Raw genomic sequence first — 56775 nt, 5'->3', positions numbered from 1 at the left:
GGCGTCGGCGAGCGCCCGGAGCCGGCGGATGATCTGCCCACGCAACTGGCCCAGCTCGACGTTGGCCCGGACCCGGGCCACCAGTTCCTGGCTGGAGAAGGGCTTGGTCAGGTAGTCGTCGGCGCCCGCGGACAGGCCGGCGACCTCCTCGGCGGCGCCGGCCCGGGCGGAGAGCAGCACGATCGGCACGTACCGGGTGGCCGGTTTGGCGCGCAGCGCGGCGACCAGCCCGAAGCCGTCCAGCCGGGGCATCATCACGTCCGTCAGCACCAGGTCGAACGGGGTCTCGACGGCCAGCCGCAGCGCCTCCGCGCCGTCCGGCACGGCGACCACCTCGTACGCCGGGGAGAGCAGCCGGACGACGTGCTCGCGCAGGTCGGCGTTGTCGTCGGCGAACAGGATCCGGCCCGCGCCGCCCGGCGTGCCGTTCGGCTCGGGCAACCCGACGGGCCGGGCCACCTCGTCGGTCCAGAGCGCCGTCTCGGCGACGTAGAGGCGGGCCTGCTCCGGCTCGGTCAGCGGCACCGGGGAGAGGGCGGACACCCGGTCGGCGGGCAGGTGCGCGTACCCGAACGGCATGGTCAAGGTGAACGTGGTGCCCCGGTCGACGACGCTGTGCGCGGTGACGGTGCCGCCGTGCATCTCGACCAGCTCGCGGACCAGGGCCAGGCCGATGCCGGTGCCCTCGTGGGTACGCGAGCGGGCGCCGGCGACCCGGTGGAACCGCTCGAAGACCTGCGGCAGCTCCTCCGGCGCGATGCCCACGCCGGTGTCGGTCACCTCCAGGACGGCGGCCCGGTCGGTCGCGCGTACCCGGACCCGGATCTCGCCGTCGAAGGTGAACTTGACCGCGTTCGACACCAGGTTGAGGACGATCTTCTCCCACATGTCCCGGTCGACGTAGACCGGCGCGGGCAGCGGCGGGCAGTCCACCACCAGGCGCAGCCCGGCCCGCTCGGTGGCCGACCGGAACGTGCTGGCCAGCCGGGAGGTGAAGTCGGACAGGTCGGTGGGCTGGTAGCGGGYGGCCAGCCGGCCGGACTCCAGCCGGGAGAAGTCGAGCACCGTGTTGACCAGCTTGAGCAGGCGCAACCCGTTGCGGTGCATGACGGTGAGCCGGTCGATGTAGCGATCCGGCAGTTCCCGGTCGGCGAGCATCTCCTCCAGCGGCCCGAGGACCAGCGTGAGCGGGGTGCGGAACTCGTGGCTGACGTTGGCGAAGAAGTTGGTCTTGGCGCGGTCGAGCGCGGCCAGCTCGGCGGCGCGGGCGCGTTCCTGCTCGTACGCCCGCTGCTTGCCCACCGCCCGGCTGACCTGCGCGGCGACCAGGCCGACGAAGTCGCGGTAGTCGTCACTGAACGGCAGCCGGCGGGACACGCCGAGCAGCAGCACCCCGGCCGCCTCGTTCGTCGCGGTCAGCGGCAGCAGGAGCGCCTGGCCGGCGGCGTCCGGCGGCACCGCGCCGGGCAGCTCGGCGGTGGCGATCCAACGCGGCTCGGTGAGCGGCTCGCCGTCGGACACTCCGGGCGGCGGACCGGCGACAACGGCGGGGTCCACGCCCGAACAACCGCCCGCCACGAGATCGCCGCGCTCGTCGGGGAACCACAGCGCGCTGAACGGCACGTCGGCTCGGTGGGCGTCGAGCACCCGGGTGACCGCCCGGCCCAGTTCCCGCATGTCCGGCACTTCGCCCAGCTCGTTGCCCAGCTCGGCCAGGGCCCGCAGCCGGCGCTCGCCGAGCACCCGCCCGGTGGTCTCGTTGACGAAGCAGAAGATCCCGCTGACGGTGCCGTCGACGTCGCGGATCGGGTCGTACGAGACGTCGAAGTAGACGTCCTCCAGGAAGCCGTGCCGGTTCAGCACGAAGGGATGGTTCTCACCCCGGTAGGGCACGCCCGTGCGGCGCACCCCGTCCAGCAGCGGGCCGAGCACGTCCCAGGTCTCGGCCCAGTGCCGGTGCGCGGCCTGCCCGATCACGGCGGGGTGCTTGTCGCCGATGGTCGGCCGGTAGGCGTCGTTGTAGAAGGCCAGGTGCTGCTCGCCCCAGAACACCACCATCTGGGCGCGGGACGACAGCATGGTGCTCATCGCGTGGGAGAGCGCGGCGGGCCAGCGGTCCGGGCTGCCGAGCGGGGTGGCGGCCCAGTCGAAGGCGCGCAGCCGCTCGCCCATCTCGCCGCCGGCCGCGAACGCCGCGGCGAGCAGCGGCGACAGTGACGCCTCGCCGGCCGCCGGGGACGAACGACTGTCGTCCCCGCCCCCCTGGGCCGAGCCCATGCAGCCTCCCGCTCCGGCCATGATCACGACGGTCGGCGCTGTCACGCCGACCGTCCCCGCCTACTACCCCGACGGACGAGCAACGTAACGCACCCGCACCGTTCGACGCTGGTTACCTCCGCCTCATCCTGGCGTAACAGACGGGCCGGGGCGACTCGGGCGGTCCGGCCGGGATGACCAGGCCGGAGATTCGGCTGTCCCCACCTACGAAATGTGAGTGTGTGATCTGGCCGACACCACGGACCGGACCAGCGCGGCCACCGGTCGCGGGTCCGGCTCGTTCTCCGGATGCCACTGCACCCCGAGCACGAAGCGCCGCGCCGGATCCTCCACCGCCTCGATCACCCCGTCGTCGGCCCAGCCGGTCACCGCCAGGCCGCCGGGGTCGGCCACCGCCTGATGGTGGTACGAGTTGACCCGGTCCACCCCGGCCATCACCTCGGCGGTCCGGCTGCCGGCGGCGAAGCGCACCGGGTGCGACCCGTACACGCCCGGCGCGGGACGGTGCCCGTCGTGCCCGACCACGTCCGGCAGGTGCTGGTGCAGCAGCCCGCCGTACGCCACCGCGAGCAGTTGCATCCCCCGGCACACGCCCAGCACGGGCAGGTCCGCGGCGAGCGCGGCGGTCAGCAGCGTCGTCTCCCCGGCGTCACGCTCCGGGCGGCTCTCGGTACGCGGGTCCGGCGGCTCGCCGTACCGCTCCGGTCCGACGTCCGCGCCGCCGGCCAGCAGCAGCCCGTCCAGCATCCCCAGCACGTCCGCGTCGGCGTCGTCCGGGGGCAGCACCACGGCCCGGCCGCCCGCCGCGGTGACCGCCCGGACGTACGCGTGCGGCACGAGCGTCGCCGGCACGTCCCGCCACACCGCCCAGCCGGCCGGCTCGACGTACGCGGTGATGCCGATGACCGGCCTCATAGCGGTGTGACGTAGGCGCCGGTGATGCCGCCGTCGACGACGAACTGCACGGCGGTCATGAACGAGGCGTCGTCGCTGGCGAGGAACGCCACCGCGGCGGCGATCTCGGTGGGATCGCCGAACCGGCCCATCGGCACGTGCACCAGCCGCCGGGCCGCCCGCTCCGGGTCCTTGGCGAACAGCTCCAGCAGCAGCGGCGTCGCCACCGGACCGGGGCACAGCGCGTTGACCCGGATGCCCTCGCGGGCGAACTGCACGCCCAGCTCCCGGGTCATCGCCAGCACCCCGCCCTTGCTCGCCGTGTACGCGATCTGCGACGTCGCCGCGCCCATCAGCGCCACGAACGACGCGGTGTTGATGATCGAGCCCTTGCCCTGCCGCCGCATGTGCGGGATGACGTACTTGCAGCACAGGTAGACGCTTGTGGTGTTCACCCGCAGCACCCGTTCCCAGGCGTCCAGGCCGGTCTCCAGGATGGAGTCGTCGTCCGGCGGCGAGATGCCCGCGTTGTGGAACGACACGTCCACCCGGCCGTGCCGCTGCACCACCCCGTCGAACAGGTCGCGGACCGCCGTCTCGTCGGCCACGTCGGCGGCGACGAACTCGCCGTCCACCTCCTGCGCGGCCCGGGTACCGGCGTCGGCGTCGATGTCCACGCACACCACCCGGGCGCCCTCGGCGGCGAAGCGCCGCACGGTGGCCAGCCCGATGCCGCTGCCCGCGCCGGTCACGACCGCCACCCGGTCGGAAAGCCGTCCCTGCACTGTGATCACTCCTCGGTGCCGATGAACACGTTCTTGACGTCGGTGAAGGCGTGCAGCGCGTCCGGACCCAGCTCCCGGCCCAGGCCGGAACGCTTCATCCCGCCGAACGGGGTCCAGTAGCGCACCGAGGAGTGCGAGTTGACGCTGAGGTTGCCGGCCTCGACCGCGCGGGCCACCCGCACCGCCCGCCCGACGTCCCGGGTCCAGATCGAGCCGGAGAGGCCGTACTCGGTGTCGTTGGCGAGCCGGATCGCGTCCGCCTCGTCGTCGAACGGCAGCACCGAGACGACCGGGCCGAAGACCTCCTCCCGCCAGTGCCGGTCGGCCGGGGAGCCGGCGAGCAGCACCGTCGGGGCGTACCAGAAGCCGGGGCCGTCGGGGCAGGAGCCGGTGAACGCGACGTCCGCGCCGTCGACGTACCCGGCGACGCGGTCCCGGTGCGCGGCGGAGATCAGCGGGCCCATCTCGGCCGTGTCCCGGGCCGGGTCCTCCACCCGCACCGCCCGTACGGCCGGTTCGAGCAGTTCCAGGAACCTGTCGTACACCTGACGCTGGACCAGGATGCGGGAGCGGGCGCAGCAGTCCTGGCCGGCGTTGTCGAAGACCGCGTACGGCGCGGTGGCCGCCGCCTTCTCCAGGTCGGCGTCGGCGAAGACGATGTTGGCCGACTTGCCGCCCAGCTCCAGCGTCACCCGCTTCACCTGGGCGGCGCAGCCGGCCATGATCCGGGTGCCGACCTCGGTCGAGCCGGTGAAGCAGATCTTGCGGACCGCCGGGTGGGTCACGAACCGCTCGCCGACCACGCTGCCCCGACCGGGCAGCACTGTGAACACGCCGTCGGGCAGGCCGGCGTCGCGGGCCAGGTCGGCCAGGCGCAGCGCGGTCAGCGGGGTCAGCTCGGCCGGTTTCAGCACGACCGTGTTGCCGGCGGCGAGCGCCGGGGCGAACCCCCAGCCGGCGATCGGCATCGGGAAGTTCCACGGCACGATCACGCCGACCACGCCCAGCGGTTCGTGGAACGTGACGTCGAGCCCGCCGGGTACCGGGATCTGGTGCCCGGTCAGCCGTTCCGGCGCGCCCGCGTAGTAGTCGAGCACGTCGCGGACGTTGCCCGCCTCCCAGCGCGCGTTGCCGATGGTGTGCCCGGCGTTGCGCACCTCCAGCAGAGCCAGCTCCTCCAGGTGCGCGTCGACCTGGGCCGCGAACCGCCGCAGCAGCCGCCCCCGATCCCCCGGCGCCACGTGACGCCACGTCTCGAACGCCGCGGAAGCCCGCGCGACAGCCGCATCCACGTCCTCAACGGAGCACCCCGGAACGACCCCGATCCCCGCCCCGTCAACAGGCGAGATCACCTCACCCACGCGGTCCCCCTCCCCTCAGCTCGGCGATCTTGTAGTTGCTGCCCCGGCGAAAGCCGCACAACGCCCGCGTCGAGGGCTGTAAGTGCAAGATCGGCGTCGACAGCGGGGGCGCGAGGGCGGGCGCGGGGGCGAGGGAGGGCGGCGGGTCAGAGGCGTTCGAAGCCACGGGTCAGCTCCCAGTCCGTCACCGCGGCGTCGAAGGCGGTCAGCTCGACCTTCGCCTGGTTGGCGTAGTGGTCGGCCACCTCGTCGCCGAACGCCTCCCGGGCCACCTCGGAGCGCTGCCACAGGTCCAGCGCGTCACGCAGCGTGGTTGGCACCCGCTCGGCGTCCGGGTCGTCGTACGCGTTGCCGGTGCACTCGTCCGCCAGCTTCAGCTCGTTCTCGATGCCGTGCACCGCCCCGGCCACCAGTGCGGCGATCGCCAGGTACGGGTTGACGTCGGCCCCCGGCACCCGGTTCTCCACCCGCATCCCCTGCCCGTGCCCGACCAGCCGCAGCGCGCAGGTGCGGTTGTCGGTGCCCCAGCGCAGCGCGGTCGGCGCGAACGAGCCGGGCTGGTAACGCTTGTACGAGTTGATGTTGGGCGCGAAGAACAGGCTGAACTCGCGCATGGTGGCGAGCAGCCCGGCCAGCACCCGCTGACCGGTTACGCTCAGGTGCGCCGGCCCGTCCCCCAGCATCGCCGACGAGCCGGAGGCGTCACGCAGCGAGAAGTGGATGTGGCAGGAGTTGCCCTCCCGCTCGTTCGGCTTCGCCATGAACGTGATCGCCATGCCCTCCTGGGCGGCGATCTCCTTCGCGCCGTTCTTGTAGATGACGTGGTGGTCGGCGCAGCGCACCGCCTCGTCGTACCGGAAGGCGATCTCGTGCTGGCCGAGGTTGCACTCGCCCTTCGCGCTCTCCGGGGTGAGCCCGGCGCCGGCCATCTCGGTGCGGATACGGCGCAGCAGCGGCTCGACCCGGGCGGTGCCGAGCAGCGAGTAGTCCACGTTGTACTGGTTGGCCGGCGTCAGATCGCGGTAGCCGCGCCGCCACGCCTCCTCGTACGAGTCGCGGTAGAGCACGAACTCCAGTTCGGTGCCGGCGTACGCGGTCAGCCCGTGCGCGGCCAGCCGGTCGAGCTGCTTGCGCAGGATCTGCCGGGGCGAGGCGACCACCGGGCCGGAGCCGTCCAGCCACTCCAGGTCGGCCAGCAGCAGCGCGGAGCCGGGCTGCCAGGGCATCCGGCGCAACGTGTCCAGGTCGGGGCGCATGGCGAAGTCGCCGTAGCCGCGTTCCCAGCTCGACATCGCGTACCCGTCGACGGTGTTCATGTCGACGTCCACGGCGAGCAGGTAGTTGCAGCCCTCGCTGCCGTGCGTGACCACATGGTCGAGGAAGTAGGGCGCGTGGAACCGCTTGCCCTGCAAGCGCCCCTGCATGTCGGTGAGAGCGAGCACCACCGTGTCGATCTCACCCTCGGTGACGGCGACCCGCAACTGTTCCAGCGAGAGCGGCGTTGGTTTCATCAGGGGCCTCCATCACCAAGGTCTACTGGCAAACCGGATCACCGTCAATGCCCCGGCGAGGCCGGGTGCGAAACCGGGGAGAGCACATGCGCCGTCGTACCGTCGCGGTCGTCGCCGCCGTCCTCGCGATCGTGCTGGCCGCCACCGACGCGCACGCCGACCGCAGACCCGCCGAGGGGCGACCCGCCGCCGGGCCGGACCGGCCGGCGACCGCCGACGCGCGACCGGTCATCCTCGACCTGCGCGGCTTCGACGGACGCTCCGGCTGGTCCGGCTACGACCTGAGCCGCCCGCACGTCGTCGCCACCGGCCTGGAGGCGCCGTGGGGCCTGGGCTTCCTGCCCGACGGCAGCGCCCTGGTCGCGCAGCGGGACCGGGGCACGATCCTGCGCGTACGCCCCGGACGCCCGGCCCGCGAGGTGGCGCGGATCGCCGACGTGGTCGCCGGTGGGGAGACGGGCCTGCTCGGGCTGGCGGTCTCCCCCACGTACCGCCGGGACCGGTGGGTCTACGCCGCCTACACCACCGCCACGGATCTGCGGATCGTCCGGTTCCGCCTCGGCTCGTCCCGCGCGCCCCGGGTGCTGGTCAGCGGCATCGCCCGCAGCTCGGTGCACGCCGGCGGGCGGATCGCGTTCGGCCCCGACGGCATGCTCTACGCCGGGATCGGCGACGCCGGGGTGGCCGCCCGCGCGCAGGACCTGACCAGCCGCAACGGCAAGATCCTGCGGCTCCGCCCGGACGGCCGGACGCCCGCGGACAACCCGTTCCCCGGCTCGCTCGTCTACAGCTACGGCCACCGCAACGTGCAGGGCCTCGCCTGGGACCGGCACGGCCGGCTGTTCGCCACCGAGTTCGGGCAGAGCACCTGGGACGAGGTGAACCGGATCGTGCCCGGCGGCAACTACGGCTGGCCGGTCGTCGAGGGCGTCGCCGGTGACCCCCGGTTCCGCGACCCGGTCGTCGTCTGGCCGCCCGCCCAGGCGTCCCCGAGCGGCGCCGCTTTCGCCAGGGGCACGCTCTACGTCGCCGCGCTGCGCGGCGCCCGGCTGTGGGCGGTGCCCGTCGACGCCGCCGGCCGCGTCGGCGTACCGGTGGCGGAGCTGGCCGGCACGTACGGCCGCCTGCGTACCGTCGAGGTGGCCCCCGACGGCGCGCTCTGGGTCGCGACCAGCAACCGCGACGGCCGCGGCACCCCGGCGGCCGCCGACGACCGCATCCTGCGCTTCCCGCTCACCCACCGCCGCCCCACGATCTGACCCCTGGGGTACGCGGACAGCCCGCGCCGCGTCAGCCACGAACCCGCGCCCAGGCCAGGAATCGGCTGTGCAGGTCCGGCGCGTGGTCGGGATTCAGTTGGGCGAGTTGTTCCCGCGCCTCGGTCATCAGCCCGCCGAGATAGAGCAGCAACGCGGTACGGTCCTCCCGGTACTCGACGAGCAGCGACAGCCGGGCCGGCTGGCAGGGCCACTCCGCCCCGCAGTTGCGGCACCGCCAGAGCGGGCGCACAGGCAGGTGCGGAACCACGCGCCGGCCCATCACCGCAGCCTTCGGGCGATCGCACGCGCCTCGTCGTCGGTGAGCGGAAGGAACCAGAAGAACCGCCGGACGATCTCGGGCGGTTCCGGCCCCTCGACGCGGCCACGCAGATCCCGGATCGCGCCGCGCACGAGGAACGCCATCATCCGGATGAGCGCCGCCGGTTCGAGCTGGTCGCGGGGAATGCGACGCAGGGTGGGACACGGCCACGGCTCCCGGCAGCGCTCGCATGTCCAGTCCGGCTGATACCCGACGTGCCCGATGGCGCTGAGGACACCGACCAGAGCCGTCACCAGCGGCCCCCGTTCGCCCGCCACTCCTGCGCCGGTGTCAGACGCCCCGGGCTGCCCGGGCGAACCGTGGGAAACACCCGGGTCGGCTCGCGCATCCACGCCGGCAGGTTGCTGCCGGGGTCTCGCTTCGGCAGGGTGGGCAGCTCCCGGGTACGGCACCGGAACCATCGGACACGCACATCGGCCTCCTCGTTGATGGAGGGGGCCGCCCGGCATCGTCGGGACCGGGCGGCCCCGGGCTGGAATCCGCCCGTGCTCGCCTGCGACGAGCGAATCCGCATGCGTGACAGTCTGGTGAGGACATCGCTACGGTCGGAAGGCATCAAGCCTGGTCACGGCGCACGAGTGAAGTACGGGCTCAACCGGCAGACACCGAATGAAATTCACGCACGGACTGTGGAGGAACTGTGGAGGAACCGACAGCAGAGTTGATCCGTGCGCAGCTCCGCCGACTACGGAACGTTGCCGGTCTCAGTCAGGAGGAGTTCGGCCGGTTGGTCCACTACTCGCCGTCGATGGTGTCCGCCGTCGAAACCGGCAGCCGTCCGTACGACCGGCTCTTCTTGGCTCGTGCCGACGAGGTGCTGAACTCCGGCGGCCTGCTGGTGTCCCTGCTCAAGATGGCCGAACGCGAGGGCTTGCCGTCCTGGCTCCGACCATGGCTCGATGCCGAACGCAACGCTCGACAGCTCCGGTGCTTCCACCCGACTCTCATTCCAGCCCTGCTTCAGACGGAGAACTACGCCCGAGCGGTGATTCGCTGTGACGACCTACTCAGCGATGCCGACGTGGAGAGCCGCGTGGCAGCCCGCATGGATCGCCAGGAAGTCCTGCGGCAGCCATCTCCGCCCCAGCTCATCGCTGTACTCGACGAGGGAATGCTGCACCGCCGCGAAGAGAGCTTCCGCGGCCTGATGGCTCAGCAGATCGAGCACCTGGTCGTCTGTGCCGAGCGCCCGCACATCAGTATCCACGTGCTTCCACTACAGGTCGGGTTGCACATCGGCTTGTCCGGTCCGTTCACTCTGGCGAGAGGCGCGGAGGGCGGTTGGGTCGCCAGCATGGAATGCCAGCTCACCACGAGCGTGATCGACGGCGACGCCGACGTGGCTACGCTTCAGTCGAGATGGGAGATGATCCGGAGTGAAGCTTTGCCCCGCCGGCAGTCTCTCGAGCTTCTGAAAGAGGTGGAGACGTCATGGATCTGAGCGGCGCGACCTGGCGAAAGGCGACCCGGAGCGGCAACACCGACTGCGTCGAGGTGGCTGACAACCTGACGGAAGTGGTGCTGGTACGCGACTCCAAGGACCGGGACGGCGGCACGCTCCACGTCACCCCGACGTCGTGGCGGTCGTTCGTCGGCCTGGCCAAGCAGATCGGATCCGCAGCCTGACCCAACAGGCCGTCGCCGCGAGATCGTGGCAAGGTTTCCTCGCGGTGAGGGACAATCACCAGGATTTCCCGCCGACCGACGTCCAGTATTGAGAGAGGGGACGACGACATGGATTTGGCCAGTGCAAGATGGCGCACGGCGACGCGCAGCGGCACGAGCGGTGGCGACTGCGTGGAGGTGGCCGACAACCTGCCGGGAGTCGTACTCGTGCGCGACAGCAAGGACCGCGACGGCGGCACCCTCCACGTCACCCCGTCCTCATGGCGGTCATTCATCGCCCTGGCCAAGCAGACCGGACCCGCAGCCTGACCAACAGGCCACTTCACATCGGCTGGACCCAGGCGGCTCGCCACTGCGGGGACGGGTCCTGGCCGAGGGCGGTCCAGTACTCCCGGCCCTCGACGATCCGCCCGTCGCGCACGGTCCAGAACGACGCGACCCGGTGCACGCCCATCCCCTCGTGCGGCACCTCCACCTCGGACACCACAGTGTCGCCCACTGCCACCACCCGCAGTACCCGGATCGACCAGCCCTCCGGGTACTCGGCGTTGATCTTCACGTAGTTGTCCCGGCCCACGATCCGCTCGGCGCTGGCCGGCCACTCCACCACCACGTCGTCGGCCAGCAGGTCGCCGACGCCGGCCCAGTCGCGGGCCTGCATGCGATCCCACAGCGCGCGTACCACCGCTTCCGCATTCATGGGCCGGATCATGGCAGGCCCCACCGACAGCTACGACGGCTCGGCGGGCTCCGGCTCCGGATCGGCCTGTTCGACGGTACGGCGCGGGCCGGTGAACCACCTGCGGGCCGAGGCGTACCACCAGATGGCGACGCCGAGCAGCACGCCGCCGACAGCTATGGGGGCGTAGTTCACAGCCGTCCAGCTGAAGTCGGGGTTGCCGGGCACCCCCGCCGGGACGATCGGCAGCACGAAGTAGATCGAGATCACGGCGATCTCGACCACCGCGATCCAGCCGAGCAGCTTGTAGCGGCGGCCGAGCGTCCACGGGCCCGGGGTGAACCGGTCGCCCATCCGCAGCCGCAGGAAGATCGGGATGATGAAGGACAGGTACAGCCCGATCACCGCCACCGACACCACCGCGTAGAACGCGACAGGGATGCCGCCGCGCTGGTAGAGCGCGGGCAGCGTGAGCACCAGCCCGGCCAGCGTCGCGCCGATGATGGCGTTCACAGGCGTGCCGTTGCGGTCGACAGTCGACCACAGCCGCCAGCCGGGCACGGCCCGGTCGCGGCTGAACGCGTACGCCATCCGCGACATCGACGTCACGCAGCTCATTCCGCAGAAGAACTGCCCGATGGTGGAGATGATGATGACGGCCTTGAAGAAGAACGGCGTCAGCGCCGTCTCGAAGATCGCCCCGGAGAAGCCGCCCGCCTCGTTTATCGCGTCCACGTCAGTAGCCGCGAACAGGAACGCCAGCAGCAGGATCCAGCCGCCCACCGCCGAGTAGAAGATCGACCGCCACAGCCCCTGCGCGGCGGCCTTGGACGCGCCGCGGGTCTCCTCGGAGACGTGCGCGCAGGCGTCGAAGCCGGTGATCGTGTACTGCGTGAGCAGAAAGCCCAGCGGCAGCACGTAGAACCAGAACGCCAGCCCGCCGGTGTCGCCGTCACCGAAGCCGGAGTTGTTGAACCGCTCGGTGAACACGAACTGGAAGCTCTGGTGGTTGTCCGGGACCAGGACCAGGATCAGCACCACGGCGGCCGCGCCGGCCACGTGCCACCAGACCGAGACGTTCTGGAGTACGTCGATGATCCGGTGCCCGTAGATGTTGATCAGCCCGTGCAGCGCGAGGATCACCACGAACAGCCCGAACGTCTGGTGCCCGGTGCCGGCCCAGCCGTCGAACAGCGCCGACAGCGTCAGGTTGAGGAACGTGGCGCAGCCGTAGTCGACAGAGGCGGTCACCGCGACCAGCCCGATCAGGTTGAGCCAGCCGGTGAACCAGCCGTGCACCGGCCGGCCCATGGTCGCCGCCCACCAGTAGATCCCGCCCGCCGTCGGGTACGCGGAAACCAGCTCGGCCAGGCAGAAGCCGATGATCAGGATGAACAGCGAGATCAGCGGCCAGCCCCAGGAGATCGCCACCGGGCCACCGTTGTTCCACGCCTGGCCGAACGTGGTGAAGCAGCCGGCCAGGATCGAGATGATGGAGAACGAGATCGCGAAGTTGGAGAAGCCGCTCCACTTGCGGCGCAACTCCTGTTTGTAGCCGAGTTCGGCGAGTCGTCGGGCGTCGTCGTCCATCGGCTGCTCGGCGGTCGGCGCGGGCGTCGTGGCCACTGCACACCTCCTCGAGGCGATGCTCGTGCGAGTGCTCGCAGTGTGCTCCCGGCCGATCAAGGTGGTCAATACGTACCCCGGTAATTGCGTTGTCGCCGGATCCCACCGGGGGCATCATTGTGGGCGTGACCAGGCCCGACCTGACGGGCCGGCGCCGGGCGCTCGGCAACGCCCGGTCCGCGGCGGCGCGCGGCGTCCACCTCTCTCTCACTGAAGTACGGCGATCGGCCGTACCCTCCGGACGCCCCGCGCCGCCGCACCTCTAGACGAACAGCAACCCGGCGACCCAGAGCGCGGCGATCATCAGGCCGGCCATGAACTCCAGCAGCATGGACAGCCCGGCCGCCTTCAGCGCCTGCACGGTGGCCGGCCAGGCGAGCCGGGTGTCGCCCAGCCGCAGCCGCTCCGCGCCGAAGATCCCGCCGACGAAGCCGATCGGCAGCCCGACCACCGGGATCACGAAGAAGCCGACCACCCCGAGCAGCCCGCCGACCAGCAGCGACGACGTGGGCACGCCGGTCCGCTTCAGGTTCCGCCCGGGCCACAGGTACTTGAGCACGGTGCCGCCGGCGGCGATCACTGTGGCGGCGGCGAGCACCGCCCAGCGGCCCGGCCCGGCGCCGCCGAACAGCGCCCACACCAGTACGCCGCCCCAGCACAGCGGCAGCGCCGGCAGCCCGGGCACTACCACTCCGGCCAGCCCGGCGATGATCGCCAGCGCGGCGACCACCGACACCACGGCCTGCGAATCGGTGAGGCTCACCGTTCTCCCTTCCTCGCCTGCCGCCGCGTGAGCGGGAGGTGTTAAGCGGGGCCCCCTGCTCTACCGGAGGCGTTAACAGGGGGCCCTTCCTTACCCGCCCAGGCGGGCGCGGATGCCGTCGGCGGGCATCGGGGCGCCGAACAGGCGGCCCTGCCCGGTGTCGCACCGCAGCGCCCGCAGCCGCTCGGCCTGCACCTCGGTCTCCACCGCCTCGGCCGTCACCGACAGCTCCAGCGCGTGCGCCAGCCGGACCAGCGCGTCCACGATCCGCTCGTCCCGGTGGTCGGCGACCGCGTCCCCGTCACCCTTTATCCCCTCGACGAACGGGCCCGCCAGCTTCACGCAGTGGATCGGCAGCCGCCGCAGGTACGCCAGGTTCGAGTACCCGGTGCCGAAGTCGTCGATGGCCAGCCGCAGCCCCAGGTCGGCGAGCTGGTGCAGGGTCCGCAGCGGCTCACCCGCGCTGCCCATGACCGCGCTCTCGGTCAGCTCCAGCTGCAACAGCTCGGCCGGCAGGCCGGTGTGCTGCAACGCCTCCGCGACCGTCTCCACGATGGCCGGGTCGTCCGCCTGCCGGGCGGCCAGGTTGACGCTGACCACCAGCGACGTCTCCGGGTACGCGCGCCGCCACGACTCGGCGTCGCGGCACGCCTGACGCAGCACCCACGCGCCGAGCCGGACGATCAGGCCGGTCTCCTCGGCCAGCCCGATGAACCGGTCCGGCCCGATCAGGCCCAGCTCGGGGTGCTGCCAGCGCACCAGCGCCTCGACCGCCACCATCGTGCCGTCCAGCAGCGACACGATCGGCTGGTAGTGCAGCACGAACTCGTCCCGGTCCAGCGCGGCGGGCAGGTTCGCGGCCAGCGCCGAGCGGGCGATGTCGGCGGCGCTGCGCTCCGGGTCGTACACCGCCCAGCGTCCCCGGCCCTCCGCCTTGGCCCAGTACAGCGTGGTGTCGGCGGCCTTCATCAGGTCACCGACGCTGGTTTCCGCCGCCGGGCACTCCACGATGCCGATGCTCGCCGACACGGCGAGCTGCTGGTCGGCGACGTGCACCGGCGCGGAGACGGCGGCCAGCGCCAGTTCGGCGGCCTCCACCGCGTCGTCGATGCCGCCGTCGGAGTCGACCAGGATGACGAACTCGTCGCCGCCCATGCGGGCCACCAGGTGACCGCGCCCGGCCACGCAGTCGCTGAGCCGGCGGGCGATCACCTTGAGCAGCCGGTCGCCCAGGTCGTGGCCGAGGCTGTCGTTTATCGCCTTGAAGCCGTCCAGGTCGATGAAGCAGAGCCCGACGCGCTGGTCGTCGCCCGCCCCGTCGAAGACGGTGCCGAGCGTCTCGAAGAACAGCGTCCGGTTGGGCAGGCCGGTCAGCGGATCGTGCAGCGCCTGGAAGCGCAGCCGCTGCTGCAGCTCGTACCGCTCGGTGATGTCCTCGACCATGGCGACGGTGAACCGGGGCCGGCCGTCGTCGTGCCGGATCAGCGAGACCGCGAGGTCGGTCCAGACGACGCTGCCGTCCTTGCGGTAGTAGCGCTTCTCGACCCGCGCGCTGTCCCGCTTGCCCTCGATCAGCTCCTGGTACAGCTCCCACATGCCGGCCGCGTCGTCGGCGTAGGCCAGCGCCGACACGTTCATCCGCCGCATCTCCGCGACGGTGTAGCCGAGCATGTCCGCGAAGGACTGGTTGACCTCGATGATCTGCCCGTCCACACCGGCGATGCCGATGCCGATGACGGCGCCGGTGAAGACCGCCCGGAAGCGGGCCTCGCTGTCCCGCAGCGCCTGCTCGACGGTGTCCCGCGCCTGCCAGGCGGAACGGGAGATCCGCTCCTGCTGGCTGAACACCCGGTCGCGCAACGCGCGGGCGAACCCGGCGGCGAACGCGCCCTGCAGCAGCGCGACCCGCTCGCGCAGTTCGGGTGACTCCGCCCGGCCGGGCAGCACCCACTGCAGGAACCGGTCACCGAGCGCCTGCACCGACCAGTCGAGCACGCCGGGCTCGGTGAGATGCGCCTGCACCAGGGCCCGTCCCACCTCCTCCGCCGGGCGGGCGGAGAAGGTGGGGGCGAGCAGGGCCTCGCCGAGCCGTTCGGTGAGCGGCACCAGCAGGCGCTCGGTCTCGGCCGCGGTCAGCGGCACGAATCCGATGCGGCGCACCGCACGAGCCCACTCGGCGGCGTACGCGACGGCGCCGGGCCGGCTGACGTCTCCCCCGTCGATGTCCGGGGCGCGCATGGGATCAGCCGAGGGCGCGGTCGTGCCGGGCGACGCCGCCGAAGGCGCCGAACCGCTCCGGGTGCTCGTCCACGTCCGACGGTGACTCGGGCCGCCACAGTGGCATGTGCACCACGCCCGGTTCGAGGATCGTCCAGTCGCCGAAGAAGCCGGTGATCTCGGCCCGCGAGCGCAGCGTGATCTCGGTGGCGGTACGCGCGGACAGCCGCTGCGCGTCCAGCATCTCCTGCGGCTGGTCCTCGAACGTGGAGTGGGAGATGACCAGGTAGCTGCCCGGGGCGGCGGCCGCCCGCAGGGTGGCCAGGATGTCGGCCGGGCGGTCGGCGTCCGGGACGAAGTGCACGACGCCGGCGAGCAGGATGCCCAGCGGCCGGTCGAAGTCGATCAGCCCGCTGGACCGGGCGTGGTCCAGGATCAGCTTCGGCTCACGCAGGTCGGCCAGGACCGCGGTGGCGCGCTCGTTGCCGGCGAGCAGCTCGTGGCTGTGCGCCACGGCGACCGGGTCGATGTCGACGTACACGATGCGGGCGTCCGGGTTCGCGGCCTGGGCGACCTCGTGCACGTTGCCGACGGTGGGAATGCCGGAACCGATGTCGAGGAACTGGTCGATACCGGCGTCGAGCAGCACCCGGACGGCCCGGCGCAGGAACTCCCGCCCCGAGCGCATGGTGGCCGCCAGGTTCGGTGTCATGGACGCGATCTGCTCGGCGAGCTGCCGGTCGATCTCGAAGTTGTGCGCCCCGCCGAGGAAGTAGTCGTAGACCCGGGCGGCGCTCGGCCGGGTCAGGTCGATCTCGGCGGGAAGTCCGTCCGGCGTCTGCATCGCTCGGTCTCCCAGGTCGTCGTCCGCCGCGAGGGGCGGATCATGTGGTCCAGCCCACTCTATGCGCGGACGACCAGGTACGGGAGATCCACTTCTCGCGATGCCGCCGACCGGCCTCAGGCGGCCGACTCCAGCAGCAGCGAGATGCCCTGCCCGACGCCGACGCACATGGTGGCGAGCGCCCGCCGACCACCCCGGCGGCGCAGCTCCAGCGCGGCGGTCAGCGCCAGCCGGGCGCCGCTGGCGCCCAGCGGGTGGCCCAGCGCGATCGCCCCACCGTTCGGGTTGACGTGCTCGGCGTCCTCCGGCAGGCCCAGCTCGCGCAGCACCGCCACGGCCTGCGCGGCGAACGCCTCGTTCAGCTCGATCACGTCCACGTCGGCGAGCGACAGGCCCGTCCGGTCGAGCAGCTTGCGGGTGGCCGGCACCGGGCCGACGCCCATGATCCGCGGCGGTACGCCGGCCGCCGCCGCGCCGCGTACCCGGGCCAGCGGGGTGAGGCCGTAGCGTTCGACGGCGGCCGCGGAGGCGACGAGCAGCGCGACCGCGCCGTCGTTGACGCCGGAGGAGTTGCCGGCCGTCACCGTGCCGCCCTCACGGAACGGGGTGGGCAGCGAGGCGAGCTTCGCCAGCGTCGTCTCGCGCGGGTGCTCGTCGGCCTCGACCAGCGTCGTCTCGCGCTTGCCGGCGGGCACCGTCACCGGGACGATCTCCTCGGCCAGCCGGCCGTCGGCCTGCGCCTTGGCGGCCCGCTGCTGCGACCGGTACGCGAAGGCGTCCTGCGCGGCCCGGTCCACGCCGAACTCGGCTGCCACGTTCTCCGCCGTCTCCGGCATCGAGTCGACGCCCCAGCCCTTGYGCATCAGCGGGTTGACCAGCCGCCAGCCGATGGTGGTGTCGTACACCTCGGCGGTGCGGGCGAACGGCGTGGCCGCCTTCGGCATGACGAACGGCGCGCGGCTCATGCTCTCCACGCCGCCGGCCACCACCAGGTCGGCCTCACCGGCGACGATCGCGCGGGCGGCGGAGGCGAGCGCGTCCAGGCCGGATCCGCAGAGCCGGTTGACGGTGCTGCCCGGCACCTCCTCCGGCAACCCGGCGAGCAGCGCGGCCATCCGGGCCACGTTGCGGTTGTCCTCGCCGGCCTGGTTGGCGCAGCCCAGGATCACGTCGTCGGTACGCGCCCAGTCGACCGACGGGTGGCGGGCCACCAGCTCGCGGACGACGTGCGCGGCCAGGTCGTCGGGGCGGACCCCGGCCAGGGCGCCGGCGTACCGGCCGATCGGGGTGCGGACTCCGGCAACGAGATAGGCCACTGTCATCGCGCGTACGTCCTTCGGGGGTGGGAAGGGGTCGGTGGGGGTACCCGGCGCCAGGATATCCGTGACCGGAGCGGATAGGTTTGCCGCATGTCCGGGGCCCAGTTCAGCGCAGAGACAAGTGGCGGCGGCGCGTTCGTCCGCCAGCCCAACCGGTTCACCGGCCGGGTCACCCCGCACTCCACCTCCCCGGAGGGCGGCGGGCCGGACGATCAGGGGCGCTGGCCGCTGGAGGCGGGCCGCTACCGGCTGATCTGGTGCCGGGCCTGCCCGTGGGCGCACCGGGCCCGGATCGTGCGCGGCCTGCTCGGGCTGGACGAGGTGATCTCGCTGGGCACCGTCGACCCGATCCGGGACGAGCGGGGCTGGCGGTTCGCGCTCGACCCGGACGGCTTCGACCCGGTGCTCGGCATCGGCTTCCTGTCCGAGGCGTACCTGTCCACCGACGCGGACTACACCGGCCGGGTGACCGTGCCGGCGCTCGTGGACACGCTCACCGGACGGGTGGTCACGAACGACTATCCGCAGCTCACGCTCGACTTCTCGACCGAGTGGCGGCGGTTCCACGCGCCGGACGCGCCGGACCTGTACCCGGTCGAGCTGCGCCCGGAGATGGACGCGCTGATGGCGGAGATCCACCGGGACGTCAACAACGGCGTCTACCGATGCGGGTTCGCCACCTCCCAGGAGGCGTACGACGAGGCGTTCACCGCGCTGTTCGCCCGCCTCGACGCGCTGAGCGAGCGGCTGGCCGGCCGGCGCTACCTGATGGGCGACGCGATCACCGAGGCGGACGTGCGGCTGTTCACCACGCTGGTGCGCTTCGACGTGGCGTACCACGGGCACTTCAAGTGCAACCTGCGCAAGCTGACCGAGATGCCGGTGCTCTGGGCGTACGCGCGGGACCTGTTCCAGACGCCGGGCTTCGGCGAGACGGTGGACTTCGACCACATCAAGCGGCACTACTACGCCACCCACGACATGATCAACCCGACCCGGATCGTGCCGCTCGGCCCCGACCTGTCCGGCTGGACCACCCCGCACGGACGTGGCTGAGGACACCGGCCGCCGGATCTCCGCCGCGTTCGCCGCCGTCTGCCTGGCCGCCGGCGCGGCTGCGGTGACTGTTGCGGTGGTCGCCGGTCCCGGTCCCGGACCCGTCGCGTACGTGAGTGAGGCGGGCATCGCGGACAGCGGGTACGCCGGGGCGTACCGGATCGGGATCTTCTCGGTGGCCGCCTCGCTGCTGCTGCTCGCCGGGGCGCTGCCGCCGGGGTTGCGGGCGGCGGCCGGGCTGCTCGGCATCGGCGCGGTCGCGACTGTGCTGTCCGGCGCTGTCACGTGCAGCGAGGGCTGCCCGTTGCCGCCGTTCGAGGCCCCCACGGTGGCGGACCTGGTGCACGGCGGGGCCAGCATCGCGGCGACCGCCGCTGTGGTGCTCGCCATGCTCGTGGTGCTGTTCTCCCGGGCGGCGGACCAGGGGCTGCGGCGGATCGCCGCGGTCGGCGCGGCGGTGGCGCTGCCGGTGGCCGTCGTGGTCGCGCTGGCGCTGCTGCTGGTCGGCCGCAGCACGCTGCTCGGGCTGTCGGAGCGGGTGCTGCTGGTCGTGGTCGCCGCCTGGGGACTGGTCACCTCCGGATACCTGGCTGTAAGGAGCCTCACCGGCGACGGTCCTTCCGTTCCCACCCGCGACGGGAGTAACGTGTCGCGACGATGACCAATGTCTGGTGCCTCACCGAGCGCCTGTACGTCGATCTGCGACGGCAGGCCAGCGGCGTCTGTCCGGCGTAGCTCCACGCCCTGACGCCCGCCTTCCCTCTCCAGACCTTGGACCCGTCCTCATGGCTTCCGCCCTGCGCAGAATTCCCTTCTCCGTCCAGATCCTGCTGGGCCTCGTGCTCGGTGTGGCGCTCGGTTTCCTCGCCCGCGCCGCCGACCTCGCCTGGCTGACCAGCACGCTCGACACCGTCGGCGGCCTCTTCGTCCAGCTGCTCAAGCTGGCCGTGCCGCCGCTTGTCTTCACCGCCATCGTGGTCAGCGTGGTCAGCCTGCGCGGCGTCGCCAACGCCGCCCGGCTCGCCGTCAAGACGCTGCTCTGGTTCGCCGTCACCGCGCTCATCGCGGTGAGCATCGGCATCGGCCTCGGCCTGCTCACCGACCCCGGCCGCGGCGTCAACCTGGACCCGGCCGGCGCCACCGCGCCGAAGACCACCGGCTCCTGGATCGACTTCCTCACCGGCATCGTCCCGACCAACCCGGTCGGCGCGTTCGTCGAGGGCAACGTCCTGCAGATCGTCTTCCTCGCCCTGGTGGTGGGTGCCGCCGCGCTGCTCGTCGGCGACGCCGCCGAGCCGTTCGTGTCGCTCAACCGCTCGCTGCTGTCGATCGTGCAGAAGGCGCTCTGGTGGGTCATCCGGCTCGCCCCGATCGGCACGCTCGGCCTGATCGGCAACGCCGTCGCCTCGTACGGCTGGGACCTGCTGGCCCCGCTCGCGAAGTTCACCACGGCCGTCTACGTCGGCTGCGCGCTGGTGCTGTTCGTGGTCTACCCGGTGCTGCTCGCGGTGGCCGGCAAGCTCAACCCGCTGCGCTTCTTCGCCGGCGCCTGGCCCGCCATCGAGCTGGCGTTCGTGTCCCGCTCCTCGGTGGGCACCATGCCGGTGACCCAGCGCTCGGTGGAGCGCCTCGGCGTCCCCCGCGAGTACGCCTCCTTCGCCGTGCCGTTCGGCGCCACCACGAAGATGGACGGCTGCGCCGCCATCTACCCGGCGCTCGCCGCGATCTTCGTGGCGCAGGTGTTCGGCGTGGACCTGGGCGTCACCGACTACCTGCTGATCGCGTTCGTCTCGGTGGTCGGCTCGGCCGCCACCGCCGGCCTGACCGGCGCGATCGTCATGCTCACGCTGACCCTGAGCACGCTGGGCCTGCCGCTGGCCGGGGCCGGCCTGCTGCTGGCCATCGACCCGATCCTGGACATGATCCGCACCGCTACGAACGTGGCCGGTCAAGCGGTGGTGCCGACCATCGTGGCCGCCCGGGAGGGCACGCTCGACCGGGCCGCGTACGACTCGGCCGGCAAGCGCGACCTGATCGAGCCGGTCGAGACCGAGCGGCTCGACCCCGTACCCGCCTGATCCACACTTCTTCGGGTGCGTCTTCCGAAAGCGGGAGGCGCACCCGAAGCCATGACCGGAGGATCTTCGACAATGAGCGCCCTGTTCACCCCGCTCGCCCTGCGCGGCGTCACGCTGCCCAACCGGATCGCGCTGGCGCCCATGTGCCAGTACAGCGCCGGGCCCGACGGCCTGCCCACCGACTGGCACCGCGTCCACCTCGGCTCCCGCGCGGTCGGCGGGGCCGGGCTCGTCATCACCGAGGCGACAGCTGTGGTGCCCGAGGGCCGGATCAGCCCGCAGGACACCGGCCTCTGGTCCGGCGCGCACGTCGACGCCTGGCGGCCGATCACCGCATTCGTGGCAGGTCAGGGCGCCGTCCCGGCCGTGCAGCTCGCGCACGCCGGGTTCAAGGCGTCCACGTACCGGCCGTGGGCGCCCGCGCGCGGCGGCGTGCCGGACGCCGAGGGCGGCTGGACCCCGGTGGGCCCGGGCGACCAGCCGTTCGTGCCGGAGTACCGCACGCCCACCGCGCTGGACGAGGCGGGCATCGCCGCAGTGGTGGACGCCTTCGCCACCGCCGCCGGGCGGGCGCTCGACGCCGGGTTCGCCGCCGTGGAGATCCACGCCGCGCACGGCTACCTGCTGCACGAGTTCCTGTCCCCGCTGACCAACCGACGCACCGACGGCTGGGGCGGCGACCGGGCCGCCCGGATGCGGCTCACGCTGGAGGTGGCCCGCGCGGTACGCGCCGCCGTCGGCGAGTCGGTGCCGGTGCTGACCCGGATCTCCGCCACCGACTGGACCGACGACGGCTGGACCGTCGAGGACAGCGTGGTGCTCGCCGGTGAGCTGGCCGCCGCCGGGGTGGACCTGGTCGACACGTCCTCCGGTGGCGCGGCCGTCCGGGCGTCCATCCCGGTCGGACCCGGCTACCAGGTGCCGCTGGCCGCCCGGATCCGCCGCGACGCCGGGGTGCCGACCGGCGCGGTGGGCCTGATCGTCGAGCCCGAGCAGGCCGAGCAGATCGTGGCCAGCGGCGAGGCGGACCTGGTGCTGCTGGGCCGGGAACTGCTGCGCGACCCGTACTGGCCGCGCCGCGCCGCCGCCAAGCTGGGAGCTACCCCCGCTTGGCCCGACCAGTACGCCCGAGCCTTCTGACGGCCCTCCCGCCCGGGCGGTCAGCCGGCCAGGTGGTTCCAGCGGGGTTCCAGGTCGGCCCAGGTGCCCTGGTCGGCCACCGTGCCGTCGATCAGCACCACCACGTGGTCGGCCCGCACCAGCGCGGCCCGCTTCGCGGTCGAGCCGACCACAGTCACCCCGTGCTCGCGCAACGCCGCCCACAACGCCAGCTCCGTGCTCACGTCCAGCGCCGACGACACGTCGTCGGCCACCAGCAGCTCGGTACGCGGCGCGAGCGCCCGGGCCAGCGCCAGCCGCTGGAGCTGACCACCGGAGAGCCGGGTGCCCTTGTGCCCGATCAGCAACCCGAGCCCGCCTCCCGCGGCGGCCAGGTCGTGTTCGAGCTGGGCGGTCGAGACCGCACCGGCGGCGTCCACCTGGTGCCCGAGCGCGATGTTGTCGGCCACCGTGCCGGACAGCACCCGGGGCAGCTGACCGACGTACCCGACCTGGTTGGGGCGCAGGAACATCTCCGGCTCGGTCACCGGGTCGCCGTTCCAGCGCAGCTCGCCGACGTGGTGCACGATCCCGGCCAGCGCGCGCAGCAGCGACGACTTGCCGGACCCGACCGGGCCGACGACGAGCACCAGCTGCCCGCGCTCGACCACCAGGTCGACGTCGCGCACGGCCAGCGTGCCGTCGGAGTGCAGCGCGCCGAAGCCGGCCAGTTCCAGGCGGCGCAGCGGGTGCCGGGGCGGCGGCTCGGGCGCGGGCGCGGTGCCCGCGACCAGGTCCAGGCCGGGCACCGGCGCCGCGTACACGGCCTCGCCGGTCATCGCCACCGTCCGCTTCGTCCACACCCGCGCCGACGGGTACTGCGACACCAGTGACGCGGTGGTCCACGCGAACCAGCGAGCCGCGCCGAGCGTGGAGACGGCCACCAGCGTGGCGCCGGCGGACAGCCCGCCGGCCAGGTAGAGCGCCCACGCGCCGATCGGCAGCAGGCCGCTGGCCACCGACGGCGTGGACCGGGCCCACACCTGCATGGCGATCTCGCGCCGCTGCCGCTCGCTGCGTACCTCGTCGAGCCGGGCGAGGTGCCGCAGCACCGGGCGGGTGGCGCCGGCCAGCTTGACCGTACGGGCGGCGGACAGCGCGGAGACCAGCGCGGTGGCGAACGCGGCGCGCGCCTTCACCGTGCCGGCCGCGGTGCGTTCCAGCCTCGGCCCGAACAGCGTCGCCGCCAGCCCGGAGACCACCATCGTGCCGACGAAGAACAACGCCGGTACGAAGCTGCCGGTCACCAGCGTCATGGTGACCACGATGACCAGCGAGATGAACTGGTCCATCAGGTTGTCGGCCAGGTGCACCACCCGGTCGGTGTCACCGCCCTGGGCCACCACCTCGGCCGGGGTGTGCCCGCTGACCCGGCGCGCGCCGGTCTGCCCGTGCACCAGCCGGGCGCTGATCCGCAGCATCTGCCGGATCCACCACTGCGGGAACCACAGGTTCGTCAGGTACGGCAGCGGCAGCACCACGAGCAGCGCGGCCACGATGCCCAGCGCCGGCAGCCACGGGTCGCCGCCGCCGACCAGGTCGGCCCAGAGCCAGGGCAGCACCGCGCCGTCCATCCCGAGCACAGTCATCACGATGAACAGGCCGACCGAGATCAGGCCGTACCGCGGGTCGTTGAGGCCCAGCCGGAGGATCTCGCGCATGGTCCGCGCGGGGGGCGCGGGCGGCGCGGGTGGCGGGTCGGCGCGCGGCACGGCGGCCGGCCGCGTCGCGGGCGCGGTGGGCGTGGCGGGCGCGTCGTCCCAGGCGGGGGCGTCGAGCAGGTCGACGCCGCCGCGCCGGGCGCCCACCCCGGCGTACGCCCCGGCGTGGCTGGTGGCGAGCAGTTCGGCGAAGCGGGCCGACTCGCGCAGCGGACCGGCCTCCAGCACCGCTCCGTCGGCCATCACGACCACCTCGTCGCAGCGGCGCACCGAGGAGAGCCGGTGCGCGATGACGATGCCGATCCGGTCGGTGAGCAGCCGTTCGGTGGCCTCGCGTACCCGGTTCTCGGTGACCGGGTCGAGCCGCGCGGTGGCCTCGTCGAGGATCACCACGTGCGGGTCGCGGACCAGGATGCGGGCGAACGCGACGAGCTGCTCCTGCCCGGCGGAGAGCACGTAGCCGCCGTCGCCGAGCCGGGTGTGCACGCCGTCGGGCAGCTCGGCGATCCAGCCGGACAGGCCCAGCTCGGCCAGCGCCCGCTCGGCGGCGTCCAGCAGCTCCGGGTCGAACAGCGCCACGTTCTCGGCGAGCGTGCCGGCCAGGATCTCGGTGCGTTGCGGCACCACGGCGATCCACCGGCGCAGTTCCTCGACGTCCAGGTCGACCAGGTCGGTGTCGCCGAGGAACACCGTGCCGCGGGGCACGTCCACCGCCCGGGTGAGCACCTTTGCCAGCGTCGACTTGCCCGAGCCGGTACGCCCGACGAGCGCGTACGAGCGGCCCCGGACGAAGTCGAGGCGCACGTCGCGCAGCGCCGGCCCGCGCTCGTCCCCGCCGGCCGGGTAGCGGTAGGTGAGCCCGCGCACGGTCAGGTCGCCGTCGACCGGGGTGGCCCCGCCTTCCGGCTCCTGCGGCGACCCGGCGAGCAGTTGCACCCGGCCCCACGCGCCGAACGCCTGCTGCAGGTGCGGCACCCAGCGGGCGATGTGCTCGACAGTCGCGCCGAACGCGATGGCCAGCAGCCAGATCCCGGTCAGCCGGGCGGCGTCGACGCGGCCGGTGGCGAGCGCCCACGCGCCGCCCAGCACCACACCGGCGATGCCGACCCGGACCGCGCCGGCGGCGGCCGCGGTGACCCGGGCGGAGAGCCGGAACACCCGGACGCACCGGGCGATCACCTCGGCCGCGCGGCGGGCGTAGAGGCGCAGCACGTACGGCCGGGCGAGGCTGGTGCGCACGTCGTCCTGCCCGTGCACCGCCTCCTCCATCACCGCCGCGAGGTCGGACCACGCCTCCTCCTCGGCCATCCGGGCCGGGGCGATCCGGGCGGTCGGGCGGCGCAGCGTCACCGCGAGCAGGGAGGTGAGCACGATCATGCCGACACCGGCGGGCCACCAGACGATCAGCGCGCTCACCGTCGCGAGGACGCAGACCGCGAGGCCCTGCGCCAGCCGTACGCCGGTGTTCCGCATCTCGGCGGCGACCTGGTAGACGTCGTTGTCGATCCGGTCGAGCAACTCGCCGACCGGCGTGGTCTCCAGGGTGGGCAGGTCCTGGCCGAGCGCGACCCGGCAGAGCCGCCGCCGCACGTCGGCCGACCAGTCGGCGGTGAGCCGCGCCATGATCAGGCCGATCAGCAGGTCGGTGACGACAGCGGCGACGAGCGCCACCGCGAGCGCGACGAACCAGCCGGACGAACGGTGCACCAGCACCGGCCCGGCCAGCGCGGACGCGGCCGCCTGGCCAGCGGCCCCGAGCACGATCAGCAGCAGGACCGCCGCCATCCGCCGGGGCGCCGTGGCCCAGAGATCTCGGAGCAGGCGCATGGAAGGTCCTCCGGACTCGGATCGGTGGGGGCGGTGACCTCACCCTCACCCTTCCGGCGGCCCGGAATCAACCGAATTACCGACCGCTGGTCAGGTCCGCGCGACCCGCCGGACGATGCCGAGCAGCGACTCCTGCACCTCGTCGATCGAGCGGTCCGGCGAGAAGACGAGCCAGTCCACCGCCACCACCAGCCCGACGCCGAACAGCGCCGAACTCGCGGTACGCACGTCCAGGTCGGCCGGGAGGTCGCCGCTGTCCACGCCGGCCTGCACCGTGTCGGCGATCACCGCGATGGCCTCGCCGCGCAGCAGCCGCAGCGTCTGCTGCCACTCCCGGTTGGTCCGCCACATCTCCGAGAGCAGCAGCTGGGCGAAGGCGCGGTAGCGGCGGATGTACTCCAGTTGCGCGCGGACCAGCGCGCCCAGCGCCTCCAGCGGCGGCAGCCCGTCGACGGCGGCCCGGAACTCGGCGGTGAGCAGGCCGATGCCGTGCCGCAGCAGCTCCTCGAACAGGACGGTCTTGGACTCGAAGTTGTAGTAGACGGTCCCCTTCGCCACGCCGGCCCGGGCCGCGATGTCGTCCACCGTGGTGGCCGAGAATCCCTGCTCGGCGATGAGGTCCACCGCCGCCACGAAGAGGCGCTGGCGGGTGTCCTCGCGCCGGCGTGTCCGTCCGTCCGTCACCGGCTCATCCTCACATGGTCAGTTCGGGGTGCAGCTTGGCCGGGGTCAGCCGGCGGGAGCGGCGGGCCGCGCCGACGGTGAGCGCCATGGCGCCCAGCCCGAACGCGAGCAGCACCAGCGCGCCGGTGACCACCGGGGCGGTGGTGCCGCCGTTGATGGTGTGCCGCAGGCCGTCCACCACGTACGTCATCGGCAGCCAGGGGTGGATCGCCTGGAAGAAGCCGGGCGACGTCTGCACCGGGTAGGTGCCGCCGGACGAGGTGAGCTGGAGCATCAGCAGCGCCAGCGCGGCCAGCCGCCCGGCCGGGCCGAGCGCCACGCCGAGCAGTTGCATGATCGCGGTGAACGCCAGCGAGGTGAGCGCGAGCAGCCCGAACGTGGCCGCCCCGTGCCGCGGGTCGAGCCCGAGCGCCAGCGTCACCACCATGTAGAGCACGGTGACCTGGGCCAGGCCGATGCCCGCGGCCGGGAGCCACCCGGCGAGCACGACCCGCCAGCCGGGCGCGCCGGACATCACGTGCCGCCGGTTGACCGGCCGCAACAGCATGTACGTGATCATCGCGCCGACCCAGAGCGCCAGCGACAGGAAGTACGGGGCGAAGCCCACGCCGTACGAGCCGGCCGGGTTCTGCGAGTCGCGGATCAGGCCGACCGGGTCGCCGAGGACGCCGGCGCGGGTGGTCGCGTCGTCGTACCCGGGTAGTTTCCGCTCCCCGGCGGCGAGCCCGTCGGCGAGGTCGCCGGCGCCGCCCTCCAGCCGGGTCAGCCCGTCGACCAGCCGGTTGCTGCCGCTGCCGAGCTGGGCCAGGCCGCCGTCGAGCTGGCGGGCGCCGGTGGCGAGCCGGTAGAGGCCGCCGCGCAGCTCGTTCGCGCCGGTCGACGCGTCGCCGAGGCCGTCGCGGAGCTTGGCGCTGCCCTGGGCCAGCGTGGCGAGCCCGCCGGCCAGCTCGTTGACCTTGGCGCGGGCGGACGCGACGTCGTCGGCCAGGTGCGGCGCGGCGGCGGCGACCTCGCGTGCGGTCTTCGCCACGTCGGTCATCTGCTTGCGCAGCGTGGCCATGTCGGTCCGGTCCAGCGCGGCCACCACGGACCGGGCCTGCGTGACGGCCCGGTCGGCGGCCTTGCGGGCGGCGGCGAAGTCGGGGTTGTCCGCCAGCTCGGGGTGTTCCTTCGCGACCGCGTCGAGCCGGTCGCGGATCTCCTCGGCGGTCGCGACCACCTCGGCGGCCTTGCCGGGGAGCGCGTCCAGCCCGGCGGCGAGTTGCTGCGCGCCGTCGGCGACGAGCGTGGCCGCCTTCTCGATCTTGTCGGCGTTGCGGCGCAGCACCGGCTCGTACTTGTCGGCTGCGGCGTTCACCGTCGCCGCCGCGGCCTTGGTCTCGGTGGCGGCGCGTCCGGCGCCGTCGGCCAGCTGGGCGGCGCCGGTGCGCAGCTGGTCGAGGCCCTTGGCGAGCTTGTCCGCGCCCTGCACGGACTGGTTCAGTCCACCGGCGAGCTGACCGGCGCCGTCCGAGGCGTCACCGAGCCCGTCGGCGATCTTGCCCGCGCCCTGCTGGGAGCTGCCGAGCCCGTCGGCGATCTTCCCGGCGCCGTCGGCGGCACGGCCGGTCTCGGCCTTGGCGTCGGTGAAGCCGATCAGCATCTTGTCGAAGTACGTGGCGGCGGTGCTCTGCGCGGCGGCGGCCCGGATCTCGCTGAACGCCGACCGGGCGAGCAGGCCGGAGAGGTAGTTGGTGGCGTCGTCGTTGACGACCTTCAGCTCACCCTGCCGGGCCGGACGGTCCGGTTCYGGGCCGGCGGCGAGCGAGGCGGAGAAGTCCTCCGGAATGGAGAAGACCAGGTGGTAGCGCCCGTCGCGCAGCCCCTTCGCGGCGTCGGCCTGGTCGGTGACGGTCCAGCCGAACACCTTGCGGTCGAGCAGCTTCTCGGTGAGGTCGCGCCCGGCGTGCACCTCGCTGCCGTCGCCGGCGGTGGCCGGGCGGTCGGCGTTGACCAGGGCGACCGGGATCCGGTCCATCTTCCCGTAGGGATCCCAGAACGCGTACAGGTAGAGCGCGCCGTAGAGCAGCGGAACGATGGTGAGCACGGCCAGGGCGGCGCGCGGCAGCCGGCCCCGGGTCATCCGGCGCAGCTCGAACAGGGCAAGTCGCAGGACGCTCATGCGGGCACCTCGGCGGGACGGGCGGGAGCGGGCTCGGCGGGAAGGGCGGGGGCGGGCACTGCCGGGTCGCCGATGCGGTGCACGGTGGCGGCGACGCCGGGTTCGACCGCGCGGGCGCTGGCGACCACCGCGTACCCCTGGTCGGCGAGGCGTTCCAGCGCGCCCCACATCCACTCCCGCTCGGGGCGGTCGGCGCCGGCGTCCACGTCGTCGGCGACGATCAGGCTGGGGCCGCCGAGGCTGGCCAGCACCAGGCCGAGCACCTGCCGTTCGACGGGGGTGAGGTCTCTGCCGTACCGGTCGGGGTCGAGTGGCGCGTCGGTGAGGCCGGCGCCGGCGACGGCGGCGGCGTAGGCGTCGCGGCGGTAGGCCCGGCGGGCCCGCACCGCGGCCACCGGCACCAGGCGCCGACGGCGGCGCGGTACCGGGCCGAGCAGCAGCAGCCGTTCGGTGATGTGCTCGGCGACGGTGAGCGTCGGGTCGGGCTCGTGCACGCCGGCCACCTGGCCGAGCGCGGCCGGGCCCCGGCGGCGCAGCTCGCCGTGGCTGTGCGGGAAGCGCCCGGCCAGCGTGAGCAGCAGCGAGGTGCGTCCGCTGCCGGGCGGGCCGGTGACCGCGACCAGCTCACCGCTCGCGGCGGTGAGGTCGACGTCCCGGTAGACCCAGCCGCGGCGCGTCCGCAGCCCCAGGCCGCTGGTCTCGACGATGTTCATCAGACCCCGAATTCCGAACTGACTAGTCAGTATAAAAACATGCCCAGCCTAGCGCCGGGTGTCCGGTTCGGGACCTCCGGCGGGACGTGATCCTCAGAACAGCACTGTGGCGAGCGTGCCGACCGGGCGGAAGCCGCAGCGCTCGTAGACCCGGCGGGCGGGCAGGTTGAAGTCGTTCACGTAGAGGCTCACGGTGGGCGCGACCCGGTCCAGCGCGTCGCGCACCACAGCGGCCATCGCGGCGGTGGCGATGCCCCGGCCCCGCCACTCCGGCGCCACCCAGACGCCCTGCACCTGCGCGGTCCGGCGGGTCACCACCGCCAGCTCCGCCTTGAAGACCACCCGCCCGTCGACGAAACGGGCGTAGGCGCGGCCGGCGCGCACCAGCTCGGTCACCCGGCGCCGGTAGCCGCGCCCGCCGTCCTCGGCCAGCGGCGACACCCCGACCTCCTCGGTGTACATCGCCACCGCGGCCGGGAACAGCCGGTCGACCTCACTGCCGCGCACCCGCCGCACGTCCGGGTCGGGCGCCACGGCGGGCAGCGCGTCAGTCGCCAGCAAGGGCTGGTTCGGGCGTACGTCCCGGGCCGGCCCCCAGTACGCGGAGAGGCGGTCCCAGAGCCCGAGTACGGCGTCGGCGCGGCCCACGATCGAGGAACAGAGCCGCTCCTGCCCGCTCAACTGCTCGGCGAACGCGGTCACCGCCGGCTCGGACGCGAGCACCGGCGTCAGGTTGCCACCCAGCCAGCAGATCGACTCCAGGTTGCGGCGGGAGCCGTAGCCGAGGATCCGCGCCTCGGCCCGCCACCAGGCCAGCCCGCGCGCCGCCACCCGCTCGGCGACCTGCGCGCCGGCGTACGGGTCGAGGTCGAGCAGCCGCTCGACCGCGCGGCGCTCCGACTCCCCGAGTTGGCGTACCGGCATCGTGAGCACGGTTACCAGCCTGCCAGATCCGCGCCGGGGCGCGCGGGCCGACCGGGCACCCCGGACCGCTCCGGTGAGCGGCGGCTCAGCCGACCGTCACGGGCGCCGGTTCGGGCACGGGCGGCCGGGTCCGGGCGGCCCACCGCACCACCGGCGGCACGAGTGCGCCGAGCAGCAGGAACACCCCGCCGAGCACCAGCCAGCCGGGCACGCCCCAGCCGATCGCGAGCGTGGTCACCACCACCGGGGCGACCATCGAGCCGAGCTGCATGCCCATCCCGTAGGCCCCCTGATACTGGCCGTGCGCGTGCGCCGGGGCCAGCCCGAACGAGATGCCCCAGCCGGCCGCCGCGTGCCACAACTCCCCCACGACGTGCACCAGCGCGCCGGCCAGCAGCAGCGGCACCGCCACCGCGACCGGTACGCCGCCACCGGCCGCGAACAGCGCGCAGGCGCCGGCGAGCAGGACGCCGGCCCGGCGGGCGGCCCGGCCCGCGCCGGTCAGGTCCTCGGTGCCCCGCGAGGCGCGGACCTGGAACAGGATCACCACCACCGTGTTGACGAGCAGGCAGACGGAGATCAGCCAGTTGGGCGCGGTGGTGTGCCCGGCGATCCAGAGCGGCAGGGCGATGTTGATCAGCGAGAAGTGCATGGACATCAGCCCGTCCAGCACGGTGAAGGCGAGGAACGGGCGGTCCCGCAGCGCGATCAGCCGCGGTCCGTGCGCCGGGGCGGGCACCGGCGGGACCGGCGGGAGCCGCAGCAGCACCGCCGCCGCCAGCACGTAGGTAGCGGCGTCGAGCAGGATCAGCGTGACGTACGCGCCGCGGGTGTCGGCGGCGAGCGCGAACCCGGCCAGCACGGTGCCCACCGAGATGCCGACGTTGGTGACCGCGCGCAGGTAGGCGCGGGTGCGGACCCGCTGGTCGGGTGGGACGGCGCCGGCGATCAGCGCGCCCCGGGCGCCCCGGGTGCCCGCGTCGGCGAGCGCCATCAGCACGCCGACGGCCAGGAATCCGGGGAACGAGCGCACCGCTACCAGCGCGGCGGTGCACCCGGCCGAGGCGAGCAGCGCGGCCATCTGGAGCCCGCGCGGGCCGAGGCGGTCGGCCAGGTAGCCCATCGGCGTGCTCGCCACCAGGCTGACCAGCGCGGTGAGGGTGAGCGCCACGCCGACCTCGGCCACCGTGAGCCCGACCGAGCGGGTGAGGAAGAGCGCGCTGGCGGTGAGCCAGGTGCCCCGCCCGACGGTGTTGACGAGCGTGGAGAGGGCGAGGGTCCGGGACGGGCCCGGTTCGGGAAGCAGGCGCACGCCGGCAGCCTAACAGTACGAACGTACGGTTTGCAGCCGAGTTCCATCCGCGTCTTGTCGGCGATGCATTGCCGATATATCGTTGATGCATCAGTGATACGACGACAGAAGGAGAGCCCTGATGGGTTTCCACCGACGCATGCACGCCATGCACGACGAGATGCGCCGCCGGGGCGGCTTCGGCTTCCCGCCCGTACCCCCCGGTCCGCCGCCCTTCCCGCCCGGACCGCACGGCCACGGGCGGGGCCGCGGCGGGCGCGGACGCGGCCGGCGGCCCAACGTGCGCGGCGCCGTGCTGGCCCTGCTCACCGAACGGCCGATGCACGGCTACGAGATGATCCAGGAGATCGACTCCCGCACCGGCGGGGCCTGGCGGCCCAGCCCCGGGTCGATCTACCCGACGCTGCAACTGCTGGAGGACGAGGGCGTCATCGCGACCGCCGCCGACTCCGAGGGCGGGCGCAAACGGTTCGCGCTCACCGAACAGGGCCAGGCCGAGGCGACCGCCGCGGCGCAGACCCCGCCCTGGGCGGAGTTCGCCGAGCAGACCGTCAACAGCTGGCACGACATCCGCGACGCCGGCGCGCAGGCCATGCAGGCGCTGCGGCAGGTGATGACCACCGGCACCGACGACCAGCGCGCCCGCGCCGCGCAGGTGCTCGACGAGACGCGGCGCAAGCTCTACGCCATCCTCGCCGAGTCCGAGTGAGCACCGCCGCCGCGACGGCACGCCGGCCGGACCACGACCGGCGTGCCGTCAGGCCCGGCGCGCGGTGACGAGCAGGTACTCCCAGCGCATCACGCCGCCGTCCAGGTGCCGGGCGGCCAGGTCGGTCAGCGCGCGGTCGAGCCCGGCCGTACGCTCCGGATCGCCCGCGTTCGCGCGGTAGGCCGCCACAGTCGGTCCGTAGTGGGTCGCGAAGAAGTCCCGGAACTGTTCCGGCGTGGCGAACCGGTCCACCACCACGGCGTCGCGCCCCAGCGTCAGCGCGTCGACCCGGTCGCCGAACAACTCCCGGACGTGGTCCTCGTCGCCCCAGAGCGGGGGCGGCTGCGCGCCCGGCGGCGGTGGCGGCGCGTACGGCCGCATGGCCGCGAACAACTGACCCACGAAGCCCTCCGGGGTCCAGTTGACCAGGCCGATCGTCCCGCCCGGCCGGCACACCCGCAGCAACTCGTCGGCGGCGACCCGGTGCCGGGGCGCGAACATCACGCCCACACAGGACAGCACCGCGTCGAACGCGCCGTCGGCGTACGGCAGCGCCTCCGCGTCCGCCTCCTCCCAGGTCAGCGTCACGCCCTCCCGCTCGGCTGCCGCCCGCCCGATCGCCAGCAACTCCGGGGTCAGGTCCCCGGCCACCACCTGCGCGCCGTTCCGGGCCGCCGGAAGAGCCGCGTTGCCGGTCCCGGCCGCCACGTCCAGCACCCGCATGCCCGGTCCCACCCCCGCCGCCCGGACCAGCGTCGCCCCCAACTGCGGGATCACCTGCGCGGCCACTGCGGAGTAGTCGCCCAGCGCCCACATCGCGCGGTGCCGGGCCTTCACCGCCGCGTCCTGTTCCCGTTCCTCGATCATCTGTCGCTCCTCAGCTGTCGTCCCTGCACAGGACGCTAGGCAGCGGACGACACGGCCCCCAGTACGAGATCTGTACCGCTCCCGACAGGCGCCTGGCCGGGCCGCCGGGCCGGGCGTAGCGTGCCCGCCATGGGGGCCTCCTACCACCAGTTCTGCCCCGTGGCGAAGGCCATGGAACTGCTCGACGAGCGGTGGACGCTGCTCGTGGTCCGGGAGCTGGTCAGCGGCTCGGAACGCTTCAACGAGCTGCGCCGGGGCCTGCCCCGGATGTCGCCCACGCTGCTGTCGCGCCGGCTGCACCAGCTCGTCCGCGCCGGGGTGGTGGAACGACGGGTCGACGGCGCCGACGTGCGCTACGTCCCGACCGCCGCCGGGCGGGAGCTGCGGCCCGTGCTGGAGGCGCTCGGCGCCTGGGGCGTGCGCTGGATCGGCGAGCTGGGCGACGCCGACCTGGACCCGAAGCTGCTGCTGTGGGACATGCACCGGCACGTCGACCACGACGCGGTCCCGCCGGGGCGTACCGTCGTGCGGTTCCGCTTCCGGGACGTGCCGGCGGCGAAGCGCGACTGGTGGCTGGTGATCGCCGCGGGCGAAGCCGACGTCTGCGACATCGACCCCGGGCACGACGTGACGGTGACCGTCACCGCGGACCTGCGTGCCCTGGTCCAGGTCTGGATGGGCGACCTGGGGTGGGCGGCGGCGCTGCGCGGCGGCGCGGTGGAGGTGAGCGGGCCGGAGGCGCTGCGGCGTGCCGCGCCCGGCTGGTTCACGCTCTCCCCGTTCGCCGCCGTGCCCCGCCCCTGAGACGGCGCGTGCGGCCGCCCCCGACAGGGACGGCCGCACGACGACGCGAAAAGCAGATCAGTGCACGGTGACGGTGGCGCCGCCCGGCACCAGGTCGCGCAGCTCCTCGGGGATCTCGGCGCCCATCTCGTCGGCGATCCGCAGCGCCTCCTCGATCAGCGTCTCCACGATCTGCGCCTCGGGCACGGTCTTGACGACCTTGCCCTTGACGAAGATCTGGCCCTTGCCGTTGCCCGAGGCAACGCCCAGGTCTGCCTCGCGGGCCTCACCCGGACCGTTCACCACGCAGCCCATGACCGCGACGCGCAGCGGCACCGGCAGCCCCTCCAGACCGGCGGTGACCTCCTCGGCCAGCTTGTAGACGTCGACCTGCGCCCGCCCGCAGGACGGGCAGGAGACGATCTCCAGGCCGCGCTCGCGCAGGCCCAGCGACTCCAGGATCGCGGCGCCGACCTTGATCTCCTCGACCGGCGGGGCGGACAGCGAGACCCGGATGGTGTCGCCGATCCCCTCGGCCAGCAGCGCGCCGAACGCCACCGCCGACTTGATCGTGCCCTGGAACGCCGGGCCGGCCTCGGTGACGCCGAGGTGCAGCGGGTAGTCGCACTTCTCGGCCAGCAGCCGGTACGCGCGGATCATCACCACCGGGTCGTTGTGCTTGACCGAGATCTTGATGTCCCGGAAGCCGTGCTCCTCGAACAGCGAGCACTCCCACAGCGCCGACTCGACCAGCGCCTCGGCGGTGGCCTTGCCGTACTTGGCCAGCAGGCGCTTGTCGAGCGAGCCCGCGTTGACGCCGATCCGGATCGGCACACCCGCGTCGCCGGCGGCCCGCGCGATCTCCTTGACCTTGTCGTCGAACTGCCGGATGTTGCCGGGGTTCACCCGCACCGCGGCGCAGCCGGCGTCGATCGCCGCGAAGACGTACTTCGGCTGGAAGTGGATGTCGGCGATCACCGGGATCTGCGACTTCTTGGCGATCGCGGGCAGCGCCTCCACGTCGTCCTGCGACGGCACGGCGACCCGGACGATCTGGCAGCCGGACGCGGTCAGCTCGGCGATCTGCTGGAGCGTGGCGTTGACGTCGGCGGTGAGGGTGGTGGTCATGGACTGCACCGAGACCGGCGCGCCGCCGCCGACCGGCACCGAACCGACCATGATCTGGCGGCTGGCCCGGCGCGGGGCCAGCGGCGGCGGCGGTACGGGGGGCATACCGAGACTGACAGCGGTCACTTCAGGCACTCACCTTGAGAAGAGCGTGATGGGGTTGATGACATCGGCGGTGACTGTCAGCAGCGTGAACGCGCCACCGATCAGGATCACCGCGTACGTGAACGGCATGAGTTTGAGGTAGTCGACCCGGCCGGGATCCCGGCGGCCGATGCGCGCGTACAGCCAGGAGCGCGCCCGTTCGAACCAGGCGATGGCGATGTGCCCGCCGTCCAGCGGGAGCAACGGCAGCAGGTTGAACACGCCGATGAAGAAGTTCAGCGACACGAAGAGCATGAAGAACACCAGCCAGGCGTTGTTCTCCACGGCCTCGCCGCCGAGCCGGGTGGCGCCGACCACGCTGATCGGGGTGTCCATGTCGCGCTCGCTGCCGGTGATCGCGCTCCACAGCGCGGGCACCTTCTGCGGGATGCGCTGCATGGCGTGCGCGGTCTGCACCGCCATGGTGCCGGTGAAGTCGGCGGTGGCGCCGAACGCGGCGATCGGGCCGTACTCGACCCGCGGCGGGGTGCTCGGCCGCAGGGCGACGCCGAGCGCGGAGACCGACGAGGTGGCGCCCTTCGGGTCGTCCAGCGGCGGGCGCTGCACCGCGGCCAGGTCGACCCGGGCCTCCTGCGGCCGGCCGTCGCGCTCGAAGGTGACGGTGGCCGCGCCGGGCGGGGTGGCCCGGACCACGTCGAGCATGTCGCCCCAGGTGGAGACCGGCCGGCCGTTCACCGCGGTGATCCGGTCGCCGTCCTTGAGCTGGGCCTTCTCGGCCGGGCTGGCCGGGTCGTCGGCCTGGCAGGCGCGGGCCGCGTTCTCCACCACGACGCAGGGGGCCAGCGCGATCACGGCCGGCTCCGCCTTGAAGCCGTCCTCGGTGGAGGGGAACTTCGGGTTCGGCAGGCCGGCGGTGATCGCGATGATCCAGAGCGCGATCAGGGCCAGTGCGAAATGGGTGATCGAGCCGGCGGACATCACGATCGTCCGCTTCCAGACCGGGTAGCGCCACATCGCGCGCTTCTCGTCCCCGGGCTCGACGTCGTCGTCCTGCGGCGTCATGCCGACGATCTTGCAGAACCCGCCGAGCGGAATGCCCTTGATGCCGTACTCGGTCTCGCCCCGCTTGAACGACCACAGCGTCGGGCCGAAGCCGACGAAGTAGCGGGTGACCTTCATCCCGAACGCCTTGGCGGTCAGCATGTGCCCCGCCTCGTGCAGGCTCACCGAGATGAGAATCGCCAGGGCGAACAGCACCACCCCGAGCAGATAGCTCATCGAGCTCCTTCCACCGACCCGACGATGATCTCCTGGGCGTGCGCCCGTGCCCACGACTCGGCGGCGAGCACGTCCTCGACGGTACCTGGTTCGTCGAAATCGGGTGCGTCCTCCAGCACCCGCTGGAGGGTGTCGACGATGCCGAGGAACGGCAGCCGGCCCGCGACGAACGCGGCCACGCACTCCTCGTTCGCCGCGTTGTAGATCGCCGGGCGGCAGTGTCCCGCCTCACCCGCCGCCTTGGCCAGCGCGACCGCCGGGAACGCCGCGTCGTCCAGCGGGAAGAACTCCCAGGTGTGGGCAGTGGTCCAGTCGACCGCAGCGGCCGCCTCGGGCACCCGGTCCGGCCAGCCGATGCCCAGCGCGATGGGCAGCCGCATGTCCGGCGGGCTGGCCTGGGCGAGCGTGGACCCGTCGGTGAACTCGACCATCGAGTGGATCACCGACTGCGGGTGGACCATCACCTCGATGTCGGCGTACGGCACGTCGAACAGCTCGTGCGCCTCGATCACCTCCAGCGCCTTGTTGACCATCGTGGCGGAGTTGATCGTGACGACCGGGCCCATGTTCCAGGTCGGGTGCGCCAGCGCCTGCTCCGGCGTGACGGCGGTCAGCTCGTCGCGCCCCCGCCCCCGGAACGGGCCGCCGCTGGCGGTGACCACCAGCCGCCGCACCTCACCCCGGGCGCCGCCGCGCAGGCACTGCGCCAGCGCGGAGTGCTCGGAATCGACCGGGACGATCTGCCCCGGTCGCGAGACGGCGGCCTTGACCAGCGGGCCGCCGGCGACGAGGGACTCCTTGTTGGCCAGGGCGAGGGTACGCCCGGCGTGCAGCGCGGCCAGCGTCGGCGGCAGGCCCAGCGAGCCGACCACCCCGTTGAGCACCACGTCGCACGGCCACTGCGCCAGCTCGGTCATCGCGTCCGGCCCGGCCACGATCTTGGGCAGTTTGAAGTCGCCGGTGGCCCAGCCGCGCTTGCTCGCCTCGGCGTAGAACGCGAGCTGAAGGTCCTGCGCGGCGGATGCGCGGGCCACGCCGACCGCCTCCACGCCCAGCTCCAGCGCCTGCGAGGCGAGCAACTCCACGTTGCCGCCACCCGCGCCGAGGGCCACCACCCGGAAGCGGTCCGGGTTTCGCTTGACGATGTCGATGGCCTGGGTGCCGATCGAGCCGGTCGAACCGAGCAGCACGAGATCTCGGGGAGTGGTCACCGGACCATTGTTCCCCAGCGCCTCACCCCGGTTCGTCCCGGAGTGCCCGGCGGCATGATCGACTCCACTTCGCCGAGGTGGTGGCATCCCAGGCGCCGCGATGCCACCACTTCGGCGAACCGGTGTCGATCACGCCTCGATCGCCTCCTCGACGCTACGGGGACGCGATCGTCCCGTCTGGCGCGGTGAGGTGCTCCAGGTGCGCCAACGGCAGGTGCGAGGGCTGCCACTCCAGGAACAGCGCGGTGGCGTCGTCGTCGAGCTGGTCCTGCTGGTAGGCGAGGACGGCGCGCACCAGCCGGCGCATCGTCTCGGGGCTGGGCAGCCGCTCGTTGAGGGCACGCTCGACGAAGTCGACGAGCCGGTCCAGCCCGAACCGTTCCCCGTCGTCGCCCCGGGCGTCGGTGATGCCGTCGGTGTACGCGAGGATGCGGTCGCCCGGGTGCAGCGCCTCCTCGTGCGCCCGCGGGCGCCGCATCGACAGGTTGCCCAGCCCGAGCGGCAGCGCGGTCGGTCCGGGCAGTGCCCGGACGGCCTTGCCGTCCCGCAGCAGCATGGCGCCGGGGTGGCCGGCGTTTATGGTCCGCAGCACGCCGGTCCGCCGGTCGAGTTCGGCGAGCAGCGCGGTCGCGAACAGGCCGGGGTGTTCGGAGCGGACCCACCTGTCGATGCTGATCGCCGTGTCGACCAGGTCGAGACCGGTACGCCGGGCGTTGCGGTACGCGCTGACCACGAGCGAGGCCATCGCGCTCGCCTTGATCCCGTGCCCGCAGGTGTCGAAGAGCCCGACGCTGAGCACGTCACCGTTGAGCGCGTAGTCGAAGATGTCCCCGCCGACGTCGTAACACGGTTCGAGGATGGCGGTGATCACCAGCTCGTCCGTTGCGAAGGTCAGCGGCGGCAGCAGCCCCCACACGGTCTCGGCGGCGACCTGCATCGGCAGGCGGCGGCGAATCCGTTCCACGACGTCGCCGTAGAGCCGGCGGTTCACCAGGACCTGAGCGACGGCGACCGCCACCTCCCAGGCCGGCCGGTCCAGCGCGGGGTCGCCGGCGCGCGACGACACGATCTCCAGTGCCCCCAGCCGTTCGCAGCCGAGCAGCAGGGGCACCCAGAGCCGGTCCGGGCGGTCGGGAGCGCGCTGCACCTGGAGGCAGGTGAACGCCCGGCCGGCCAGCGTCGTCTCGATCGTGAGTTCGTCCCGAGGCGCGCCCGCGCCGACCAGGGGTACGAGCGAGGACTGCGTGTAGTCGGCCAGGTAGATCACGATGTCGGTGGCCCCGATGGCGGGCGCGACCCGGTTCACCAGGAGCGACAGGTCGTCCGGGCCGCCCCGGGCGGCGTGGAGGTGCAGCCAACGCGCTGCGTCGCCACCGTCGACCATCAGTGCCTCCCCCGTATCCCCACCACCGTAGGAGGCCGAGGGCGAACTGCCAACGGCACGGCTCAGGCCGGACGTTCCAGGACGAACGTTTCAACCTCGGCACCGCCGTACCAGTCGGTGCGCACGCCCACGTGCGTCATGCCGAGGCGCCGGGCCACCGCCATCGAAGGGTCGTTCCCGGCCATCACCACCGCGTACACCCTCGGGGTGCCGGTGGCGAACTCGCGCTCCAGCACCGCGCGGGCCGCCTCGGTGGCGTAGCCGTTGCCCTGGGCGTCGGGGTGCAGGTGCCAGCCGACCTCGATGTCGTCGGTCAGCGTGACGCCGTCGCGTCCCGGGAGCGGCTTGAGCAGGATGCTCCCGGCCACCGGCCCGCCGGCGCGCGGCTCGATCGCCCACAGGCCCCAGCGGCCGCCGTACGGCGCCCAGCGTTCGTGCCAGGACCGGACCCGCTCGCGCGCCTCGGACGGGTCGGTCATCCGGCCCTTGCCGCCGCCCAGCCAGCGCATCACCTCGTCCCGGGAGTAGATGTCGTAGATCCGGGCCAGGTCGTCCGGGGACTCGGTCCAGTCCCGGAGCACCAGCCGGTCGGTCGTGGCGATCGTCATGCCGCCGGATCGTAATGCGTGGCGCGGGGCCGTACGGGGAACGAGAGGGCGATGGGCGACGGGTGGGATCGGGCGAAGCGGATCACGGCTGCGGCGTTCCGGCCGGTCCGCGGCCGGGATCTCTCCCTGCACGCCGCCGCGATCACGTTCTACGGCGCGATCGCCGTGGTGCCGGTGGCGCTGCTGGCGATCTGGCTGACCGGGCTGCTCGCCGGGGCGGACCGGGTGCGGCGGCTGACCGGGTACGCGATCGAGACGCTGCCCACCGAGATCGGCGCGCACCGGGCGGCGGCCGCGCTGGTCGAGGCCGGGCTGGGGCTGACTCCGCTGCTGGCGCTGGCCTCGCTGCTGCCGGCCTCGCTCTACGGGGAGGGGCTGCGCCGCGCGTTCGTCTCGGTGGCCGAGCCGCGCGCCGAGTCCGGTGCGCTGGTCGGCTGGCGGGGCCGGCTGCTGCTGCTCCCGCTGCTGGCGCCCGCCCCGGCGCTGCTGCTGTCGATCCTGCTGGGGCTGCCGCTGACCACCCGGCTGGTACGCCAGGGCGGCTGGATCGGCGCGCTCGGCGTGGTGCTGTCGTTCCTGGCGGTGTGGCTGGTGCTCACGCCGGTGCTGATCTGGGTGTTCCGGGTGGTCGGCCCGGCCTCCCCGGACTGGCTCGCCACCGTCGTCCTGGGCTCGTTCACGGCGGCGAACCTGTCCGGTTTCCTGCACGGTTTCGTGCTGTTCTGCTCGCTGCCGCTGGACCTGGGCGTGCCGTTCGGCGGCTTCGACGAGATCGGCGGCGGCGTGGCGGTGCTGCTGTGGCTGTACCTGTTCCACGTGATCGTGCTGTCCGGCTATTCCGCGACGCTGGCGGCGAGCCGGTGGCGGGCCACCCGGGAGGCGGCCCGCGCCTGACGGCCGCCGTCAGCGCCGGAACGGGCCGCGCACCTCGTACGTGATGCCGCCGGTGCCGGCCCGGGCGCCGCTGGTGCCGCGCTGGGAGGAGAAGTAGAGGCGGCTGCCGTCCGGCGAGAACGCCGGCCCGGTGATCTCCGACTCGGACTGCCCGAGCAGCCGCAGGAACGGGGTCACCACACCGGCGGGCGTGATCACGTTGATCTCCATGTTGCCGCCGTCCTCGGCCACGTAGAGGTCGCCGCCGGCGGTGCCGGTGATGTTGTCGACGCCGGTCAGCGGCGCGGCGCCGGCCGGCACCAGCGAGTCGTCGTACGCGAGGTCGAGCCGCTGGTTCACCGCGTCGTACGCCCACACCCGGTTGTCGCCCTTGGTGGTGAACCAGCAGGTGTCGTCGGCGTACCAGCAGCCCTCGCCGCCGTTGAACGTCTGCGCGGCACCCACCTGGTGGCGGGTGGGCACCGGGAACCCGTCCCGGTCCGGCAGGTCCCGCCAGGTCACCGGGCCGGTGACCTGGCCGTCCGGGGCGCAGAGCACCTGCACCCGGCCGGTGCGCAGGTCACCCCAGGTGTCCGGCACGAACCGGTAGAAACAGCCGTCCGACTCGTCCTCGGTCAGGTAGACCACCCGCCGCCGGGGGTCGCAGGCCGCCGCCTCGTGCTTGAAGCGGCCCATCCGGGTCCGCTCCTCGCCGGCCCGGCCACCCTCGGGCCAGGTCTCGAAGACCCGGCCCAGCGGCACCTCCTCGCAGGACAGCCACGTCCCCCACGGGGTCGGCCCACCGGCGCAGTTGACGTTCGTGCCGCCGAGGATCCGGTACGCGGCGGCGATCGCGCCGTCGGCGGCGAACCGCACCGCCGACGCGCCGCCGACGAGCGGCACCTCCGAGTTGGAGACGTAGATCCAGCCGTCGCCGGACGGGAAGCAGGCGCCGCCGTCCGGCGCCGGGTGCCAGGTGTACGAGGTGCCGGCGACCCGCTGCCCGGAACGCGCGATCACCCTGCTGGTGAAGCCGGCCGGCAACTGGAGACCGTTGACGTCGGCGGACAGCAGGTCGCCGTACGGGCCGGGGCCGGGCTGGGCGGGCTGGGCCGGTGCGGCCGCGGCGGCCCAGAGACCACCGGCGAAAGCGGCGGCGCCGCCGACGGCTGTGGCACGCAGGACGGTACGACGATCCATCGGGGGTTACCTCCCGGAGGCGGTGGGTGTCCCGTCGACGGTAGGACGGAAATGCATCGACAACTGCCACTATAAGGTGAACGCCCGGTGGCGGCCGTCCGGCGTCAGAGGCCCTCGACGTACCGCTTCGCGTCGGCGAGCGACATGTGCGTGTGCTCGCGTACCACCTTGATCGCCTGGATCTTCTCGCCCCGGTGCAGCAGCCGCGCGGCCTCGGCCCGCACCGCGTCGTCGACGCCCTTTCCGGGCACCGGAGGGCCGGGCGACCAGGACCCGCCGGCCGCCAGCGCGTCCACCGCCTGCTTCGCCTCCAGCAGCGACAGGCCGGTCTGCTCACGCAGCACCTTGACCGCCTCGACCCGGCGCCCCGCGTGGATCAGGCGGAGCACCTCGGCCTGCCCGCCGCCGGCCGGGCGATCCGGGGCGACCAGGTCCCGGGGGCGGTCGCGCCGCAGCACGAGCAGGAGCAGGAACACCACCACGACGAGCGCCACCGCGAGCGCGATCTGGACAGCCGGAGACATGCCGGGAACGGTAGCGCCCCGCTGCGAACCCTCCCGCCCGTGCCCGGCCGCCGCTAGGGTCGCGGCATGAGCGAACGCACCGGGAGCGACGCGAGTGAGCTGCCGTCCCGCGCCGACGTCGTGGTGGTCGGCGCCGGGCACAACGGCCTGGTCTCGGCGATCCTGCTGGCCCGCGCCGGCCTGGACGTGCTGGTGCTGGAGGCGTCCGGGGTGATCGGCGGCGCGACCCGCACCGAGAACCCGTTCCCGAAGGTGCCGGGGCTGCGTCACTCCACCGGGTCGTACCTGCTCGGGCTGATGCCCCCGGAGCTGCTGGCCACGCTCGACGTGACCATCCCGGTACTGCGCCGCGACCCGCACTACTTCCTGCCCACGCCGGGCGGGCTCGGCTCGCCGTACCTGCTGGCGGGCAGCGACGTGGCGGCGAGCCGGCGGCAGCTCGCGGAGATGTTCTCCCCCGCCGACGTGGCAGCCGACGACGCGCTGCACGCCGAGCTGGCCCAGCTGCGGGAGGATCTCGCCCCGGCGTGGCTGGCCGAGCCGCTGCCGGTCGAGGAGACCGCCGAGCGCTACGTGCGGCCCGCGCTGCGGCAGGTCTTCGTCGACCTGGTACGCGGCTCGGTCGCCGACCACCTGGCCCGCTTCGACTTCCGCTCCGAGCTGCTGGTCAGCATGTACGCGGTCACCGACGGCCTGTCCGGGCTCAACGCCGGCCCGGACGACCCCGGCACCGGGCACAACTTCCTGGTGCACAACATGTGCCGGCTGCCCGGCGCGGACGGCACCTGGATGATCACCCGGGGCGGCATGGGCACGGTGTCGCGCACGTTCGCCGAGGCCGCCGTGCGCGCGGGCGCGCGGATCGTGGCCGACGCGCCGGTCACCGCCATCCGGCTGGCCGGGGGCGCCGCCGCCGGAGTGACACTCGCCGACGGGCGGGAGGTGGACGCCCCGGTGGTGCTCGGCGGCTGTGACCCGTACCGGCTGATGGAGCTGCTGCCCGACGGCGCGCTCCCGGCGGAGCTGAGCACGCGGATGGCGGCGGTCCGCCGCCCCGGCACCACGCTCAAGCTCAACCTGGCGCTGACCGGGCTGCCCCGCTTCTCCTGCCTGCCGGCGGACGCGCCGAGCCCGTTCGGGTCGACCATCCACCTGCTGCCCGGCTCGGCCTCGCTCGTCGGCGACGGCGGCGAGTCGCCGATGGCGGCGCTGCGCGGCATGTGGGCGGACGTGCGGGCCGGGCGGCTGCCGGACGAGCCGACCATCGAGTGGTACCTGCACACCACAGTCGACCCGTCGCTGTCCGACGAGGCGGGGCACCACTCGTCGGCGCTGTTCGTCCAGTCGGTCCCCTACGAGCTGGCCGGCACCACCTGGGACGCGGCGCTGCCCGGCTACGTGGAGCGGCTGCTCGCGATCTGCGAACGGTACGCCCCGGGCGCCGGTGACCTGGTCGCGGACGCGGTGCCGCTGCCGCCGCCCGGCATCGAGGCGCACTTCGGCATCACCGGCGGGCACATCCACCACGTCGACAACACGGTGTCGTTCACCGACCGGATGCCGTACGCGACGGGTGTGGACGGCGTGTACGCGGGCAGCGCCGGCTGCCACCCGGCGGGCAGCGTGATCGGCGCGGCCGGCCACAACGCCGCCCGCCGCATCCTCGCCGACATGTAAGGAAGGGCCCCTTATTAACGCCTCCGATAGAGGAAGGGCCCCTTCTTAACAACCGCTCACGGCGTGTCGGGCGCCTCCTGGCCGGCGGGCGGGAGATCGCCCGGACCCCGCACCAGGTAGACGCCGACCAGCAGCAGGTACGCCAGCAGGCTCAGCAGCGGGTCGATGAACACGATGGCGAACGCGACCAGGTAGAGCAGCGGGCCGAGCCGGAACCGGCGGGCCACCGCGCTCGCCAGCCTCGGGTCGAGATCCGCGTGCAGCAGCCCGCTGCGGCGCGCCCACCACCAGCTCAGGTTGAAGAAGAGCGCCTCGCCGAGCACCACGCCCACGTACAGCGCGGCGGTCAGCCGCTGGTCGCGCACGGTGCCGCGCAGGTTGTCCGCGAGCAGGTCGGCGGTGAACGGGATCGCCGCCACGAACATCAGCAGCAGCAGGTTCAGCACCAGCAGCATCTGGTCGACCCGGCGGACGTAGCGCCACATGTTGTGGTGGGTCAGCCAGACCTGGCCGACGATGGCGAAGGTGATCACGTACGCCAGGTAGGCCCGCCACTCCTGCACGAGCACCGCGGCCAGCCCGTCGTCCTGCGGCAGGTCCGGGTCGAACGCCAGCAGCTCGACGGCCATCAGCGTGAGCACGATGGCGATCACCGCGTCGCTGAACGCCTCCACCCGGGAGGCGTCCCGCGCCATCTCGCTGCCGCGCCCGAACCGGTACACCGGTTCCCTGTCCGCACCCGTCACGCCGCCCCCTCACGACCGATGGTCGCGTGCCGGGGGCGGCGTGCGGGGCGAAACCGTCAGACGGCCGGCGTCGAGGTCTCCGCGTCCGCGCGGTGCGCCCGGATCTTGTGCCCGACGCTGGTCAGGCAGCGGCCGCTGGCCAGGTCGAACTTCCAGCCGTGCAGCTGGCAGGTCAGCTGGTCGCCGTCGACGATGCCGAACCGGCTCAGGTCCGCCTTCAGGTGCGGGCAGCGCCGCTGCACCACCCAGCCGTCGAGCGTGATGTCCTCGGCGTCGACGGCCCGCTCGTGCTCGTCGTACCAGCCCTCGGCGTACTGGAGGCGCTCCTCGGAGAGGCACTTGAAGAAGGCGTAGACGAACTCGTTGTACTGACCGATGCGGGCCGCCGAGAAGCGGCACGACAGGAACAGCGAGTTGACCCAGTCGACCTCGCCGATGTGCAGCAGGTGCTCGATCAGCGCCCGCTCGGTACGGAAGCGGTAGCGGACCTTCTCGTCCGCGTACGGCCGGACCTCCTTGCCCGGGAAGTCCACCACGATGGATTCGACCTCGGAGCCGTCGTAGCCGACCAGGTCGAAGCGGACCGGCCCGCCGACGCCCTTGGCCAGGTAGATCGACTCGTCCAGCAGCGGCTCGATCCGGCGCTTCATCTCACCCAGCACGTCGACCTCGGGGTGCCGCCAGGACGCCTTCTCGGCCTCGATGACGCCGCGCTTGCGCTCCCGCATCTCCTCCAGGTGGGCGACCTTGTTCGCGAAGAACTCCTCCACCGGCACCGGGTGCGTGGTGGTCGCGCCCTCGGTGGTGATCTCCGAGACGCTGCCCGGCAGCAGCACGATGCCGTTGGTGCCGCCGACCTTGGCGTACTCGGACAGGAACACCGACTGGTCGGGGAAGATGTTGCCCTCGTCGCCGAAGATGTCGTTGAACTGCCACAGCTCGTCGTCGAGGAAGCACGGCGGGCCGGCGATCGGGAAGACGTGGTCGGCCTTCAGGTCGTCGATGTAGCGCCACGTGCGGTCGAACTGCCGGTCCCGCTTCTGCTTGCCGAACGCGGTCTTCGCCGACTGCGGCAGCTCGTAGACCATCGGATACCAGATCGCGCCGGAGAACTGCAGCATGTGCGCGTGCACGTGGCCCAGCTCGGCGAAGACGCTCAGGTCGGTCGGGCGGGCGTCGTTCTGGTTGAGCAGCCGGACGCCGTCGTACTCGACCCAGAGCGAGGAGTCGCCGATCGGGCCGTCGGTCGGGCTGGTCAGCGCCTGGATCATGATCTTCAGGCCGCCGGGCAACTCCACGACCTGCTCGTTCGGGGCCTTGAGGAACTTGGTGAAGCCCAGCTCCCGGAACTCGTCCTCCATCTCCGAGGTGGGGAACTCGGGGAGCAGGACGGTGGCGTCCTTGGACACGAAGCCGCGCAGGTGCTTGGCGTCGAAGTGGTCCCGGTGCAGGTGCGACACGTACAGGTAGTCGACCTGGCCGAGGGTCTCCCAGTCGAGCAGGGAATTGTCCGGGAAGGGGAACCACGAGGCGAAGTAGGCGGGATTGACCCACGGGTCGCACAGGATGCTGCCCGCGGCCGTGTCGATCCGCATGCTGGCATGGCCCGTACCGGTCACTCGCACCGCAGTCCCCCTCAAAAAGGCATCAGGTGTACGTCAAGACGCTACCGGAGGCAGTGTGCTCGCCGTCCCGCGACGCCGGTAGTGCCCAACCGCCCCGACCCGGACGGGACCTACGGCCCGGGTCATGCGACAACCACGCTGTCGCCCGCCCGGGTCATCAAGCGCACCGGAGGCCGGACCCTGCGCCGGGGCCGGTTGAGGGCGTGCCAGACTGATCGGAGATCCGATCGCGAGGGAAGGACCGACAGTGGCAGGAGACGAGCCGGTAACCGCGCCAGATCAGCACAAGCCCGGGCACCGCAAGTCCGGACGGATCGGCGCGTTGCTGTCGGCGCTGGTCTTGGTTCTGATGGCGCTCTGCGGGATCGAGGAGGGCCGGGTGGAGCACATCTGGCTGTTCGGGATCGCCGGGCTGCTGGTCGCCATCGTCATCGGCGACGCCGTGCTGCGCCGCAACGGCCTGCGGTCCTGACGAGCGGCGCAAACGGTACGCGGAAGGGCCCACCCCTCGCGGGGTGGGCCCTTCGTCGTCGGGTGCGGGTCAGCGGCCGAGCAGGATGTCCTGCACGTCCTTGAGCGCGGCGTCGACCTCGGCCTCGAAGTAGCCGCCGGGCACCAGCCCGAAACGCAGCGTGTCGAGGTCCTTCGGGTTCACCGGCATCGGGTTGCGGCCCTGCATGCCACCGAGCAGCGTGTCGAAGAACCGGTCGACCTGGTCCGGGTCGTACCCGCTGCCGAACCGGCGGACCTGGAAGCTGCGCCGGATCTGGTCGACCCGGTAGAGGTCGCTGCCGGGCGGGCCGGCCATCGGCGGGCCCACCATCGGCGGACCGGCGACCGGCGGGGTCACCAGCGGCGGGCCGGTCATCGAAGGGCCGGGGCCGTAACCCTGGTCCGGCGGCCCGTAACCGGGCTCCGGCGCGCCGTAGCCCTGCTGCGGCAGCGCGGGCGGGCCACCCGGGCCACGACCACGCAGCTCACGCTCGGGCATGCGGATCTCGGCGGTCATGTCGGCACGCCCGCGCCGGCCGGCCTCGAAGCCGTCGAAGCGCTCCTCCTGGCCGTACCCGCCGGGGCCGCTGTCCTGGCCGTACCCGCCGCTGTCCTGGCCGTAGCCGCCCGGACCGGTGTCCTGGCCGTACCCGCCGGGGCCGCTGTCCTGGCCGTAGCCGCCGGGGCCGGGCGGCAGGCCACGCGGCGGTGGGCCGCCGTGCCCGATCGGCGCGCCCGGGCCCATCGGGCCGGGGCCGCCCGGGCCACGCGGGCCGTCGTAGCCACCGCGCGGGCCGTCGTACCCGCCGGCGAACGCGCCGGTCGGCTCGTCGTAGCGGCTGCCGTAGCGGTCGGCGGGCGGGCCGGGCTGGGCCGGCATCTGCCGGGGCGGCATCGGCGGCTGCGGCACCGGCGACATGCCCCTGTCGTCGCGCATCGGCGGGCCGAGCCGGTCGGGAATCCGGGGGTCGCCACCGCGCCCGGCGGGGGCGCCACCGCGCTCCTCCAGCTCGGCGAGCTGCCGCTCGACCCGGTCGAGGTGCAGGTCCACCTGCCACTCGTCGTAGCCGTTGAAGCGGACCCGGAAGACGACGTCGTGGACCTCCTGGGAGGCCACGGGCGCGCCGACCGGCTGACCGGCGAGTGTCGCCTCGACCCGGTCCAGGAAGGCGTCGACCTCGTCGACCTTGTATCCCCGGCGGAGCGCCTTACGCCGGAAACGCTGACCCTGACTCGCCACTATGTCTCCTGGTCTCGTACCGCTACGCCGTTGCCGCGCGTGAGTCGCCGTCCGTGTCCCCGGCGGCGGCGAGCTGGCCACACGCCCCGTCGATCTCGCGTCCCCGGGTGTCCCGCACGGTGGTCGACACCCCGGCGTCGCGCAACCGCCGGACGAACTCCCGCTCGACCGGCTTCGGGCTGGCGTCCCAGCGGCTGCCCGGAGTCGGGTTGAGCGGGATCAGGTTCACGTGGGCCAGCTTGCCGGCCAACAGCCGCCCGAGCAGATCTGCTCTCCACGGCTGGTCGTTCACGTCCTTGATCATCGCGTATTCGATGGACACGCGACGCCCCGTCGTGGCCGCGTAGTCCCACGCCGCGTCCAGCACCTCGGACACCTTCCAGCGCTGGTTGACCGGGACGAGTTCGTCGCGCAGCTCATCATCGGGGGCATGCAGCGACAACGCAAGGGTCACGGAGAGGTCTTCGCTGGCCAGTCGCCGGATCGCCGGGACCAGCCCGACCGTGGAGACGGTGATGTGCCGCTGCGACAGGCCCAGGCCCTCCGGCGCCGGAGCGACCAGCCGGCGGATCGCCGCCACCACCCGCGAGTAGTTGGCCAGCGGCTCGCCCATGCCCATGAACACCACGTGCGACAGCCGCGGCGGCGAGCCGGACACCGCGCCGGAGGCGGCCACCCCGGCCAGGTAGACCGCCTGGTCGACGATCTCGGCGGTGGACAGGTTGCGGGTCAGCCCGGCCTGGCCGGTCGCGCAGAACGGGCAGGCCATGCCGCAGCCGGCCTGGCTGGAGATGCAGACGGTCACCCGGTCCGGGTAGCCCATCAGCACGCTCTCCACGAGCGAGCCGTCGTGCAGCCGCCAGAGCGCCTTACGGGTCGCGCCGTCGTCGCAGGCCAGCTCGCGTACCGGGGTGAGCAGGGTGGGCAGCAGCTCACCCGCCAGCCGCTCCCGGGTCGCCGCCGGCAGGTCGGTCATCCGCTCCGGGTCGCGCACCAGGCGGCCGAAGTAGTGGTTGGAGACCTGCTTGGCGCGGAACGCCGGCTCGCCCAGCTCGGTGACGAGCGCCTGCCGGCCGGGCAGGTCCAGGTCGGCGAGGTGGCGCGGAGGCATCGAGGGTCGGCGGCCGCGGGCGTCGGGGTCTACGGAGATCAGCGGGAGACTCGTCATGGCGCGTCCAGTCTGACACGCTCCCGCCCGGACGCACCCGTCCGTACGTGTCGAATCGCCCCCGGCCGCCCGGCCCGCCGCGGGTCCCCGCCGTGACGCATACCTCAGCTCACCACCGGGACGAACACGGCGAGCAGAAGGTAGGCCACCGGCACCGCGAACAGGATCGAGTCGAGCCGGTCCATCAGACCGCCGTGCCCGGGCAGCAGGTTGCTCATGTCCTTGACGCCGAGATCCCGCTTGATCATCGACTCGGCGAGGTCGCCGAGCACCGCGGAGACCGAGATCGCCATCCCGAACAGCGCGCCCCACCAGGGCGCCACGTCGAACAACACCCACAGCAGCACCGCGCTGCCCGCCGCCGCGGCGGTCACCGAGCCGGCGAAGCCCTCCCAGGACTTCTTCGGGCTGATCGTGGGCGCCATCGGGTGCTTGCCGAACGACACGCCGGCCGCGTACCCGCCGGTGTCGGAGAGCACCACCGCGACGAGCGTCACCAGCACCCGCAGGTGCCCGTCGCCCGGCGCCGCCGCGAGCATGGCCGCGAACCCGGCGAGGAACGGCACGTACACCGCGATCAGGGTGGCCGCGGTGAGGTCGCGCTGGTAGTTGCCCGGCCCGTCGCCCAGCCGCCAGATCATCGTGCCCAGCACCGTGACCAGCAGGCCGAGGCAGAGCGCGTCCGGGCCGGCGAACCAGGCCAGGCCCACCGTGATCACGCCACCGGCGACCAGCGGCGCCAGCGGCGGGTGGGCGCCGCTGCGGCGTACCGCCCGGGCCATCTCCCAGATGCCGATCCCGACCGCGGTCGCCAGCACGGCCAGGAACGCCGGCATGAAGAAGAACAGCGGCACCACCACCGCGGCGCCGAGGACCACCCCGACGCCGATCGCGGCCGGCAGGTTGCGCCCCGCCCGGGACGTCGTCGGCGTGGTGGTCGGCGGACGCTCGGCGCTCGCCCGCCGTCGCCCCCGACCCCGGCGACCGGGCGGCGGCTCGGGCTCGGGCTCGTCGCGTACCGCCGGGATCTGGTCGGTGGGCTCGTCGCGCACCGGCGCGATCTGCGCGGTCGGGTACTCGTCGTCGCGGGCCGGCTCACCCCACGGGCCGCGGTGCTCCGGCCCGTCGGGCCGGCCGCGGTCGCCGGCCGGCGGTCCGTCGTACCGGCCCGGTCCGTCGTGGCGCCGACCGCTGTTCGGGTACGGCCCGGCGTACGTGTCCGGGCCGGCATAGGTGTCCGGGGCGGCGTACGTGTCCGGGGCGGCGTACGTGTCCGGGGCGGCGCCGGGGCGGGCGTAGCCGCCCGGCTCGGTCGGGTGGGTGGGCGCCGCCGGAGCGGGCCGCCAGGGGCCCGGCTCCAGATCGGTGTCCGGCCAGGGCAGAGCGGGGGCCGGACGGTCCCAGCCACGCGGCTCGGTGCTGCCGTAGGGGTCGGGGTGGGACATCACGCACCGGCAGCCGGTACGAGAGCCACCACATGACGCAAGACCAAAACCATCCCCTACCGGCGTGAGACTTCTGTTGACCGACCGACGGCCGGGCGACCCCCGCCGTTCACCCCGTGGTGGCCGGGAATCGTGCCGAGCCTACTGCACCCGCCGGAGCCCCGAGGGTCTGCGCCGCCGGGCACGACGACGGCACCGGGCCGCCGCCCGTGCGGGCGACGGCGGCGGTGCCGTGCGGGGTACGCGCGCGCTCAGACCTCGAGCAGCTCGTTCTCCTTGTGCTTGACCAGCTCGTCGACGGTAGCGACGAAACGCTGGGTCAGATCGTCCAGCTCCTTCTCCGCGCGCCGACCCTCGTCCTCGCCAACCTCGCCGTCCTTGACCAGGCGGTCCAGCTCCTCCTTGGCCTTGCGGCGGATGTTGCGGACGGCGACCTTGGCCTCCTCGCCCTTCTGCCGGGCGACCTTGATCATCTCCCGGCGCCGCTCCTCGGTCATCTGCGGCAGGACGATGCGGAGCTGGTTGCCCTCGTTGTTCGGGTTGGCCCCGAGGTCCGAGTCGCGGATCGCCTTCTCCATGGCGCCCAGCTGCGAGTTGTCGTACGGCTTGATGATCACCATGCGGGGCTCGGGCACCGCGATGGAGGCCATCTGCGGCAGCGGGGTCGGGCTGCCGTAGTAGTCGATGACGATCCGGGAGAACATGGCGGCGTTGGCGCGACCGGTACGGATCCCGCCGAACTCCTCCTTGGCGTGCTCGATGGCACGCTCCATCTTCTCCTCCGCCTCGAGGAGGGTGTCGTCGATCACCGGTCTCCTCGCCTCCTTCTGTCGCTCGTCGTGGGTAGTGCGGGTGCCGCCGTGGCAGAGGGACCGCTTGTCGATCCGGCGGGCCGGTCAGGCGGTGATCAGGGTGCCGATCTTCTCACCGGCGACGGCCCGGACGATGGTGTCGTCGCCCTGGGCGCCGAAGACCAGCATCGGCAGGCCGTTCTCCATGCAGAGGCTGAACGCGGCGGCGTCGGCCACCCGCAGGTTACGGCGCAGCACCTCGGAGAAAGTGATCGAGTCGAGCTTGCTCGCGGTCGGGTCGATCCGGGGGTCGGCGGTGTACACCGCGTCCACGCCGTTCTTGCTCATCAGCACCACGTCCGCGCGGATCTCCAGCGCCCGCTGGGCGGCCACCGTGTCGGTGGAGAAGTACGGCATGCCGGCGCCCGCGCCGAAGATGACCACGCGGCCCTTCTCCAGGTGCCGGATCGCCCGCAGCGGGATGTACGGCTCGGCGACCTGGGCCATGGTGATCGCGGTCTGCACCCGGGTCTCGATGCCCTCCTTCTCCAGGAAGTCCTGGAGGGCCAGGCAGTTCATGACCGTGCCGAGCATGCCCATGTAGTCCGCGCGGGCCCGGTCCATGCCCCGCTTCTGCAGCTCGGCGCCGCGGAAGAAGTTGCCGCCGCCGACCACCACGGAGACCTGCACACCACGGCGTACGACGGTGGCGATCTGCCGGGCGATGCCCTGCACGACGTCGGGGTCGACACCGATCGCGCCGCCGCCGAAGACCTCACCGGAGAGCTTCAGCACCACCCGGCGGGACCGACCGGGAGGAGGCGCGGTCGGATCCTCCATCGCCAGGCTCCGGTCACTCACAACCTGCGTCATCCGCCCCGCCCCTTCTCCCCGCGCATAGCGCGGGCGTCGCGTACGTGCCCTTGCCGACCCTATGTGACGAGGAGGCCGCGGTGCCTGTCGCGTACACCGGCGGCCTCCTCGTCGACGTTCTCCCCTGTGCCCGGGCCCGGAAGGCCCGGCGCGGCGGCTCAGGCCTGGCCGACCTCGAACCGCAGGAAGCGGGTCACCTCGATGCCGGCGTCGGCCAGCACCTGCTTGACGGTCTTCTTGTTGTCGGCGACCGACGCCTGCTCCAGCAGGACGAAGTCCTTGAAGAAGGCGTTCACCCGGCCCTCGACGATCTTCGGCAGCGCCGCCTCGGGCTTGTTCTCCTCGCGGGCGGTCTGCTCGGCGATGCGCCGCTCCGACTCGACGGTCTCGGCCGGCACCTCGTCGCGGGTGAGGTACTTCGGCCGCATCGCGGCGATCTGCATGGCCACGGCGCGCGCGTCGGCGTCCGCCGCCTCGTCGTTCTTGCCGGTGAACTCCACGAGCACGCCGACCGCCGGGGGCAGGTCCTGGCTCTTGCGGTGCAGGTAGACCGCGGTGGTGCCGTCCAGCTTGGCGAAGCGGTTGAGCACCAGCTTCTCGCCGATCTTGGCGGACTGCTCCTGGATCAGGTCGGCCACGCTCTTGCCGTCGATGCTGCTGGCGAGCAGCTCCTCGGCGTTGGTGGCGCCGCTGGCCACGCCGTGCTCGACGAGCTGCTGGGCCAGCGCGATGAAGGCGTCGTTCTTGGCGACGAAGTCCGTCTCGCAGTTGAGCTCGAGCAGCGCCTGGCCGGAGTGGGCGACGAGCCCGTTGGCGGCGGTGCGGCCGGCCCGCTTGCCGACGTCCTTGGCGCCCTTGACGCGCAGGATCTCGACGGCCTTGTCGAAGTCGCCCTCGGCCTCCGTCAGCGCCTTCTTGGAGTCCATCATGCCGGCGCCGGTGAGGTCGCGGAGCTTCTTGACGTCCGCGGCGGTGAAGTTGGACATGACTCTCTCTTCGGTGTCAGTGAGGTGGTCTGGGGTGCTGGTTACCCGGTTCCGGGCCGGTGCTGCCGCCCGGCGTACCCGTCGCGCCCCACCGCCGGGAATCGCCGACGGTGGGGACGCGACGGCGAGATCACTCGGCGGCGGCGGTCGCCGGCTGCTCGGCAGCGGCGGCGGCGGGCTGCTCGTCGGCCTTCTTCGGCTCCTCGAGCAGCTCACGCTCCCACTCGGCCAGCGGCTCGTCGGCGGCGACCTGGCCGGCCTCGGGCTTCTCGTCCGCGCCCCGGTTACGGCCGGAGCGGGCGATCAGACCGTCGGCGACGGCGGCGGCGACGACCTTGGTCAGCAGCTCGGCCGAGCGGATGGCGTCGTCGTTGCCCGGGATCGGGAAGTCGACCTCGTCCGGGTCGCAGTTGGTGTCGAGCACGGCGATCACCGGGATGCCCAGCTTGCGGGCCTCGTCGACGGCGATGTGCTCCTTCTTGGTGTCGACGATCCAGACCGCGGCCGGGAGCTTCTGCATGTCCCGCAGACCACCGAGGGTCTTGGTGAGCTTGATCTTCTCGCGGGAGAGCTGGAGCGTCTCCTTCTTGGTGTAACCGGCGGCGGTGCCGCTCAGGTCACCAAGGGCCTCCAGCTCCTTCATCCGCTGCAGCCGCTTGTACACGGTCTGGAAGTTGGTCAGCATGCCACCGAGCCAGCGGTGGTTGACGTACGGCTGGCCGACCCGGGTCGCCTGCTCGGCGATGGCCTCCTGGGCCTGCTTCTTGGTGCCGACGAACAGGATACTGCCGCCACCGGCGACGGTGGTGCGGACGAACTCGTACGCCTTCTCGATGTAGTCGAGCGTCTGGCGCAGGTCGATGATGTAGATACCGTTGCGCTCGGTGAAGATGAAGCGCTTCATCTTCGGGTTCCAGCGCCGGGTCTGGTGCCCGAAGTGCACACCGCTTTCCAGCAGCTGACGCATGGTCACGACGGCCATGGTGGGTTACTCCTACATTGTCCCTGGTTGTCCGTCCGGCCGGCGGCCGGACGCCTGGCGCCCGGTCGGCGGCCGGGGTGGGCCCGGGTGAAGAACCGGGACCAGGGAGGCCGTCGCCCCACGGAGGAGACCGTGGAGAGGGCACGCGAGGTCGACCGCACGAGGCGGTCGCCAGTCGACCAGTGTACGCGCCCTGTCCGCCGCACGGCCTGCGGGTGCGGGAGGCGGCCTTGCTCAAACCTTGATCGACTCCGGTACGGCGAAGTGGCGGTGTCAACCTGCCTGTGACACCGCCACTTCGGGGTGGATGGGCGTTTCCCCGCTCAGCCCGCCGCGAGGGCTGCGGCGAGGAAGAGGACCAGCCCGACCGTCAGGTACGCCGTCGGCGGGCGCAGCCAGCCCCGGCTGCCGTCGGCCAGCGCCAGCCCGCCGGTGCGCAGCCCGTACAGGCCGGTGCCGAAGATCGGCAGCCCGACGGTCAGGAACATGCCCACCACCACGTGCGACGTCGACACCGGGTCGCCGAACAGGCCGTGCAGCAACACCCGTACCGCCGGCACCTCCAGCACCAGCACCATCACCGCCAGCAGCACCGCGAGCGCCGGACGCCGGGTCCGGTAGACGCCGTCACCGGGCGGCGGACCGTCCGGCCGGGGCATGAGTGCCGGCATCGGGCCGGTCGGCATCTCCAGCGGATTCGGGGTCGCCGCCGGCTCGGCCGGACCGGCCGGGCGCTCACCGATCCGCAGCGGAGTCGCCTCGCCGGGGTTGAGCCGCGCCGCGGCCGACGGGTCCGTCCCACCGGTCACCGGCGGCTCGGCCGACCGGACGGTGTCCACGATCGGGTAGCCGCCGAGCGGCCCCGGACCGGCCTGGCCGGCAGCGCCGCCGAGGGCCAGCGCGTTGCCGCCACCGCGCGGATCGGCGTTGTGAGCGGCCAGGCCGTACGGGTCGCCGCCGGTACGGGACGCGCCGTCGGAGGCCGGGGTGCCGAGCGGGCTCGCCGGCGCCGCGCTCAGCGGGTTGCCGTGCGCGGCGGTGCCGAGCGCGTCCACACCACTGCGGGACACCGCGGCGAGCGAATCGTCCGCGGACTCGCGGGCCGCCCGCCGCCCGGCACGTGACCCGGGCAGCTCACCGGAGACCTCCGGGTCGTCCGGCCGCTGCGACCGCCAACTGCTCGTGTCGTCCACCAGCGGGTCGGCGGCGGAGTACCGGCCCGGCTCGGCGTACCGGCTCTCACCGGCCCGCTGCTCCGGCGTGCGGTAGTCGTCGTCGCGGTAGCGGGGCTCACCCGCTGCGCGCCAGTCCGACTCGTATCCGCGGTCGCCCCATCGCGACCCCTGCTCATCCTCGGGATAGCTCCGTCGTCCGTCCACGACCGGCACGGTATGCGACCGGCTCCAGCCGCGCCATTCGGGTCCGGGGGCCGTCGACGCAGGTCAGCGCGACGCGGCGGAGATCTCTAGTCGACTCCTCACGTCCGGCCGAATCATTTACGTGCGGACGACCGGCTTGAGTGCATCCGTGCTGCAGTGAGTCAGAGCGTGTAGCTAGCAGATGACCTCTCGCAGACACCACCCCACGCAACAGCGCGTCACGGATGTCCAAAGCGAACCAACTCAAGACCTTTCTGAGCTGTCTCATCGGAAGCAGGTCTCGATCTTCGCCTAGGACTACTCGGCACTCCACAGCTGAAACACCGGCGTTCTGGTCGCACGCCCGAGCACGTCACGCAAGCCCAAATTCCGAAGGCTCTTCGGACGCTTTCCGGCGATAGGTGTCTAAGATCAAGGAGCTCTCGTTGATTAGGGAGTCAAATGCCTCTTCCTTGCGCTCGTCGTAGCTAGATTCGCCATAACTCCTGACCAAGTCAGCTAGCAAGTCCGCAATCTCAATTAGGCTCAAGTACCGGAAACCCTCAATTGCCCGTTCGAACTCATCCCGCTCGATGACTTCCATCGCAAAGCCGAAGCCGCCACCCATAATCGCGTTGAAGACGCGATGAACATGGGCAAGCTTAGCCACTCCGGGCGGAGCATCGGCCGGAACGATGCCTTCCACTCCATAGTCGACTGCCTGGTTTTATACGCTGTCCATAGATCTCACCACTCTACACATTCCCCACTAGACCCGACCTCCCATGCGTCCTGAGCGTGTTGTTTACGTTCCTGAAGGAACATATTATCAGGGTTATTGATCCACTCCTGCGGGAAGTTGGATCTCCTTACTCCTTGCTTGCCCTGGCTTTGCTCGACGACGTGCTCCCAGTTCAATTTTGGTCCGCCTGGCGTCGCGTAGTCCCTGGCCGGACCGTGCACCTGCAGCCAGCCACCAGCTTTGTCATAGCTGGAGTATCCATTAGCAGAGTCCGGCGTCCATGAATTCCCGCCACCGCCGACTGGACACGCCTCGCCACCGGAAACGCCAAGCTCGATAAATCCGGGGTCGTTGTTGTGAACGAGTACCGGCTCAGTACCGGCGATCACATAGTACGTGTGGACGCGACCGGCAACTACGCTACGTCATACCAGGCTCCACCTGCGGCTTCAGAAGGGTTCGCCATCTTGAAAACCACGATCATCGATCGTGACAGCAACGGTGACAGCAACCCCCACACACGTGCACGAACAGAGACGGACTGCTGGACACGAGTGAACCGGCGGAGCGCGCTCATGCGCCCGAAGCAGATCAGCAGCGGCCGGCGCCGCGAGGGCACGAGGCCCCCCTCCGGCCTCAAGGGCGCTACCGCGTCGCGACAGCGACCGCCCTACGGGCGTCCCTTGACCCCGGAGACCACTACGGCCCTGCAGACGCCGACACCACACGGACAGACGCCTACGGCGCCCACCCCAGCCACGCCGCCGACCACCGCCAGGACAGCGGCACAGCAACGGGTGCTCGAGGGGTTAGCCTCGGTCTTTCGCTAATTGTTGATCAAGGCTTGTCGGCGTCCTGTTGATCTTCTCGGGATGGCCCGTGGTGGTGTGGGCATGGTGGTGGCC

The 56775-nt window shown here is 72.6% G+C and carries 52 protein-coding genes (1 of these 52 only partly in view); 13 read left to right on the top strand and 39 right to left on the bottom strand.

The window, feature by feature from the left end; genetic code table 11:
• The 5 genes from A8711_RS22500 to A8711_RS22480 all read right to left on the bottom strand — a co-directional run.
• On the bottom strand, positions 1–2277 hold the 5' portion of the coding sequence (locus A8711_RS22500; RefSeq protein ID WP_069089249.1) for a SpoIIE family protein phosphatase. The gene continues 1392 nt to the left of window position 1, outside the view; only the first 2277 of its 3669 coding nucleotides appear in the window; its start codon is at positions 2275–2277; its stop codon lies off the left edge, out of view.
• Positions 2278–2481: 204 nt separating this feature from the next.
• On the bottom strand, positions 2482–3192 hold the full coding sequence (locus tag A8711_RS22495) for a gamma-glutamyl-gamma-aminobutyrate hydrolase family protein (protein WP_069089248.1): 711 nt from the start codon (positions 3190–3192) through the stop codon (positions 2482–2484).
• A complete protein-coding gene (locus A8711_RS22490; RefSeq protein WP_069089254.1) occupies positions 3189–3956 on the bottom strand; it encodes a 3-oxoacyl-ACP reductase in 768 nt (255 codons plus the stop codon). Before A8711_RS22490 ends, A8711_RS22495 begins: the two co-directional genes overlap by 4 nt.
• A 5-nt stretch (positions 3957–3961) precedes the next feature.
• Positions 3962–5308 (bottom strand): aldehyde dehydrogenase, encoded by a 1347-nt coding sequence (locus tag A8711_RS22485; protein WP_369830124.1) that lies wholly within the window; start codon positions 5306–5308, stop codon positions 3962–3964.
• A 155-nt stretch (positions 5309–5463) separates the two neighbouring features.
• Positions 5464–6828 carry a glutamine synthetase family protein gene (locus tag A8711_RS22480; RefSeq protein WP_069089246.1) on the bottom strand — a complete coding sequence of 455 codons (1365 nt, stop codon included), beginning with the start codon at positions 6826–6828 and terminating at the stop codon, positions 5464–5466.
• Between the two features lie 86 nt (positions 6829–6914).
• On the opposite strand from A8711_RS22480, the gene A8711_RS22475 reads away from it, so the two are divergent.
• Complete coding sequence (locus A8711_RS22475) at positions 6915–8087, top strand: sorbosone dehydrogenase family protein (RefSeq protein ID WP_069089245.1); 1173 nt, start codon at positions 6915–6917, stop codon at positions 8085–8087.
• Positions 8088–8118: 31 nt separating this feature from the next.
• Here the strand turns inward: A8711_RS22475 and A8711_RS22470 are convergent, their stop codons facing one another.
• Together A8711_RS22470 and A8711_RS22465 are read right to left on the bottom strand one after the other, a co-directional pair.
• Complete coding sequence (locus A8711_RS22470) at positions 8119–8367, bottom strand: hypothetical protein (RefSeq protein WP_043325839.1); 249 nt, start codon at positions 8365–8367, stop codon at positions 8119–8121.
• The gene (locus tag A8711_RS22465; protein ID WP_223201207.1) at positions 8367–8660 is read right to left on the bottom strand and encodes a hypothetical protein; all 294 of its coding nucleotides are present in this window, start codon (positions 8658–8660) and stop codon (positions 8367–8369) included. The genes A8711_RS22470 and A8711_RS22465 overlap by 1 nt, the downstream gene beginning before the upstream one ends.
• 407 nt (positions 8661–9067) lie before the next feature.
• Between A8711_RS22465 and A8711_RS22460 the strand changes: the two genes are divergently transcribed.
• The 3 genes from A8711_RS22460 to A8711_RS22450 all read left to right on the top strand — a co-directional run bounded on the left by A8711_RS22460 (position 9068) and on the right by A8711_RS22450 (position 10362).
• Positions 9068–9868, top strand: coding sequence for a helix-turn-helix transcriptional regulator (locus A8711_RS22460; protein WP_069089244.1), 801 nt, complete (start codon positions 9068–9070; stop codon positions 9866–9868).
• On the top strand, positions 9859–10053 hold the full coding sequence (locus A8711_RS22455; RefSeq protein ID WP_013474420.1) for a DUF397 domain-containing protein: 195 nt from the start codon (positions 9859–9861) through the stop codon (positions 10051–10053). The genes A8711_RS22460 and A8711_RS22455 overlap by 10 nt, the downstream gene beginning before the upstream one ends.
• 108 nt (positions 10054–10161) lie before the next feature.
• Entirely contained in the window at positions 10162–10362 is a 201-nt protein-coding gene (locus A8711_RS22450; protein WP_069089243.1) for a DUF397 domain-containing protein, read from the top strand.
• Positions 10363–10375: 13 nt separating this feature from the next.
• Here A8711_RS22450 and A8711_RS22445 read toward each other — a convergent pair whose 3' ends face one another.
• The 6 genes from A8711_RS22445 to pcaF form a co-directional block, all read right to left on the bottom strand.
• On the bottom strand, positions 10376–10753 hold the full coding sequence (locus A8711_RS22445; protein WP_069089242.1) for a nuclear transport factor 2 family protein: 378 nt from the start codon (positions 10751–10753) through the stop codon (positions 10376–10378).
• Between the two features lie 30 nt (positions 10754–10783).
• Positions 10784–12358: an amino acid permease gene (locus A8711_RS22440; RefSeq protein ID WP_069089241.1), complete on the bottom strand. Its 1575-nt coding sequence runs from the start codon at positions 12356–12358 to the stop codon at positions 10784–10786.
• A 262-nt stretch (positions 12359–12620) separates the two neighbouring features.
• Positions 12621–13121, bottom strand: a complete 501-nt coding sequence (locus A8711_RS22435; protein ID WP_043325848.1) for a DUF456 domain-containing protein — start codon at positions 13119–13121, stop codon at positions 12621–12623.
• 90 nt (positions 13122–13211) lie between these two features.
• Entirely contained in the window at positions 13212–15359 is a 2148-nt protein-coding gene (locus A8711_RS22430; protein ID WP_069089240.1) for a bifunctional diguanylate cyclase/phosphodiesterase, read from the bottom strand.
• A gap of 4 nt (positions 15360–15363) precedes the next feature.
• Positions 15364–16182 carry an SAM-dependent methyltransferase gene (locus A8711_RS22425; protein WP_069089239.1) on the bottom strand — a complete coding sequence of 273 codons (819 nt, stop codon included), beginning with the start codon at positions 16180–16182 and terminating at the stop codon, positions 15364–15366.
• A gap of 116 nt (positions 16183–16298) precedes the next feature.
• A complete protein-coding gene (gene pcaF, locus A8711_RS22420; RefSeq protein WP_069089238.1) occupies positions 16299–17504 on the bottom strand; it encodes a 3-oxoadipyl-CoA thiolase in 1206 nt (401 codons plus the stop codon).
• Between the two features lie 87 nt (positions 17505–17591).
• Between pcaF and A8711_RS22415 the strand changes: the two genes are divergently transcribed.
• From A8711_RS22415 to A8711_RS22400, 4 genes are all read left to right on the top strand, one after another.
• A complete protein-coding gene (locus A8711_RS22415) occupies positions 17592–18557 on the top strand; it encodes a glutathione S-transferase family protein (RefSeq protein WP_043325853.1) in 966 nt (321 codons plus the stop codon).
• Positions 18550–19218, top strand: a complete 669-nt coding sequence (locus A8711_RS22410) for a DUF998 domain-containing protein (protein WP_043325855.1) — start codon at positions 18550–18552, stop codon at positions 19216–19218. The genes A8711_RS22415 and A8711_RS22410 overlap by 8 nt, the downstream gene beginning before the upstream one ends.
• 136 nt (positions 19219–19354) lie before the next feature.
• Positions 19355–20635 carry a dicarboxylate/amino acid:cation symporter gene (locus tag A8711_RS22405; protein ID WP_176722860.1) on the top strand — a complete coding sequence of 427 codons (1281 nt, stop codon included), beginning with the start codon at positions 19355–19357 and terminating at the stop codon, positions 20633–20635.
• Positions 20636–20707: 72 nt separating this feature from the next.
• On the top strand, positions 20708–21775 hold the full coding sequence (locus A8711_RS22400) for an NADH:flavin oxidoreductase/NADH oxidase (protein WP_069089236.1): 1068 nt from the start codon (positions 20708–20710) through the stop codon (positions 21773–21775).
• A gap of 20 nt (positions 21776–21795) precedes the next feature.
• On the opposite strand, the gene A8711_RS22395 is transcribed toward A8711_RS22400, so the two are convergent.
• The 6 genes from A8711_RS22395 to A8711_RS22370 all read right to left on the bottom strand — a co-directional run bounded on the left by A8711_RS22395 (position 21796) and on the right by A8711_RS22370 (position 31075).
• Positions 21796–25281, bottom strand: a complete 3486-nt coding sequence (locus A8711_RS22395) for an ABC transporter ATP-binding protein (RefSeq protein ID WP_069089235.1) — start codon at positions 25279–25281, stop codon at positions 21796–21798.
• Between the two features lie 90 nt (positions 25282–25371).
• On the bottom strand, positions 25372–25965 hold the full coding sequence (locus A8711_RS22390; protein ID WP_030504220.1) for a TetR/AcrR family transcriptional regulator: 594 nt from the start codon (positions 25963–25965) through the stop codon (positions 25372–25374).
• 10 nt (positions 25966–25975) lie between these two features.
• Positions 25976–28126: a YhgE/Pip family protein gene (locus A8711_RS22385; protein ID WP_069089234.1), complete on the bottom strand. Its 2151-nt coding sequence runs from the start codon at positions 28124–28126 to the stop codon at positions 25976–25978.
• On the bottom strand, positions 28123–28839 hold the full coding sequence (locus A8711_RS22380; protein WP_043325859.1) for an ATP-binding cassette domain-containing protein: 717 nt from the start codon (positions 28837–28839) through the stop codon (positions 28123–28125). The genes A8711_RS22385 and A8711_RS22380 overlap by 4 nt, the downstream gene beginning before the upstream one ends.
• Positions 28840–28932: 93 nt before the next feature.
• On the bottom strand, positions 28933–29772 hold the full coding sequence (locus A8711_RS22375) for a DUF4081 domain-containing GNAT family N-acetyltransferase (RefSeq protein WP_043325861.1): 840 nt from the start codon (positions 29770–29772) through the stop codon (positions 28933–28935).
• A 76-nt stretch (positions 29773–29848) separates the two neighbouring features.
• Complete coding sequence (locus tag A8711_RS22370; protein WP_064447064.1) at positions 29849–31075, bottom strand: MFS transporter; 1227 nt, start codon at positions 31073–31075, stop codon at positions 29849–29851.
• 121 nt (positions 31076–31196) lie between these two features.
• Here A8711_RS22370 and A8711_RS22365 point away from each other — a divergent pair, with 121 nt between their 5' ends.
• A complete protein-coding gene (locus A8711_RS22365) occupies positions 31197–31784 on the top strand; it encodes a PadR family transcriptional regulator (protein WP_030504225.1) in 588 nt (195 codons plus the stop codon).
• A gap of 48 nt (positions 31785–31832) precedes the next feature.
• On the opposite strand, the gene A8711_RS22360 is transcribed toward A8711_RS22365, so the two are convergent.
• On the bottom strand, positions 31833–32651 hold the full coding sequence (locus A8711_RS22360) for a class I SAM-dependent methyltransferase (protein WP_069089233.1): 819 nt from the start codon (positions 32649–32651) through the stop codon (positions 31833–31835).
• A gap of 129 nt (positions 32652–32780) precedes the next feature.
• On the opposite strand from A8711_RS22360, the gene A8711_RS22355 reads away from it, so the two are divergent.
• Positions 32781–33455 carry a helix-turn-helix domain-containing protein gene (locus A8711_RS22355; RefSeq protein WP_069089253.1) on the top strand — a complete coding sequence of 225 codons (675 nt, stop codon included), beginning with the start codon at positions 32781–32783 and terminating at the stop codon, positions 33453–33455.
• 57 nt (positions 33456–33512) lie between these two features.
• On the opposite strand, the gene ispG is transcribed toward A8711_RS22355, so the two are convergent.
• From ispG to A8711_RS22330, 5 genes are all read right to left on the bottom strand, one after another.
• Positions 33513–34688 carry a flavodoxin-dependent (E)-4-hydroxy-3-methylbut-2-enyl-diphosphate synthase gene (ispG, locus tag A8711_RS22350; protein WP_030504228.1) on the bottom strand — a complete coding sequence of 392 codons (1176 nt, stop codon included), beginning with the start codon at positions 34686–34688 and terminating at the stop codon, positions 33513–33515.
• Positions 34689–34697: 9 nt separating this feature from the next.
• The gene (locus A8711_RS22345) at positions 34698–35945 is read right to left on the bottom strand and encodes an RIP metalloprotease (RefSeq protein WP_043325866.1); all 1248 of its coding nucleotides are present in this window, start codon (positions 35943–35945) and stop codon (positions 34698–34700) included.
• Positions 35942–37156, bottom strand: a complete 1215-nt coding sequence (dxr, locus tag A8711_RS22340; RefSeq protein ID WP_069089232.1) for a 1-deoxy-D-xylulose-5-phosphate reductoisomerase — start codon at positions 37154–37156, stop codon at positions 35942–35944. The genes A8711_RS22345 and dxr overlap by 4 nt, the downstream gene beginning before the upstream one ends.
• A gap of 154 nt (positions 37157–37310) precedes the next feature.
• Positions 37311–38540 carry a PP2C family protein-serine/threonine phosphatase gene (locus A8711_RS22335; protein ID WP_051611199.1) on the bottom strand — a complete coding sequence of 410 codons (1230 nt, stop codon included), beginning with the start codon at positions 38538–38540 and terminating at the stop codon, positions 37311–37313.
• A 62-nt stretch (positions 38541–38602) separates the two neighbouring features.
• The gene (locus A8711_RS22330) at positions 38603–39148 is read right to left on the bottom strand and encodes a GNAT family N-acetyltransferase (RefSeq protein ID WP_043325869.1); all 546 of its coding nucleotides are present in this window, start codon (positions 39146–39148) and stop codon (positions 38603–38605) included.
• Between the two features lie 51 nt (positions 39149–39199).
• On the opposite strand from A8711_RS22330, the gene A8711_RS22325 reads away from it, so the two are divergent.
• Positions 39200–40042: a YhjD/YihY/BrkB family envelope integrity protein gene (locus tag A8711_RS22325; protein WP_069089231.1), complete on the top strand. Its 843-nt coding sequence runs from the start codon at positions 39200–39202 to the stop codon at positions 40040–40042.
• A 9-nt stretch (positions 40043–40051) separates the two neighbouring features.
• Here A8711_RS22325 and A8711_RS22320 read toward each other — a convergent pair whose 3' ends face one another.
• Entirely contained in the window at positions 40052–41221 is a 1170-nt protein-coding gene (locus A8711_RS22320; protein ID WP_043325872.1) for an alkaline phosphatase PhoX, read from the bottom strand.
• A gap of 104 nt (positions 41222–41325) precedes the next feature.
• Entirely contained in the window at positions 41326–41745 is a 420-nt protein-coding gene (locus tag A8711_RS22315) for a hypothetical protein (RefSeq protein WP_064447060.1), read from the bottom strand.
• Between the two features lie 66 nt (positions 41746–41811).
• On the opposite strand from A8711_RS22315, the gene A8711_RS22310 reads away from it, so the two are divergent.
• Complete coding sequence (locus A8711_RS22310) at positions 41812–43422, top strand: NAD(P)/FAD-dependent oxidoreductase (protein WP_069089230.1); 1611 nt, start codon at positions 41812–41814, stop codon at positions 43420–43422.
• A gap of 56 nt (positions 43423–43478) precedes the next feature.
• Here the strand turns inward: A8711_RS22310 and A8711_RS22305 are convergent, their stop codons facing one another.
• Positions 43479–44117: a TMEM175 family protein gene (locus A8711_RS22305; protein ID WP_069089252.1), complete on the bottom strand. Its 639-nt coding sequence runs from the start codon at positions 44115–44117 to the stop codon at positions 43479–43481.
• A 107-nt stretch (positions 44118–44224) separates the two neighbouring features.
• On the bottom strand, positions 44225–45793 hold the full coding sequence (locus A8711_RS22300; RefSeq protein ID WP_069089229.1) for a Rieske 2Fe-2S domain-containing protein: 1569 nt from the start codon (positions 45791–45793) through the stop codon (positions 44225–44227).
• 247 nt (positions 45794–46040) lie between these two features.
• Here A8711_RS22300 and A8711_RS31660 point away from each other — a divergent pair, with 247 nt between their 5' ends.
• On the top strand, positions 46041–46265 hold the full coding sequence (locus tag A8711_RS31660) for a hypothetical protein (protein WP_082931019.1): 225 nt from the start codon (positions 46041–46043) through the stop codon (positions 46263–46265).
• 69 nt (positions 46266–46334) lie between these two features.
• On the opposite strand, the gene A8711_RS22295 is transcribed toward A8711_RS31660, so the two are convergent.
• The 10 genes from A8711_RS22295 to A8711_RS32130 all read right to left on the bottom strand — a co-directional run bounded on the left by A8711_RS22295 (position 46335) and on the right by A8711_RS32130 (position 56259).
• Positions 46335–47525 (bottom strand): DivIVA domain-containing protein, encoded by a 1191-nt coding sequence (locus A8711_RS22295; protein WP_069089228.1) that lies wholly within the window; start codon positions 47523–47525, stop codon positions 46335–46337.
• 22 nt (positions 47526–47547) lie between these two features.
• Entirely contained in the window at positions 47548–48693 is a 1146-nt protein-coding gene (rlmN, locus tag A8711_RS22290; protein WP_043325883.1) for a 23S rRNA (adenine(2503)-C(2))-methyltransferase RlmN, read from the bottom strand.
• 104 nt (positions 48694–48797) lie between these two features.
• Entirely contained in the window at positions 48798–50138 is a 1341-nt protein-coding gene (locus tag A8711_RS22285; protein ID WP_069089227.1) for a phosphatidate cytidylyltransferase, read from the bottom strand.
• A 251-nt stretch (positions 50139–50389) separates the two neighbouring features.
• Positions 50390–50947 (bottom strand): ribosome recycling factor, encoded by a 558-nt coding sequence (gene frr / locus A8711_RS22280; RefSeq protein WP_043325889.1) that lies wholly within the window; start codon positions 50945–50947, stop codon positions 50390–50392.
• A gap of 87 nt (positions 50948–51034) precedes the next feature.
• Positions 51035–51802 carry a UMP kinase gene (pyrH, locus tag A8711_RS22275; protein ID WP_043325891.1) on the bottom strand — a complete coding sequence of 256 codons (768 nt, stop codon included), beginning with the start codon at positions 51800–51802 and terminating at the stop codon, positions 51035–51037.
• 158 nt (positions 51803–51960) lie between these two features.
• Entirely contained in the window at positions 51961–52788 is an 828-nt protein-coding gene (gene tsf, locus A8711_RS22270; protein ID WP_064447054.1) for a translation elongation factor Ts, read from the bottom strand.
• Between the two features lie 130 nt (positions 52789–52918).
• Entirely contained in the window at positions 52919–53770 is an 852-nt protein-coding gene (rpsB, locus tag A8711_RS22265; RefSeq protein WP_043325892.1) for a 30S ribosomal protein S2, read from the bottom strand.
• A 323-nt stretch (positions 53771–54093) separates the two neighbouring features.
• Positions 54094–55158 carry a hypothetical protein gene (locus A8711_RS22260; protein ID WP_069089226.1) on the bottom strand — a complete coding sequence of 355 codons (1065 nt, stop codon included), beginning with the start codon at positions 55156–55158 and terminating at the stop codon, positions 54094–54096.
• A 343-nt stretch (positions 55159–55501) separates the two neighbouring features.
• Positions 55502–55834: a hypothetical protein gene (locus tag A8711_RS22255; protein WP_124778968.1), complete on the bottom strand. Its 333-nt coding sequence runs from the start codon at positions 55832–55834 to the stop codon at positions 55502–55504.
• 41 nt (positions 55835–55875) lie between these two features.
• Positions 55876–56259, bottom strand: coding sequence for a hypothetical protein (locus A8711_RS32130; protein WP_124778967.1), 384 nt, complete (start codon positions 56257–56259; stop codon positions 55876–55878).
• Positions 56260–56775 lie beyond the last annotated feature (516 nt).

This window comes from Micromonospora sp. II (genome assembly GCF_001709195.1).
Classification (GTDB): Bacteria; Actinomycetota; Actinomycetes; order Mycobacteriales; family Micromonosporaceae; genus Micromonospora; species Micromonospora chalcea.
This window is presented reverse-complemented; position numbering and strand designations above follow the sequence as displayed.

What these genes read in the sequence shown, in the direction of transcription:
- tsf (WP_064447054.1), bottom strand. Translation starts at nt 52,788, where the DNA reads ATGTCCAACTTCACCGCCGCGGACGTCAAGAAGCTCCGCGACCTCACC.
- A8711_RS22360 (WP_069089233.1), bottom strand. Translation starts at nt 32,651, where the DNA reads ATGATCGAGGAACGGGAACAGGACGCGGCGGTGAAGGCCCGGCACCGC.
- A8711_RS22320 (WP_043325872.1), bottom strand. Translation starts at nt 41,221, where the DNA reads ATGGATCGTCGTACCGTCCTGCGTGCCACAGCCGTCGGCGGCGCCGCC.
- A8711_RS22445 (WP_069089242.1), bottom strand. Translation starts at nt 10,753, where the DNA reads ATGAATGCGGAAGCGGTGGTACGCGCGCTGTGGGATCGCATGCAGGCC.
- A8711_RS22315 (WP_064447060.1), bottom strand. Translation starts at nt 41,745, where the DNA reads ATGTCTCCGGCTGTCCAGATCGCGCTCGCGGTGGCGCTCGTCGTGGTG.
- A8711_RS22430 (WP_069089240.1), bottom strand. Translation starts at nt 15,359, where the DNA reads ATGCGCGCCCCGGACATCGACGGGGGAGACGTCAGCCGGCCCGGCGCC.
- A8711_RS22285 (WP_069089227.1), bottom strand. Translation starts at nt 50,138, where the DNA reads ATGTCCCACCCCGACCCCTACGGCAGCACCGAGCCGCGTGGCTGGGAC.
- A8711_RS22480 (WP_069089246.1), bottom strand. Translation starts at nt 6,828, where the DNA reads ATGAAACCAACGCCGCTCTCGCTGGAACAGTTGCGGGTCGCCGTCACC.
- A8711_RS22345 (WP_043325866.1), bottom strand. Translation starts at nt 35,945, where the DNA reads ATGAGCTATCTGCTCGGGGTGGTGCTGTTCGCCCTGGCGATTCTCATC.
- A8711_RS22475 (WP_069089245.1), top strand. Translation starts at nt 6,915, where the DNA reads ATGCGCCGTCGTACCGTCGCGGTCGTCGCCGCCGTCCTCGCGATCGTG.
- A8711_RS22330 (WP_043325869.1), bottom strand. Translation starts at nt 39,148, where the DNA reads ATGACGATCGCCACGACCGACCGGCTGGTGCTCCGGGACTGGACCGAG.
- A8711_RS22380 (WP_043325859.1), bottom strand. Translation starts at nt 28,839, where the DNA reads ATGAACATCGTCGAGACCAGCGGCCTGGGGCTGCGGACGCGCCGCGGC.
- A8711_RS22335 (WP_051611199.1), bottom strand. Translation starts at nt 38,540, where the DNA reads ATGGTCGACGGTGGCGACGCAGCGCGTTGGCTGCACCTCCACGCCGCC.
- A8711_RS22455 (WP_013474420.1), top strand. Translation starts at nt 9,859, where the DNA reads ATGGATCTGAGCGGCGCGACCTGGCGAAAGGCGACCCGGAGCGGCAAC.
- A8711_RS22400 (WP_069089236.1), top strand. Translation starts at nt 20,708, where the DNA reads ATGAGCGCCCTGTTCACCCCGCTCGCCCTGCGCGGCGTCACGCTGCCC.
- rlmN (WP_043325883.1), bottom strand. Translation starts at nt 48,693, where the DNA reads ATGACGAGTCTCCCGCTGATCTCCGTAGACCCCGACGCCCGCGGCCGC.
- pyrH (WP_043325891.1), bottom strand. Translation starts at nt 51,802, where the DNA reads ATGACGCAGGTTGTGAGTGACCGGAGCCTGGCGATGGAGGATCCGACC.
- A8711_RS22470 (WP_043325839.1), bottom strand. Translation starts at nt 8,367, where the DNA reads ATGGGCCGGCGCGTGGTTCCGCACCTGCCTGTGCGCCCGCTCTGGCGG.
- A8711_RS22305 (WP_069089252.1), bottom strand. Translation starts at nt 44,117, where the DNA reads ATGGCGCGGGACGCCTCCCGGGTGGAGGCGTTCAGCGACGCGGTGATC.
- A8711_RS22310 (WP_069089230.1), top strand. Translation starts at nt 41,812, where the DNA reads ATGAGCGAACGCACCGGGAGCGACGCGAGTGAGCTGCCGTCCCGCGCC.
- A8711_RS22365 (WP_030504225.1), top strand. Translation starts at nt 31,197, where the DNA reads ATGGGTTTCCACCGACGCATGCACGCCATGCACGACGAGATGCGCCGC.
- rpsB (WP_043325892.1), bottom strand. Translation starts at nt 53,770, where the DNA reads ATGGCCGTCGTGACCATGCGTCAGCTGCTGGAAAGCGGTGTGCACTTC.
- A8711_RS22415 (WP_043325853.1), top strand. Translation starts at nt 17,592, where the DNA reads ATGTCCGGGGCCCAGTTCAGCGCAGAGACAAGTGGCGGCGGCGCGTTC.
- A8711_RS22495 (WP_069089248.1), bottom strand. Translation starts at nt 3,192, where the DNA reads ATGAGGCCGGTCATCGGCATCACCGCGTACGTCGAGCCGGCCGGCTGG.
- A8711_RS22395 (WP_069089235.1), bottom strand. Translation starts at nt 25,281, where the DNA reads ATGCGCCTGCTCCGAGATCTCTGGGCCACGGCGCCCCGGCGGATGGCG.
- A8711_RS22425 (WP_069089239.1), bottom strand. Translation starts at nt 16,182, where the DNA reads ATGCAGACGCCGGACGGACTTCCCGCCGAGATCGACCTGACCCGGCCG.
- A8711_RS22325 (WP_069089231.1), top strand. Translation starts at nt 39,200, where the DNA reads ATGGGCGACGGGTGGGATCGGGCGAAGCGGATCACGGCTGCGGCGTTC.
- A8711_RS22355 (WP_069089253.1), top strand. Translation starts at nt 32,781, where the DNA reads ATGGGGGCCTCCTACCACCAGTTCTGCCCCGTGGCGAAGGCCATGGAA.
- A8711_RS22450 (WP_069089243.1), top strand. Translation starts at nt 10,162, where the DNA reads ATGGATTTGGCCAGTGCAAGATGGCGCACGGCGACGCGCAGCGGCACG.